Source organism: Streptomyces sp. NPDC046977, from assembly GCF_040644455.1.
In the GTDB taxonomy this organism is placed as follows: Bacteria; Actinomycetota; Actinomycetes; order Streptomycetales; family Streptomycetaceae; genus Actinacidiphila.
In genome coordinates this window covers 1-55,563 of sequence record NZ_JBEYWO010000023.1, presented here as the reverse complement: position 1 = coordinate 55,563, position 55,563 = coordinate 1, and the positions used below count along the sequence as shown (strand labels likewise).

The following is a 55,563-nucleotide window of genomic DNA, read 5'->3' as shown; positions in this document are numbered from 1 at the left end:
AGCGTGAACGACGAGGGCTACCTCGAGGCGCTCGGCGACTTCGAAGAGCCCGTGGGCCCTGCCTTCTGGGAGCGTGGATGAGTACCAACGAGAGCGCGAGCGCCAAGCCGCGCGGCAAGGCGCCCGCCGGCGAGCGGGTCGCCGACTGGGCCGACGGCCGGCTGGGCATCTACAGCCTGGCCAAGGCCAACATGCGGAAGATCTTCCCGGACCACTGGTCCTTCATGCTGGGCGAGATCTCCCTCTACAGCTTCATCATCGTCATCCTGACCGGTGTCTACCTGACGCTGTTCTTCCACCCGGCGATGAACGAGGTCGTCTACGACGGCTCGTACACCCCGCTGCAGGGCATCCGGATGTCCGAGGCGTACGCCTCGACGCTGCACATCAGCTTCGACGTGCGCGGCGGTCTGCTGGTCCGGCAGATCCACCACTGGGCCGCCATCGTCTTCGTGGCCGCGATGCTCGTGCACATGATGCGCGTCTTCTTCACCGGCGCCTTCCGCAAGCCGCGCGAGATCAACTGGATGTTCGGCTTCCTGCTGCTGTTCCTCGGCATGTTCGACGGCTTCATGGGCTACTCGCTGCCGGACGACCTGCTGTCCGGCACCGGTATCCGCTTCATGGAGGGCGCGGTCCTGTCCGTGCCGATCGTCGGCACGTACCTGTCGTTCTTCCTCTTCGGCGGGGAGTTCCCGGGGCACGACATCGTGCCGCGGTTCTACACGATCCACGTGCTGCTGATCCCCGGCATCATGGCGGGCCTGCTGGTGGCCCACCTGATCCTGGTCTTCTACCACAAGCACACGCAGTTCCCCGGTCCCGGCAAGACCGAGAAGAACGTGGTCGGCATGCCGCTGCTGCCGGTCTACACCGCGAAGGCGGGCGGCTTCTTCTTCCTGGTCTTCGGTGTCATCGCGGCCATGTCCGCGCTGGTGTCCGTCAACCCGGTCTGGGCGTACGGCCCCTACCGGCCGGACCAGGTGTCGACCGACGCCCAGCCCGACTGGTACATGGGCTTCTCCGAGGGCCTGATCCGCATCATGCCGGGCTGGGAGATCAGCCTGTGGGGCCACACCCTCGTCCTGGGTGTCTTCATCCCGCTGGTGATCTTCCCCATGGTCCTGGGCTTCATGGGCGTCTACCCGTTCCTGGAGTCGTGGGTCACCGGTGACAAGCGCGAGCACCACCTGCTCGACCGCCCGCGCAACCGCCCGGTCCGCACCGGCATCGGCGCGGCCTGGATCAGCCTCTACCTGATCCTGCTGGTCGGTGGCGGCAACGACCTCTTCGCCACCCGCTTCCACCTGTCGATCAACGCGATCACCTGGGTGGTCCGGATCTCCTTCTTCGTGCTGCCGGTGCTGGTCTTTTTCATCACGAAGCGGATCTGCCTGGGCCTGCAGCGGCGCGACCGCGACAAGGTGCTGCACGGCCGCGAGACCGGCATCATCAAGCGGCTGCCGCACGGCGAGTTCATCGAGATCCACGAACCGCTCGACCAGGCCAAGCTGTTCACGCTCACCTCGCACGAGCAGCCGGCCCCGCTGGCCATCGGCCCGGCGACGGACGAGAACGGCGTGGAGAAGAAGGTCGGCCCCATCACGCGAGTGCGCGCGATGCTGTCGCGCGGCTACTACGGCGAGGGAACCCAGATCCCCAAGCCGTCGGCCGAGGAGTACGAGGAGATCACGAGCGGCCACGGCCACCACTGATCCCACCAGCTGTGCCACCGGGCGGGGCCCTGCCCGTCGGAGTCCATCCGACGGACGGGGCCCTTTCCCGTTCCCCCGCGCCGATAGGCTGGGGCCGAAGGTATCCATTGCACGTCAGACCACCCGGAGTGTGGACCATGAGCGCTGTGAACCCCGCTGGAGGCGACACCGCGGCGGATCGCTCCTGGCCCGGGATCCTGGGAGCTCTGCTGGCGGGACAGGACCTGAGCACCGCGGAGACGGCCTGGGCGATGGACCGCATCATGAGCGGCGGGGCCTCCGACGCCCAGATCGCCGGCTTCATGGTGGCCCTGCGGGCCAAGGGCGAGACCGTGGACGAGGTCAGCGGGCTCGTCGAGGCGATGTACGCGCACGCGCAGCCGCTGGACATCCCCGGTCCCGCCGTGGACATCGTGGGCACCGGCGGCGACCGGGCCAGGACCGTCAACATCTCGACGATGTCCGCCATCGTCATCGCCGGGACCGGGACCAAGGTCGTCAAGCACGGCAACCGCGCGGCCAGCAGCGCCAGCGGGGCCTCCGACGTCCTGGAGAAGCTGGGCATCAACCTGGACCTGTCGCCCCTGCGCGTCGCCCAGGTGGCCGAGGAGACCGGCATCACCTTCTGCTTCGCGGCCAAGTTCCACCCCGCGATGCGCTACGTCGCCTCGGCGCGGCGCGACCTGGGGGTCCCCACCTCCTTCAACATCCTCGGCCCGCTGACCAATCCGGCCCGGGTCGGGGCCTCGGCGGTCGGCTGCTTCGACACCCGGATGGCCGGTCTGATCGCGGGGGTGCTGGCCCGGCGCGGCTCCTCCGCGCTGGTCTTCCGCGGCGACGACGGACTGGACGAGCTGACGGTCACGTCCACCTCCCAGGTGTGGATGGTGCGCGACGGGGCGGTGGAACAGATCCCGTTCGACCCGCGCGACGTCGGCATCGAGCTGGTCCCGATCGAGGCGCTGCGCGGCGCCGACGCGGCCTACAACGCCGATGTGGCGCGCCGGCTGCTGGCGGGGGAGACCGGGCCCGTGCGGGACGCCGTCCTGCTGAACTCCGCCGCCGCGCTGGTGGCGCTGGAGCCCGCGGAAGGCCCGCTGGTGGACCGGATCGCCGCCGGAATGGCCCGGGCGGCGGAGTCCATCGACTCGGGCACGGCCGCCAAGACCCTGGAACGGTGGGCGGCGGCCACCAACGCGTAGGGCGTTCACGTGGAAGGGCCGGGGCCGGGTGCCCCGGCCCTTTTGTGTTCCCGCCGTGGCGCAGGGCCGAGTGGTGCGGGATGTCCGGGATGCGGACCGCGGCTTGCGGCGCCGCCGGTCTGTGGCAGGATGCTGCGCAGGTCACGAGTGACAGCGACACGGCCCCGGCCCGCTGTCCGGCAACCCTCCTTCCGTGGCGGGGTGCCCCGGGTGATGACCAGGCCGCAGGCAGCGAGGTCTGCGGCAAGCGCGGTCATGAGGAGTTCTTCCGTGAGCAAGCGAATGCGCTAGGGCCGAAGGCCCCTTTCCACCCTCCCCGGGCGTGCCCGCTGCGCGGCGGCCCGGTGTTCCGAGGGCTTTCCCGTCAACCCTGACGCACTGTCGCTTTACCCTGCCCACAGGAGATTTCGCCATGCCCGTGCACCCTGCCGCGCCCGCGCCCGTCCGTGCCACCACCCCGCTGCCCGTCCTGGGCCGTGACGTCCTCGTCCCGCTCGTCACCGGCGGCGAGGTCGCCTACGCCGCCCTCGACTACGCGGCGAGCGCGCCCGCGCTGCAGCGCGTCTGGGACGACGTGGCCGCCTACGCGCCCTACTACGGCAGCGTGCACCGGGGCGCGGGGTACCTGTCGCAGCTGTCCACGGACCTGTTCGAGCAAAGCCGCGTCGAGGTGGCCGCGTTCCTCGGCTGCCGGGCCGACGACCAGGTGGTCTTCACCCGCTCGACCACCGACTCGCTCAATCTGCTGGCGGCCGTCGTGCCGGACGGCACCCGGGTCTTCGTTTTCGAGACCGAGCACCACGCCTCCCTGCTGCCCTGGCGGGACGGTGACGTCACCTACCTGAGCGCGCCCCGGACCCCCGCGGACGCGGTGGCCCTGCTGGAGCGCGCGCTGGCCGCGCGCGAGCCGGGGGGCCCGGTGCTGGTCTGTGTGACCGGTGCGTCCAATGTGACCGGTGAGCTCTGGCCGGTGCGCGAGCTGGCGGCGGCGGCCCACGCGCACGGCGCGCGCATCGTCCTCGACGCGGCGCAGCTCGCGCCGCACCACCCCGTCGACGTGGCCGAGCTCGACGTGGACTGGGTCGCCTTCTCCGGGCACAAGCTCTACGCGCCCTTCGGCTCCGGGGTGCTGGCCGGCCGCGCCGACTGGCTCCGCGAGGCCGAGCCGTACCTCGCGGGCGGCGGTGCCTCCCGCCGTGTCGCCCGCCGCGCGGACGGCGGCGTGGAGGTGGACTGGCACACCACCGAGGCCCGCCACGAGGCCGGTTCGCCCAACGTCATCGGCGTCTACGCCATCGCGTCCGCATGCCGGGCCCTGCGCGAGGCGGGCTTCGACGGCCTCGTCGAGCGCGAGCAGGCGCTGGTCGCCCGCGTGCGCGAAGGGCTCGCGGGGATCGAGCAGGTGCGGGTGCTGTCCCTGTTCGGGGAGGACGCCCCCCGGGTGGGCGTCCTGTCCTTCGTGGTCGACGGCTGGAACAGCTCCCACTTCGCCGCCGCGCTGTCCGCCGAGTACGGCATCGGCGTCCGCGACGGGCTGTTCTGCGCCCATCCCCTCGTGCGCACCCTGCTGGGCGACCACACGGAACCGGGCGACTGCGGGGGCGACACCACCCTGAACGCCGTCCGTGTCTCCTTCGGCGCGGGCACCCCCGACGAGCACGTCGAGCGCTTCCTCACCGCGGTCGCCGCCCTCGTCACCGACGGCGCCCGGTGGCGCTACCGCACCGAGAACGGCCGCTGCGTCCCCGCGGAGGGCGGGTTCTAGGAGTCGAGGCCGATGGCGAAGGCGGCTTCGAGGTCGTGCTGCGAGTACGTGCGGAAGGCCACGTGCGTGTCGGTGGCCTCGACGCCGGGGATCTTGCTGATCCGGCCGGGGATGACGTCCGCGAGCTGGTCGTGCTGGGCCACCCGGACCATGGCGACCAGGTCGTACGTGCCGGTCACGGAGTAGACCTCGCTGACGCTCTCCAGCGCCGCGATGGACTGCGCGATCTCGGGGATCCGGTCGACACTGGTCTTGATGAGCACGATCGCGGTGATCACGGCTGTAGGTCTCCTTCGGTCGCCCTGGTGGCGGGCTCCAGCTTAGGCCTTGCCCGGTAGCAGCCCCATGCGCACAGGAAGCCGAAGAGGAAGCCGGTGATGTGCGCCAGGTACGCCACGCCCGGCCCGGACTGCTGGGCCTGCCCGGCCAGCGACTGGAGCACGAACCAGAAGACCAGCACCATCCACGCGGGGAAGCGCAGCGGCAGGAAGAAGAGGAAGGGGAAGAGGCTGGTCACCCGCGCCCGGGGATAGAGGTACAGGTACGCGCCGAGGACGCCGGAGATGGCGCCGGACGCGCCGACCAGCGCCTGGGTGGAGGTGGTGTGCGCCAGGGCCCAGCCGTAGGTGGCCAGATAGCCGCACACCACGTAGAAGACGAGGTAGCGCAGCCGGCCCATGCGGTTCTCGACGTTGTCGCCGAAGACGTAGAAGAACAGCATGTTGCCCAGCAGGTGCACCCAACTCCCGTGCACGAACAGGGCCGTGAGCACCGAGACGAAGGGCGACCGCCCGATGTCGCCCGGCGGGGGGCAGCCGGTCGGCATCACGACCGAGGCGGGGGCGACGCGCCCGTGCCAGAGTTCCGCGGGAATGACACCCCACCGGGCGAAGTACGAGGCCTGCGCGCACGCGAGCTCGTGGCCGGTGCCGTAGACGGGGTTGAGCCCGGAGGCCGGGCCGATGAGGAAGACCGCCACGCACAGCCCGATCAGGGCGTACGTCACCAAGGGTCTGCGGCGGACAGGGTTCTCGTCGTACACCGGGATGACCATGGATCGATCATGACGGACCGGGTTCAACCGGCACAGGACGCCTCGCCGCAGCGCCGGATCCCGCCGAGGCCGTAGGGTGACCGGAACGCAAACGCGCGACCTAGGAGCAGATCCGATGACGGTTCCCCTGCCGACCGCCACGACCCGGTGGCGCTGCACTCTCTGCGGAAACCTGACCCGGTTCGACGTGACGCGCTCCAGCAGGGTCGTCGAGTACGTGCATCTCGACCTCGCCGGGGAACCCTCGGTGGAGGAGCGCGAGGTGCTGAGCGAGACCGTCGAGTCGGTGCGCTGCCGCTGGTGCAACGCGGTGGACCGGGTGGAGCTGGTGGACCGTCCCGACGCGGCGGCTGCGCAGGCCTGACCGCCGCCGGGGACAATGGAGGGGCGCGGCGCGACCTGAGGGGTCGAGGGTGGCCGGGGAGGCGCCGAAGAACTGGACAGGAGTGACTGGTGGACCGGACCGGTGGTAACCCGGGCCACGGCGACGAGGCGGCCGGGCCCGTGGCTCCGGCTGCCCCGGACGGCTCGGCCGCGCCCGAGGCACTCGACCGGCCGCTGCCGGAGGGCGTGCGCCACCGCGTGGTCTCGCTGGCGGCCGACGCCTTCGGCGGGCTGACCCTGGGCGAGCTGCCCGCGGTGCTGCGCCCGTATGCCCGGTTCACCCCGAGTCGCCGCGCCAAGTTCGCGGCCACCGCCATGGCCAGTGCCCTGGAGAGCGATCCCGCGTTCCGTCAGCGGGTCGCGGGGCGGCTGCGCGAGGCGGAGCCCGATCTGTGCGAGGCGCTGGACGCCGGCACCCCACCGCCGGCCGTGGACCCGCTCGACGTGGCCGCGGCCGCCTATCTGCTGCGGCCCGCGGGCTGGGCGAAGCTGGTCGCCGCCGCGGGCGAGGAGGCGCAGCGCGCCAGCGCGGAGCGGGCCGGCGAGGAAGTGCTGCGCGAACTGCGGCAGCTGAAGAGCGAACTCGACGAGGTGCGGGCGCACGCCCGTACCGAGGCCGTCCGGGCCCGCTCCGACCTCGACGCGGCCCGCAAGGAGACGGAGTCGCTGCAACGCAAACTCCGCAGCGCCGGCAGCGATGTGAAGCGTGCCGAGGCGGCGCTGCGCAAGGTCGAGGCCGAGCTGGACGAGACGCGTTCGGCCGCGGCGGCGGACAAGGCGGCCGCGGACGGCGAGGCGCGCCGGCTGCGGGCCCGGCTGGCCGAGGCGGAGTCGGCGGTCGAGGCCGGCCGCCGCGCGGCGCGCGAGGGGCGCACCGTGGAGGAGATGCGGCTGCGGCTGCTGCTCGACACCGTGCTGGACGCCGCGTCCGGACTGCGCCGCGAGTTGGCGCTGCCGCCGCGCGACACCCTGGGTGTGCGTCCGGCCGACACGGTGGACGCGGTGGCGCCGGGGGCGATCAGCCCGAAGGACATCGCGCGCCGCGCCCTGTCGGAGGACGACCCCGCGCTGCTGGACCAGTTGCTCGCGCTGCCGCAGGCCCATCTGGTCATCGACGGCTACAACGTGACGAAGACCGGTTATCCCGCCCTGCCGTTGGAGAAGCAGCGGCTGCGGCTGCTGGGCGGTCTGGCGGTGCTGGCGGCGCAGAGCGGCGCGGAGGTCACCTGCGTCTTCGACGGCGCGGACCTGGACGCCCCGGTGCTGCTCGCCCCGCCGCGCGGGGTGCGGGTGCTGTTCAGCAAGGCCGGTGAGACGGCCGACGAGTTGATCCGGCGTCTGGTTCGGGCGGAACCTCCCGGTCGTCCGATTGTGGTGGTTTCGTCCGATCGTGAGGTCGCGGACGGGGTGGCCCGCGCCGGCGCCCGCCCGGTCGCATCCACCTTGTTGCTCAAGCGACTTGCCCGGGTGTGACCTGGAGCACATCGTGGGGCGTGTGGGGCGGTTTTTCGGAGCTCTGCGTCAACTCGCCATCACTGCGCGTGTGATGTGTGTAAAGAAAACGCGAGTGAATGACTTTTTTCCTTCAGAGATTTGATCCGATCACAAGATGGTCACTAGGGTCAGGCCTCGAACCTCTGCGCAGTCGATCACCCAATCAGGGTGGCAGCGGAGGTCCCGCCGATCCGAAGTGGCGTGCGTACGACGGGGGACGCCGACACTCGGGGCCGGGGAACCGCGGTTCCCGATGCACGCGGCAGGCGGCTGGAGGAAGAAGGAGCTCGCCCGAGTGGCGTCCCACCGTCGTCCCAAGCAGACCAGTCGCGCACGTGTCACTGTGCTCACCGCGACCGCCGCCGCAGCCGTGGCCCTCTCGGCCCAGGCCGCCCAGGCTGCGCCCGCCAAGCAGTCCGTCAAGACCGTCAAGGCCAAGGTCGACGCTCTCTACGAGCAGACCGAGCAGGCGACCGAGAAGCTCAACGGCGCGACGGAGAAGCAGGACCAGCTGCAGAAGCAGGTCGAGGTCATCCAGGACGAGGTGGCCCGCCAGCAGGGCGACCTCAACGACCTCCAGGACGATCTCGGCACCCTCGCCAGCGCCCAGTACCGCAGCGGCGGCATCGACCCGACGCTGCAGCTCTTCCTCTCCGCGGACCCGGACAGCTACCTCGACAAGGCGTCCACCCTCGACCAGGTGAGCACCAAGCAGGCCGAGGCGCTCCGCCAGATCGCGGAGAAGAAGCGCACGCTCAACCAGCAGAAGGCCGAGGCGGCGAGCAAGCTCTCCGAGCTCGACCAGACCCGCACCGAGCTGCGGAAGAAGAAGAAGGAAGTCCAGGGCAAGCTCGCGGAGACGCAGAAGCTGCTCAACTCGCTGACCGCTGCCCAGCGCGCCGCGCTCGCCGCCGAGGACGCGCGTTCCAGCCGCAGCAACGAGCGCGTCAACCTGGGCAACGACACCCCGGCCTCGGGTCGCGCCGCCGCCGCCCTCGCGGCCGCCACGGGCAAGCGGGGTGCGCCGTACGTCTACGGCGCCACCGGCCCGAGCTCCTTCGACTGCTCCGGCCTCACCTCCTGGGCCTACGCCCAGGCCGGTGTCTCCATACCCCGGACCTCCCAGGCCCAGGCCAACGCCGGCCAGCGCCTGTCGATGAGCCAGCTGATGCCCGGCGACCTGGTGATCTTCTACGGCGACCAGCACCACGTGGCCCTCTACGCGGGCAACGGCATGGTCCTGCACGCGCCGCGCACCGGCACGGTCGTCCGCTACGAGTCGATCAACAACATGCCGTTCCAGTTCGGCGTGCGCATCTGATCCTCGTCCCCGGCCACTTCGTGGCCGGTTGAACCTATCGGGTGATCTCGTACGGTGACGGCCGGGCGGTGACCTGCGCAAGCAGGCCATCATCCGGCCTCCGTGCGCGTCCGGGTCTTTGAACTCCGCGCACACGGCTGACTACTGTCGGTCGACGTGCCTTCCCATCGACGTATTCCGCAGCCGGGCCAGGGCCCCCGTACCGCACGGGTCACGGTCCTGACCGCCGCTGCCGCCACCGCCGCCGCGGTGGCCGGTGCCGCCTCCGCGCCCAGCGCGCAGGCCCGGCCCGCGGACAACGCGACCGACGTGGCCACCCGCATCGACCACCTCTACGAGCAGGCCGAGCGGGCGACCGAGCAGTTCAACGCGGCCAAGGAGCGCTCGGAGCAGCTGCGCGGCCAGGTGGAGGTCCTCCAGGACCGCGCCGCACGCGGCCAGGAGCGGGTCAACGGGCTCCGCAACGACCTCGGCATGCTCGCCGGCGCCCAGTACCGCAGCGGGGGAGTGGACCCCACGCTCGCCCTGCTGCTCTCCCCGGACCCCGGCACCTACCTCGACCGGGCCGCCACCCTCGACCGGATCAGCAGCCGCGGCAACGCCCGGCTCGGCGAACTGCGCGACGCCCAGCGGGTGCTGGACCAGGAGCGTACGCAGGCCGCCGGCCGGCTCGTGGAGCTGGAGCGGGCCCGCACCACGCTCAACGCCCGCAAGAAGACGGTGCAGCGCAAGCTGATGGCCGCCGCGCGCCTGGTCAACTCCCTCAGCGACGAGGAACGGGCACGGCTCGCCTCCCGCCTGGAGCAGCGCGCCTCGCGCTCCGGACGGCTGATCGACATCCCGGACCTCGCGGCGTCCTCCGCGCGCGCCGCCGCCGCCGTGTCGGCCGTGCGCTCCGTTGTCGGCGCCCCGTACGCCTGGGGCAGCACCGGCCCCGGCGCCTTCGACTGCTCCGGGCTGATGGTCTGGGCGTACCGGCAGGCCGGTGTCGGACTGCCGCGCACCTCCCAGGCGCAGCTGCACGCCGGCCGGCAGGTGCCGCTCAGCCAGGCACGCCCCGGCGACCTCGTCGTCTACCGGGGCGACGCCAGCCATGTCGGCATGTACGTCGGGGGCGGCCAGGTCGTGCACGCCCCCTACCCCGGGGCGCGGGTGCGCTACGACCCGATCGGCATGATGCCGGTCGCGGCGGTGACCCGGCCCGCGTGACGGGGTCCGCGTGACGGGGTCCGCGTGACGGGGTCCCCGTGGCCGGTTGCCCGTGACCGGGGGAACGTACGATCGGCGGCGTGGCCCGCATCCCCCGTCCCCTCGTCCGTCCTGCCGCCGCCGCGCTGTGCTGCGCGGCGGTACTGGCCGGCTGCGGGCCCACCGGGGCCCTCGGCGACCGCCCGGACCGGGAGGCCGTGCAACGGCTGCTGGACGGGCGTGCGGCGGCCCTGCTGCACCGCGACGAGCAGGCGTACCTCGCCGGGGCCGTGCCCGCCCGCCGCGCCACCGAACGGCAGGTCTTCCGGAATCTGGCGGACGTACCGCTCGCCTCCTGGTCGTACCGGGTCGTCTCGGTGGACGGCGGCGACCGGCCCGCCGCCCGCGTCGAACTCGACTACCGCCTCAAGGGCTACGACAGCGCGCCCGTCGCCGCGCAGGAGTCGGTGCGGCTCGCACGAGACGGCGACGGGCGGTGGCGCGTCGCCGCCGAAGGCGCGGACGGCGACCAGTTGTGGGAGCAGGGACCGGTGCGGGTGGTGCGGGGCACGCACAGCCTCGTCCTCGGCACCACCGGCACCGCCTCGCTGAAGACCTACGCCGCCGACGCCGACCGGGCGGTCCCCGCCGTGCTGCGGGCCTGGGGCACGCGCGGCTGGAGCGGCAGGATCGTCGTGGAGGTCCCCGCGTCGCTGCGGACCATGGGCGACCTGCTCGGCGCCCCCGCCGACGCCTACCGGGACATCGCCGCCGTCACCACGGGCGAGGCCGGAGGCCCCGCCTCGGACGCCCCCGGCGGACGCGTCATCGTCAACCCCGAGGCCTTCGGGCAGTTGTCCGCCTTCGGGCGCCGCGTCGTGCTCACCCACGAGGCCACCCATGTGGCGACCCGCTCCGCCACCGCCCCCGGCACCCCCCTCTGGCTCTCCGAGGGCTTCGCCGACTGGGTCGCCTACCGCGGCACCGGCCGCTCCGCCCCGGCCGTCGCCCCCGAACTCGCCCGCGACGTCGCCGCGGGCCGCGTGCCCCGGACGCTGCCCTCCGACGCCGCCTTCGGCACCCGGGCCGCCGGCCTCGCGCAGGCCTACGAGGGCGCGTGGCTGGCCTGCCGGTTCATCGCGGAGGAATGGGGCGACGCCCGGCTCGTCGCCCTGTACCGTGCCGGTGCGGACACACGCCGTGTGCTGGGGATCGGCACCGACGAGCTCACCGCGCGCTGGCGCGCCTACGTCGAGCGGGAGTTGGGATGACCGAGGACTTCAGCCCCGCCGAGACCGAACGCGGCAGGGCCCTGCGCCGGGCCCAGCTGCCACCCCTGCTCGGCGGCCGTCTCACCGGCCTCGCCTTGCTGCTCGTCCTCGGCCTGACCCCCGCGGGGGCCGCGCTGACCGGCGTGTTGGGCGACGCCTGGGGGCTGCGCGTCCTGGCCGGCGGCCTGCTCCTCGTCCTGCTCCGGCAGGCCGTAGCGCTGCCCTTCTCCGCCCGGGTACGGGTCGTCCGCCGCCGCTACGGCCTGGTGACCCAGGGCTGGGGCGGCTGGGCGGCCGACGTCCTGCGCGGCCTGCTGGTCTCCGTGCCGCTCGCCCTCGCCGCGCTGTACGGCTTCTACGGGCTCGGCTGGGCCTGGGCCGCCCTCGGCGCGGCCTGCGCCGCGGTGGCGCTGTCCTGGCTCGCCCCCGTCGTCCTCGAACCGCTCTTCAACCGCTTCCGGCCCATGGACGCCGGGCCGCTGCGGGACGCCCTGCTGGCGCTGGCCGCACGCGACGGCGTCCCGGTGCGCGACGTCCTGGTCGCGGACGCCTCGCGGCGCACGACCGCCCTCAACGCCTACGTCTCCGGCTTCGGCAGGACCCGGCGCATCGTCGCCTACGACACCCTGGTGGCGACCGCACCGGCCGGCGAGGTGGAACTCGTCGTCGCCCACGAACTCGGCCACGTCAAGCACCGCGACGTCCTGCGCGGCACCCTCCTCGGCGCGCTCGGCGCCGCCGCGGGCGTCTGCGTCCTGGCCGCCTTCCTCGCCGCGGCCTCCCCGTACGCCGCCGACGACCCCCGCGGCCTCTTCCTGCTCGCCGCGGCGGCGGCCGTCGGCTCCGCCCTGGCCGGCCCGCTCGGCTGCGCCGTCAGCCGCCGCGCCGAACGCCGCGCGGACCGGCACGCCCTCGAACTCACCGGCGATCCGGCCGAGTTCATCGCCATGCAGCGCCGCCTGACGGTCGCCAACGTCTCCGACCCCGACCCGCCGCGCGCCCTGCACCTGCTCTTCGGGACCCACCCCACGCCCGTCCAGCGCATCGCAGCCGCCCGCGCGTTCGTGCTCCCGCCCGTCTGAACTGCGCCGCCCCGGGCGCGGGATTCCGCCCACGGCGTCCGGCCCGACCCGCCGCGCGCCCGCCGGCCGCGGGCCCGTCCGCGTGGGCGCGGTCACCAGGTGGGGAGTTCGCGGCCTTCGTCAGGCTCGGACTCGTCGTTGGGGGAGGGGGATGGGGCCGCGGGCCGTGGCGTTCGGCCGCGTCTGGCGGGCGCGATCGTGTCCGACCCGATCCACTGCGTGCTGCGCACCTGTTGTGGGCCGACGTGCCCGCTTGATCGGTGCCGGGCCCAGGCGGGGTTACCGGCTTTCCCCGGGAAGGGGCCGTGGGGTTCCCTACGCGGCGTCCGGCGTCCGGCGGCGCGCCTGGCTCGATCCGCCCTGCGACGCGGCCCGTCCGCCCGGGCACGGTCACCAGGTGAGGAGTTCGCGGCCTTCGTCGGGCTCGGACTCGTCCTTGGGTGATGGGGAAGGGGCTGTGGCGGTCGGCAGAGGGCGTGCGGCGGAGCCTGGCGGGCGCGATCGTGTCCGGCCCGATCCACTGCCTGCTGTGTACCTGTGCTGTGCGGACCCGCCTGATCCGCGCCGGGCCAGGCGGGGTTACCGGATTTCGCCGGGAAGCGGCCGTGGGGTTCCGCACCCGGCGTCCGGCGGCGCGCCTGGCTGTCGAGCAGGGCGCGGTCACCAGGTGGGCCGTGGGGTCCGGGGACGGCGGCCGGTGGCGCCTGGGGCGTCCGGCCCGATCCGCCGTGCGCCCGCCGGCCGCGGGCCCGTGCGCCCGGGCGCCGTCACCAGGTGAGGAGTTCGCGGCCTTCGTCGGGCTCGGGTTCGGCCTTCGGGGACGGAGGGCCCGGGGGAGCCGTGGGGAAGGGGCCGGGGTCGCGGGCCGTGGCGGTCCACAGGCGGCGGCAGGCGACGACGCAGGCGGCGACCAGCAGGCCGTTGCGAATCACGAGGAGGGTGATGCCGAGGGGGGTGCTGCTGACGACGTCGCCGAAGCGGATCGGGAACTCGTAGAGGGTCACGCCGGTCGCCACGATCACCAGCACCGCCGGCACCGCCATGACGCTCGCGCGCAGCGTGAGGCAGACGGCCGCCATGCCGATTAGCCAGATCATGTACTGCGGGCTGATGACCCGGCTGGTCGTCGTGAACAGCAGGACCGCGGTGAAGGCCGCGTCGAAGGGCGTGGCCGCGTCGAGGGTGCGGGCCCGCAGCCGCCACAGGAGCAGCCACGCGAAGGCCGTCACCGTGAGGGTGAGCGCGATGTCGCTGACCAGGGCGACGTACGGGCCGAGGAACTCCACGGAGCCGTAGTTGAGCAGCACTTGGCCCTGCCAGCCGTGGTGCCGGGCGAAGTGGAAGACCAGGGAGCCCAGCGACTCGACCTCGGTGCCGCGCTCGCCCTGGAACTGCAGGAAGGCGAAGGCTCCCGGCATCCAGAGCCAGAAGCCCAGCGCGAGGACGCCGGCGCCGGCCACCGCGGCCGTCCACACCCGGCGGTCCCGCACCCCGGTCAGCAGCAGCACGGGCCAGACCTTGAGCATCGCCCCGAAGGCGATGAGCGCGCCGGCGACCCTGGGCCGCCGTACGGTCGCCAGCAGCGCGGCCACGGCGACGGCGGTGACCATCACGTCGTACCGGGCGTAGGCGGTCGGTCCCAGCAGCGGCACGCCCACCACCCACACCCAGACGCCCGCCTGCCGGCGCCCCTCGCCGCGCGAGCCGTGCAGCAGCAGGGCGAAGGTGATCACGTCGGCCACGGAGGCCAGCCAGAAGAAGGCGGTGGTGTAGTCGAGGAAGGGCAGCAGCCCGGGGGAGAGCACGGCCAGCGCGGCGGCCGGCGGGTACTGCCAGGTGACGTCGTGCAGCGGGAAGGTGCCGGACCGCAGGACCTCGTACCAGCCGTGGTAGATCGACGAGACGTCGGAGGTGACGTCGATCGGCGACACGCTGAACACCTTGAACACGCACAGCAGCAACGCGATCCGCGTGATCACCCAGGCGAGGGCCGGTCCCACCGGGGACCTCCCGCCATTACTGCCTGCCATGTCCACCTCGTCGTATCGCCTCTGGTGTGATGATGCACGATGCCGGTCGCGCCTGTGGACGGGCCCCGGTCCTCAAGGACGCATCGGCGGCCTCGGTCGGTTGCCGGGGCCCGCAAGCGCTACGCTCGGCGCCGTATGGACAAGACCTTGATCGTCACGAACGACTTCCCGCCCCGCCCCGGCGGCATCCAGGCCTTCGTGCACAGCATGGCGCTGCGCCTGGACCCCGGGCAGGTGGTGGTGTACGCCTCGACGTGGCGCGACGGCTCCGAGGTCGCCCGCTTTGACGCCGAGCAGCCCTTCCCCGTCGTCCGGGATCGTACGTCGATGCTGCTGCCGACCCCGCGCGTGACCGGACGGGCCGTGGAGCTGCTGCGGGAGCACGGCGCTACGTCGGTGTGGTTCGGCGCGGCGGCGCCGCTGGGCCTGATGGCCCCCGCGCTGCGGAAGGCCGGTGCACGGCGGATCGTGGCGACGACGCACGGCCACGAGGCGGGGTGGGCACAGCTGCCCGGCAGCCGCCGGCTGCTGCGCCGGATCGGCGAGGGCACCGACACGATCACCTATCTGGGTGAATACACCCGGTCGCGGATCGCACCCGTGCTGAGCCCGCGGGCCGCGGCGCGCATGGTGCAGCTGCCCCCGGGGGTCGACGAGAAGACCTTCCACCCCGCCTCGGGCGGCGGCGCCGTCCGCGCCCGGCTCGGACTGGCGGACCGGCCGGTGGTGGTGTGCGTGTCCCGCCTCGTGCCGCGCAAGGGCCAGGACACCCTGATCCTCGCGCTGCCGCGCATCCTGGCCGTGCAGCCGGACACCGTGCTGCTGGTCGTCGGCGGCGGCCCGTACGCGAACGAGCTGAAGCGGCTCGCGGCGGAGACCGGGGTGACCGACTCGGTCGTCTTCACCGGGGCGGTGCCCTGGGAGGAACTGCCCGCGCACTTCGGGGCGGGCGACGTCTTCGCCATGCCCTGCCGCACCCGGCGCGGCGGGCTGGACGTGGAGGGGCTCGGCATCGTCTACCTGGAGGCGTCCGCGACCGGGCTGCCCGTGGTGGCCGGCGACTCCGGCGGAGCGCCGGACGCGGTGCTGGACGGCGAGACTGGCTGGGTGGTGCGCGGGGGCGTGCCGGAGGACGCCGCCGACCGCATCCTGGCCCTGCTCGGCGACGCGGAACTGCGGCAGCGGATGGGCGAGCGCGGACGCAAGTGGGTCGAGGACGCCTGGCGCTGGGACCTGCTGGCCGACCGGCTCAAGGCGCTTCTCTAGCGGGGCCGGCGGGCCCCGCGGCCGGTCCGCCCCCGGACATACCGGTGGCCGCCGTCCGCGCGAGGCGTACGGCGGCCACCGCCGACGGTCGTCAGGGACCGCCGGTGCTCAGGTGGTGTAGATCGCGGCGATCTCGTCCGCGAACTCCCGCAGCACCACGTTGCGCTTCAGCTTCAGCGACGGCGTCACGTGCCCGGACTCCTCGGTGAACTGGGTCGCCAGGACGCGGAACTTCTTCACCGCCTCCGCCTTGGACACCGCGGCGTTGCCGTCGTCGACCGCCGACTGCACCTCGGCCAGCAGATCCGGGTCCTCCCGCAGCGCCGCTGCCGTGCGGCCGGCCTTGCCGTGCTGCTCGGCCCAGCGGGGCAGGAACTCCTCGTCCAGGGTCACCAGCGCGCCGATGAACGGCTTGCCGTCGCCGACCACCATGCACTCCGCGACCAGCGCGTGGGCGCGGATGCGGTCCTCGATCACCGCCGGGGCGACGTTCTTGCCGCCCGCGGTGACGATGATCTCCTTCTTGCGGCCGGTGATGGTGATGTAGCCGTCCTCGTCCAGCGCGCCGATGTCGCCGCTGTGGAACCAGCCGTCGGTGACGGCCTCCGCCGTCGCCGCCTCGTTGTTCCAGTAGCCGCTGAACAGGTGCTCGCCGTGGAGCAGCACCTCGCCGTCGTCGGCGATGCGGACGGTGGAGCCCGGCAGCGGCTGGCCGACGGTGCCGATCTTCGTACGGTCCCAGGGGTTGAAGGCCGTGGCCGCGCAGGACTCGGTCAGGCCGTAGCCCTCCAGGACGGTGAAGCCGATGCCCCGGTAGAAGTGGCCGAGCCGCTCGCCGAGCGGCGCGCCGCCGGAGATGGAGTACTCGGCGCGGCCGCCGAGCACGGCGCGCAGCTTGCTGTAGACGAGCCGGTCGAAGACCTTGTGCTTGAAGCGCAGGCCCAGTGAGGGCCCGTTCGCCGAGTCCAGGGCGCGGCTGAACTCGATCGCGACGTCGGACGCCTTGTCGAAGATCTTGCCCTTGCCGCCCGCCTGCGCCTGCGCGCGGGCGGAGTTGTACACCTTCTCGAAGACTCGCGGCACGCCCAGCAGCATCGTCGGCCGGAACGAGGACAGCTCGCCGGTGAGGTTCTTGATGTCGCTGACGTGCCCGAGCTTGATCGGCGCCATCACACTGGCCACCTCGACCAGCCGGCCGAAGACGTGCGCCAGCGGCAGGAAGAGCAGCACCGAGGAGTCGCCGGTCCGGAACAGCGGCTTCAGCCGCTCCACCACGTTGCCGCACTCGGCGAAGAACGCGCGGTGGCTCAGCACGCACCCCTTGGGGCGGCCGGTGGTGCCCGAGGTGTAGACGATGGTCGCGGGCGAGTCGGCCTTGGCGTACGCGCCGCGCTCGTCGACCGTCGCCTCGGCGATGTCGGTGCCGGCGGCGGTCAGCGTCTCCACGGCACCGCCCTCGATGCGCCACACGTGCTTCAGCTGCGGCAGGCGCTCCCGGACGGACTCCACCGACTTCTCGTGCGCCTCGGTCTCCACGATCGTGGCGACCGCGCCGGAGTCGGACAGGATCCACTCGACCTGCTCGGCCGAGGAGGTCTCGTAGACCGGAACGGTGACGGCGCCCGCGCTCCAGACGGCGAAGTCGAACAGCGTCCACTCGTAGCGGGTGCGGGAGATCAGGGCGACCCGGTCGCCGGGGTGCACGCCCGAGGCGATCAGGCCCTTGGCGGCCGCGCGCACCTCGGCGAGGAACGCGGTGGCCGTGACGTCCGCCCAGTCACCGGCGGGGGTCTTGCGGGCGATGACGGCGACGTCCGGGTGCTGAGCGGCGTTGCGGCGGATGAGATCCGTCAGATTGCCGTCCGCGGGGACCTCGTAGAGTGCCGGAAGGCTGAACTCGCGCAAGACTGCTGCTCCTCATCGGCGCCGGCGGCGGTGCTGGCTGCGGCCACTGCGGGGGGTGAGCAGTGGTGCGGACTGCCCGGACGTTACCCACCGGTAAAGCTTCAGCGGTAGAGGGTGCCGTGTAGATGTTTTGTGTGTCACATCGTGGTCACACTCCGGTGGTCCGCTGCGGCGCAGCGCGTATCCACTGGTGGAAAGCCTAGTCGAGACACCCGACGACCCGCAGGTAACAAGGGCCCCGCCGGCACCGCCCGCGGGCGCGGCCCGGCGGCCTAGAGTGATCGTCATGCGTGTCCACGTCGTCAGTGATGTCCACGGCGCCGCCGAGGCGCTCGCCCGGGCCGGGGACGGGGCCGACGCCCTCGTCTGCCTCGGCGACCTCGTCCTGTTCATGGACTACGCGGACCATTCGCGCGGCATCTTCCCCGACCTGTTCGGCGCGGCGAACGCCTCCCGCATGGTCGCCCTGCGCACCGCCCTGCGCTGGGACGAGGCCCGGGCCCTGGACCGGGAGCTGTGGGGCGGCCTGGGCACCGACCGGCGCACCGCCATCGAGGCCGCCGTGCGCCGCCAGTACGCCGAACTGTTCGCCGCCTTCCCCACGCCGACGTACGCCACGTACGGGAACGTCGACATCCCCGCGCTGTGGCCCGAGTACGCCGGGCCGGGCACGACCGTGCTCGACGGCGCCACCGCCGAGATCGGCGGCCTGGTCTTCGGGTTCGTCGGCGGTGGCCTGCGCACCGCCTACCGCACCCCGTACGAGATCGACGACGAGACCTACGCCGCCAAGGTGGCCGCCCTCGGCGAGGTCGACGTGCTCTGCTCCCACATCCCGCCCGCCGTGCCCGAGCTCTGCTACGACACGGTCGCCCGCCGCTTCGAGCGCGGCAGCGAGGCCCTGCTGGACGCGATCCGCAGCACCCGGCCCAGGTACGCCCTCTTCGGCCACGTCCACCAGCCGCTGGTGGCCCGGATGCGCATCGGCACGACCGAATGCGTGAACGTCGGTCACTTCAACTCGACGAGAACGCCGTGGGCACTGCAATGGTGAAGGCCCCGGAGGTCTGCGGGCGCCCGACCAGGCGGTAGCCTTCAGCGGCAGGCACACGACAGCAGGTACATGACGCGACGTCCCGGAGGGGCCACGGCGATGGCGGAACACACGAGGTCCAGCATCACGATCGACGCGGCCCCGGCCGATGTCATGGGCGTCATCTCCGACTTCGCCCGCTACCCGGAGTGGACCGGGGAGGTGAAGGAGGCCGAGATCCTCGCCGCCGACCCCGAGGGCCGCGCCGAGCAGGTCCGCCTCCTCCTCGACGCCGGCGCGATCAAGGACGACCACACCCTCGCCTACACCTGGGTCGGCACCAGCGAGGTGCGCTGGACGCTGGTCAAGTCCCAGATGCTCCGCACGCTGGACGGCGCCTACCTCCTCGTCCCGGTCGAGGACGGCAAGCGCACCGAGGTCACCTACCAGCTGACCGTCGACGTCAAGATCCCCATGCTCGGCATGATCAAGCGCAAGGCCGAGAAGGTCATCATCGACCGTGCCCTCGCCGGCCTGAAGAAGCGCGTCGAGTCCCAGGACTGACGTGCGCACGGTCCTGGTCACCGGTGCCGGCGGCGCGGGCCGCACCACCGTCGCGGCCGCCACGGCCGTGACCGCCGCCGCCCCCGGACGCCGCGTCCTGCTCCTGTCCGCGGACCGCGGCGGGGCACTGGAACGCGTTCTCGGCACGGACACTGCCACCGGTCCTGTCCCCCTGCCCGTCCCCGCCGTGCCGGGGCTGTGGGCCGGCCGGATCGACCCCGCCGCCTCCTTCCGGGCCGACGCCATGGAGCTCCAGGGCCGGGTCGGCGCACTGCTCGACCTGCTCGGCGCCGCGCCGCTGGACCCCGAGGAGCTCACCGAACTCCCCGGCGCGGAACCGCTCGCCCTGCTCCGCGCCCTGCGCGACACGGCGGACGGCTGGGACCTGGTCGTCGCCGACCTCCCGCCGGTGCGCGCGGCGCTCGCCGCGCTCGCCCTGCCGGAGCAACTGCGCCGCTACCTCGCCCGGCTGCTGCCCGAACAGCGCCAGGCCGCCCGCGCCCTGCGCCCGGTCCTCGCCCAGCTGGCCGGCGTCCCCGCGCCGGGCCCCTGGGCGTACGAGGCCGCCGCCCGCGCCGATCGCGAACTGGCCGCCGCCCAGGCCGTGGTGGAGGACGCGGCGACGACCGTACGGCTGGTCGTCGAGCCCGGCGCGCACGCCGCCGAGGCGGTGCGCCACGCCCGGGCCGGACTGGCCCTGCACGGGCACCGGCTGGAGGCCGTCGTGGCCAACCGGCTGCTGCCCGCGCACTCGCCCGACCCGTGGCTCGCCGAGCTGTCGGGCGTGCAGCGCAAGGAACTGCGCGCCCTGCGCGCCGAGATCGCGGACACGGGCACCGCCCTGCACGAACTGCCGCACCTGGGACGCGAACCGCGCGGGACCGGAGACCTGGCGCGGCTCGGGGCCGAGCCGCCCGCCCCGGCCGCCGAGGGCCCCGCCACGCCGCCCTGGACCACCGAGGACCGGCTCGCCGCCGAGGGCCACTTCCTGTGGCGGCTGCCGCTGCCCGGCGCGCTGCGGGACACCGTGGACCTCGTCCGCCGCGGCGATGAACTCGTGGTGGACGCCGAGGGCCACCGGCGCATCCTGCCGCTGCCCTCCGCGCTGCGCCGCTGCACCGTGGAGGGGGCCGCCCTGCGCGACGGCGCGCTGCAGGTCCGGTTCGTTCCCGATCCGGCGCTCTGGCCCCGATGACGGCGATGGCCCCCTGAACGCACCGGCTTCATTCGGGTAACGTCGTAGTCAAAAGCCGGAGCGTCCCACGGAGCCCACCATGAGCGAATCCACGGACCGTACCGACCGCCCCGCGGCCGATCACGACGCCTGGGCCAAGGCGAGCGCGGAGGACATCGCGGCGGAGAAGGCCCGCCGCCGGCAGCAGTCCGGACAGGAGCCGGGCAGCGCGGCGGAGGAGCTGCGACGCCTCGCCGAGGCCGTGGCTGAGCGGATCTCCCTGCTGCGCAGCCCCGCCGCCGAGATGGCCGCGCAGGGGATCATCGCCCAGGTGAGGCAGGCGGTCGAGCCCGTCGTCGAACGCAACCCCGAGGTCTTCGACCACCTCGCCGCCGCCGGCGCCGAACTGATGGCCGCCTACCGGGCCGCCGTCGGTGGCCACGAGCGGCGCTGGACCTCCGGCGACTCCGGCCCGTCCAGCGAACGCATTGACCTGGACTGAACACGAACTGAACAAAGGGCGGAACGGGGCGCACCTGCCCCTCCGGTACGGTTGGACGCAGCGGGGATCGACCGAATACTGAGGGACACATGGGACTCACCATCGGCGTCGACATCGGCGGCACGAAGATCGCGGCCGGCGTGGTCGACGAGGAAGGCTCGATTCTCGAAATCGTCAAGGTGCCTACTCCGTCGACCTCCGAAGGCGTGGTCGACGCCATCGCCGCAGCCGTTCACGACGTCAGCACGAGCCACACGGTCGAGGCCGTGGGCATCGGCGCCGCCGGCTACGTCGACGACAAGCGGGCCACCGTGCTCTTCGCGCCCAACATCCGCTGGCGGCACGAGCCGCTGAAGGACAAGGTCGAGCAGCGCGTCGGACTTCCCGTCGTGGTCGAGAACGACGCCAACGCCGCCGCCTGGGGCGAGTACCGCTTCGGCGCCGGCCAGGGCCACGACGACGTCATCTGCATCACGCTCGGCACCGGACTCGGTGGCGGCATCATCATCGGCAACAAGCTGCGCCGCGGCCGCTTCGGCGTGGCAGGCGAGTTCGGCCACATCCGCATGGTCCCGGACGGACTGCTGTGCGGCTGCGGCAGCCAGGGCTGCTGGGAGCAGTACGCCTCCGGCCGTGCCCTGGTGCGCTACGCCAAGCAGCGCGCCGTGGCCCAGCCCGAGAACGCGGCGCTGCTGCTCTCGCTGGGCGACGGCACCCCCGAGGGCATCCAGGGCCAGCACATCAGCCAGGCCGCGCGCGGCGGCGACAGCGTGGCGGTGGACTCCTTCCGTGAACTCGCCCGCTGGGCCGGCGCCGGACTCGCCGACCTCGCGTCGCTCTTCGACCCCTCCGCCTTCATCGTCGGCGGCGGTGTCTCGGACGAGGGCGAACTCGTCCTCGACCCGATCCGCAAGTCCTTCCGCCGCTGGCTGGTGGGTGGTCAGCTGCGGCCGCACGCCCAGGTCCTCGCCGCCCAACTGGGCGGCAAAGCCGGTCTCGTCGGCGCCGCCGACCTGGCCCGCCAGGGCTGATCCACGCAACTGCCCGCCCGTTGCGCACCGGTGCCCCCGTACCCCGTTTCCGCGGAGTGCGGGGGCGCCGCCGTCGTTCGCGTCCTTGGCCGGAAGGTCCGCTCGATGAGGGACGACGAGGCCGCCCCCGGCCGGTCGCCGGTGCCCGCGCGCCTGGCATCGTGCTGGTCCGGGCTGTGCGGCGCAACTGGCCGCCCGTTGCGCACCGGTGCCCCGGTACCCGGCTTCCGCGGAGTGCGGGGGCGCCGCTGTCGTTCGCGTCCTGGGCCGGAAGGTCCGCCCGATGGGGGACGACAAGGCGGCCCCCGGCCGGTCGCCGGTGCCCGCGCGTCCGGCATCGCGCTGGTCCGGGCTGAGCCGCGCAACTGCCCGCCCGTTGCGCACCGGTGCCCCGGTACCCCGCTTCCGCGGAGTGCGGGGGCACCGTCGTGCCGGGCGAGTCGGACGGTTGAGCTGGGACGTCCGGTCGGTGAGGGACGGCGAGGCCGCCCTGGGCCGGGTCATCCGCGCCTGCGCACCCGGCATCGTGCTGGTCCGGGCCGAGTAGCGCAACTGGCTGCCTGTTGCGCACCGGTGCCCCCGTACCCCGCTTCCGCGGAGTGCGGGGGCACCGTCGTGCCGGGCGAGTAGGGTGACGGCGTGAGCGAGGTTCCGCGGCCGGATCTGCCGGCGTCCCGTACGGAGCCGGACGGCTCCGCCGTCGTCCGCGTCCTGAGCTGGAACGTCCGGTCGATGAGGGACGACGAGGCCGCTCTCGGCCGGGTCATCCGGGCCTGCGCGCCCGACATCGCGCTGATCCAGGAGGCCCCCCGCTTCTTCCGCTGGCGCAAGGCGGTCGCCCGGCTCGCCCGGGACTCGGGGATGGTGACGGTCACCGGCGGGGCGACCGCCGCGGGCCCGCTGGTGCTGTCCTCGCTGCGGGTCCACGTGGAGCGCACCGAGGACGTCCTGCTGCCGCGCACCCCGGGCCTGCACCAGCGCGGCTTCGCGACCGCCGTGGTCCGGGTCGGCGGCGCCCGGCTGTCCGTGCTGAGCTGCCATCTGTCGTTGCGGGCGCAGGAGCGCTACGCGCAGGGCGGGATGCTGCTGGACCGCCTCGCCGCGATGGGCGAGCCCCACGCGGTGGCCGGCGGCGACCTCAACGACCGCCCGGACGGCCGCACTTTCCGCCGGCTCGCCGGTCAGCTCCAGGACGGCTGGGCGGTCCGGCCCTGGGGCGGCGAGTACACCTCCACGCCCCGCGACCCGCACCAGCGCATCGACGCCGTCTTCGCCACCTCCGGCATCCAGGTCCTCGGCTGCGGTGTCCCCGAGGCGCTGCGCGGCGTCACCCGAAGCGACCTGAGGGCGGCCACGGACCATCTTCCGGTCCTGGCCGCCCTCAGGGTGCCGTCGGTGCGTTGACCGCGCTCAGACGACCGCGCCGCCGCCCGGCAGGTCGTCGTCCTCGTCGCCGCCCGGCCGCATCCGCGTGACCAGGGTGGCGAAGCCGCCCAGGAAGCCGCCGATGCCGACGGTGATGGCCCACCACGGCATCTCCTCCTGGAAGAGGACGAACGCGAAGATCAGCAGCGGACCGCCCAGCGCCGCCAGCCAGGCGAACTTGGTGGTGACGTCGGCGTTCGGCAGCGGCGGCGGCTCCGGCGGCACGAAGTGGCCCTCGTCCTCGTCCTCGTCGAGTTCGTAGTCGCGGGGACCGGAGAGCACGGGGTGGATGACGATGGAGGTGGTCTCGGGCGTCGTCGGCACCACGGCGGGGCCGGGCTTGCCGGAACCCTCGGCGACGTCCTCGGCCTCCGGCCAGGACGCCGTGCCGGGCTCCGGATCGGCGTCGTACCCCGCCACGATCTCGGCCCAGGCGGCGGCCTCGTCGACCGGCTTGGGCTCGGGCTCGCCGCCCTCGGGCAGCGGACGGCGGTCGTCCTCGGGCTCAGCCACGGGCGGCGTCCTCCTTCTCGTTGCTCTCGTCGTCGCCCGCGGCCGGCCCTGCGCCGGTCAGCCGGCGCACGAACTCCCAGGACTGCTCGAAGATCGTCTCTGCGTCGTGGTCGAGGGTGGCGACGTGGTAGCTGCGTTCCAGCACGGTCTCCGTCACGTCCGTCGACGACACGCGGCTGAGCACGAGCGCCGAGTTGGACGGGTGGACGACGTGGTCGACCCGGCTGCGCAGGAGCAGCAGCGGCTGGGTCACCTGGGGCAGGTCGCGCCGTACGAGGGTCCACAAGCGGCTGAGGGAGTGCACCGCGTGCAGCGGGGTGCGGTCGTATCCCACCTCCGTGGAGCCCTCCTTCGCGATGTCGCTGGCGATGCCGGGCACCGAGGGCACGATGTGCCTCAGCACCGGTACGGCCTTGAGTTGATGGCTGTCGGCCTTGACCGAGGGGTTCACGAGGGCGATACCGCTGACCGCCGCGCCGTGCTGTGCGGCGAGGCGCAGCGTCAGCGCACCGCCCATGGACATTCCGAAGACAAACACGCGTTCACAGCGTCCGGACAGGGCGCGGAATTCCCGGTCGACCTCGGCGTACCAGTCCTGCCACCCGGTGACCTGCAGGTCCTGCCAGCGTGTGCCGTGTCCGGGCAGCAGCGGCGCCGACACGCTCAGACCGCGCCCGGCCAGGTGCTCGCCCCACGGGCGCATGGACTGCGGAGTGCCGGTGAAGCCGTGGCACAGCAGGACGCCGGTGTCGCCGCCGTCGTGGCGATAGGGCTCGGCCCCGGGCATGAGCGGCACCGTGGTCTCCTGTTCGGTGGAATGCGCGGAAAGCGATACCTCACAGTACGCGGACGGCTCACACCGGGGGAGAGCCCTGCCCGATCTGGCGTTAAGGTCTTCCCGTCAGACACAGGAGGTCATCGGTTGTTGTACGGCGTGATGAAGATCGCGATCGGCCACCCCCTGCGCGCCGCCTTCCGGCCGTGGGTGGAGGGCATGGAGAACATCCCCAAGCGGGGACCCGCGATACTGGCGAGCAACCATCTGTCCTTCTCCGACTCCTTCTTCCTGCCGGCCGTGCTCGACCGCAAGGTCACCTTCATCGCCAAGGCCGAGTACTTCACCACGCCGGGCGTCAAGGGCAAGCTCACCGCGGCCTTCTTCAAGGGCGTCGGCCAGCTTCCGGTGGACCGCTCGGGCGCGCGCGGCGCCGGCGAGGCGGCCATCCGCAGCGGGATAAAGGTCATCGAGTCCGGCGAGCTCTTCGGCATCTACCCCGAGGGCACCCGGTCGCCCGACGGACGGCTCTACCGCGGCAAGCCCGGCGGTCTGGCCCGGATCGCGCTCGCCACGGGCGCCCCGGTGATCCCGGTCGCCATGATCGACACCGAGAAGATCCAGCCGCCGGGCCAGGTCATGCCCAAGCTGATGCGTCCCGGCATCAGGATCGGCAAGCCGCTGGACTTCAGCCGCTACCAGGGCATGGAGCAGGACCGTTTCATCCTGCGCTCGGTCACCGACGAGGTGATGTACGAGATCATGAAGCTCTCCGGCCAGGAGTACGTGGACGTCTACGCCTCCGCCGCCAAGCGCCAGATCGCCGAGGCGGCGAAGAAGCAGCAGGCAGAACCCGGGGCATAGCCCCGGCCCGGGGGAACGGGGGAGGCCCATGGCCAGGGACACGGCCCGCGGCACGGTCGCGCGCCCGGCGGCGGGGACGGCCGGGCGCCTGAAAGGGCGTGTCGTCCGCATGTCGGTCGAGCAGCCGCTGTGGCGCGCCCTGACGGGCTACCGGCTGCTCACCGCCGGCTATGCCGTCGCGCTCTTCGCCGTCGGCTACGACGGCCACGCCCGGCCGGTGCCGGGCATCGCGTTCATGGCGGTGCTCGTGGTGTGGACGCTGGCCACGCTCGGCATGGTCAGCTCGCCGCAGCGGTGCACCCGGGGCTTCCTCTTCGTGGACCTCGGCATCGCCCTCACCGGCATCCTGCTCACCCCGGTCGTCGAGACGCACCAGCGCATCGTCGAGGGCGGGCCCACCCTGCCCTCGATATGGACCGCGGGCTCGGTCCTCGCCTTCGCCATCAAGGGCGGCTGGCGATGGGCGGCGGCCGCCTCCTGCCTGGTCGGCGGCGCCAACCTGGTCGAACGCGGCGCCCCGGCCCGCGACACCGTGCACAACGTGCTGCTGGTGGCCATCGCCAGCATCGCGATCGGCTACGTCGTCGAGGTCGCCCGCGCCAGTGAGCGCACCCTCGCCCGCGCCCTGCAGATCGAGGCCGCCACCCGGGAGCGGGAGCGGCTGGCCCGCGACATCCACGACAACGTCCTCCAGGTGCTCGCGATGGTGCAGCGGCGCGGCACCGAGATCGGCGGCCAGGCCGAGGCGCTCGGCATCATGGCCGGTGAGCAGGAGGCCGCCCTGCGCGCCCTGATCAGCGGCGGCGGCGCGGTGCTGTCCGCGGTCCCCGCTCCGCGCGAGGGGGGACCGGACGAGGCGGACCCGGGGCACGAGCCGGACCCGGAGCACGAGCCGGACCCGGACGCGCCCCGCGACCTGCGGGCCCTGCTCACCCCGTACAGCGGTACCCGTGTCACCGTCGCCGCCCCCGGCACGCCCGTCCTGCTGCCCGCGCGCGCGGCCGCCGAACTCGCCGCCGCGGTGGGTGCCGCCCTGGAGAATGTGCGCAAGCACGCGGGGGAGCGGGCGCACGCCTGGATCCTGCTGGAGGACGCGCCCGACGCGGTCCTGGTCAGCGTCCGCGACGACGGGCCCGGCATCCCCGAGGGCCGGCTCGCCGACGCAGAGGCCGAGGGACGGCTCGGCGTCGCCCAGTCCATCCGGGGGCGGCTGCGCGACCTCGGCGGCACGGCGGAGCTGGTGTCGGTGCCCGGCCAGGGGACAGAAGTCGAGTTGAGGCTCGGCAAATGAGGGAGGAGATTGGGGTCATGGCCGTAAAGGTGATGGTGGTGGACGACCACCCCATGTGGCGGGACGCGGTCGCGCGCGACCTCACCGAGGCGGGATACGTCGTGGTGGCGACGGCGGGCGACGGCCCGGAGGCGGTGCGCCGAGCCAAGGCCGCGCTGCCCGAGGTGCTGGTCCTCGACCTCAATCTGCCGGGGCTGTCCGGCGTCCAGGTCTGCAAGGACGTCATCGCCGACAACCCGGCCCTGCGGGTGCTGGTGCTGTCGGCGAGCGGGGAGCACGAGGACGTCCTGGAGGCCGTGAAGTCCGGTGCCACCGGTTATCTGCTGAAGTCGGCCGGCCGTGACGAACTGCTCGGTGCCGTCAGCCGCACCGCCGTCGGCGACCCCGTCTTCACCCCCGGCCTGGCCGGCCTCGTCCTCGGCGAGTACCGGCGCCTGGCCTCGGACCCCGCGCCCGTGGCGGCCGACCGGCCCGAGGCGCCGCGGCTCACCGACCGCGAGACGGAGGTACTGCGCCTGGTGGCCAAGGGACTGAGCTACAAGCAGATCGCCGAACGGCTCGTCATCTCGCACCGCACCGTGCAGAACCATGTGCAGAACACCCTGGGCAAGCTCCAGTTGCACAACCGCGTCGAACTGGTCCGCTACGCCATCGAGCGCGGACTCGACGAGGAGTAACCCCGCCGGCGCCCTCACGGCACTGCTCCGCCTGCCGCACTCGGACGAGTGAATCCGGCCTTCCAACCTGCCCGCGCGCCAAGGGATTTCACCGAACGGCCCATCCCGTATGTGACACCGGTCACGCTAGCGTCTTCGGCGCAGGCAAATGGTGCGAACGGGAAGGGGAAGGATCATGCGAGTTGGCGTCCTGACCGGCGGCGGTGACTGCCCCGGGCTCAACGCGGTCATCCGTGCCGTCGTGCGCAAGGGTGTCCAGGAGTACGCATACGACTTCGTCGGCTTCAGGGACGGCTGGCGCGGGCCGCTGGAAGGGGACACCGTGCCCCTCGACATCCCGGCCGTCCGCGGGATCCTGCCGCGCGGCGGTACGATCCTCGGTTCCTCGCGCACGAATCCGCTCAAGACGGAGAACGGCGTGCGCCGGGTCAAGGAGAACCTCGCCAAGTACGAGGTGGACGCGCTCGTCGCGATCGGCGGCGAGGACACGCTCGGCGTGGCGACCGCCCTGTCGGACGAGTACGGGGTCCCCTGCGTCGGCGTACCGAAGACCATCGACAACGACCTCGCCGCCACCGACTACACCTTCGGCTTCGACACGGCGGTCAACATCGCCACCGAGGCCATCGACCGCCTCCACACCACCGCCGAGTCGCACATGCGCGTCCTGGTGGTCGAGGTCATGGGCCGGCACGCGGGCTGGATCGCCCTGCACTCGGGCCTGGCCGGCGGCGCCAACGTCATCCTGGTGCCCGAGCAGCGCTTCGACGTGGACCAGGTCTGCGCCTGGGTGGAGAGCCGTTTCAAGATCCGCTACGCGCCGATCGTGGTGATCGCCGAAGGGGCGATGCCCAAGGACGGCGACGTGGTGCTGAAGGACGGCAGCCTCGACTCCTTCGGCCACGTCCGCCTGTCCGGCGTCGGCGAGTGGCTGGCCAAGGAGATCGAGAGCCGCACCGGCAAGGAGGCCCGCACCACGGTGCTCGGCCACGTCCAGCGCGGCGGCACCCCCAGTGCCTTCGACCGCTGGCTGGCCACCCGCTTCGGCCTGCACGCCATCGACGCGGTCCGCGACCGGGACTTCGGGAAGATGGTCGCCCTGCGCGGCACGGACATCGTCCGGGTCCCGCTGGCGGACGCCACCAGGCAGCTCAAGACGGTCGACCCGAAGCTGTACGCCGAGGCCGGCGTCTTCTTCGGGTAAACAGCTCGTTTCCCCGTCGTCCCCTGGGCTTTCCCCGCTTGCCATGGGCGAACACGCGGCCGTACATTCCCTCCACCCGGCTTGTCCGGCCGCTTCGTTTTTCCCCCTTGAGCACATGAGGAGCGCCCGGCATGACGGGTGTACTGGCGGTCGCAGGCGGCACCGCATCCGGCAAGTCCACGCTGGCCGAAGCCCTGTCGCTGACCTGTCCCGAGACCATCGCACTGATCCACCTGGACGACCACTACGTGCCCGCGCACGACCCGCTGAGGGGCGTGTGGACGGTCAGCGCCGGCGGGCACGAGGTCCTGGACTGGAACCACCCGGGCTCCATCGACGAGACCGCCGTCGGTGAGGCCATCGACGCGGCCCGGCTGCTGCCCGGGGTGCGCCTGGTCGTCGTCGAGGGGCTGTTCGCGCTCACCCTCCCGGCCGTCCTGTCACGGGCGGCCTGGCGGGTGTACGTGGACGCCCCCGACGACGTCCGCCTGGCGCGCAAGATCCTGCGGAAGATCGAGGTCCAGCGGCAGGACCCGCTGCTGTCGCTGCGGAACTACCTGCAGACCGGCCGGGAGCGGCACGCCGCCCATGTGGCGCCCTCCCGGGCCCGGGCCGACCTGGTGGTCGACGGGACCGCCGACGGCCCCGAGATGCTGGCCGCCGTCCTCGGCCTGGTCGGCGCCGCCCTGGCGTCGGCCCCCGAGCCCGTCGCCCCCGTGCGCCCCCGGCGGTCCCGCGCCGCCGCGCCCCGGACGCGGCAGCTGCCCGCGGCCGCCGTCTGACGGCCCTCACACGTTGTAGGCGTCGATGTGCACGTCCGCGGTGCCGTCGGCACCGCCCTCCGGGCAGAGGTCGGCGACGCAGGTGGAGGGGTCCGCTTCCTTGAGCCGGGGATACGCGGCGGTCAGTGCCCCGGCCCGGTCGTGCGGCAGCCGGAAGTCGACCGAGCAGCCCAGGCAGCTGATGTCCGTGGCCTCGCTTGGTATCGCGCCGCCGAGGAACGACTCGGTCTCCGCGCAGTCCATCTGGTGCGGTTGCATTGCCGCCCAGAACAAGGACTCGACTCGGCCCGAGCGATGAGGGCCAGCAGGAACAGCGGAGCCGCCGCGAGGAGCACCCCGAACCTCATGGGGCCGTCCGTGCGGGACGGGACGGGCGTGCGCGGACTCCACGCGCCGTTCGACGTCCCCGCCCACCCCGTCCATTCGCCCGGGCCGGGCGAACCTCAGCCGGTGACCACCAGCGACGCCAGGAGCTCCGTCACGATGGCCGTGCCGTTCAGGGTGAGCACGGACTCGGGGTGGAACTGCACCCCGGCGAAACCCGGCCCGCGCATCGCGTGCACGTCGCCCGTGGCCGGGTCGCGGCTCAGCTCGACACGGTGCATCGCCAGTTCCTCCGCCGTCCGGCCGTCGCAGCGCGCGGTGAAGGAGTTGTAGAAGCCGACCGTCTCCGCGCGCCCGAACAGGTCGACCGTCGTCTGCGCGCCCTGGAACGGGACGTCCTTGCGCACGATGTCGAGGCCCAGCTCCGCGGCGATCAGCTCCTGGCCGAGGCACACGCCCAGCAGCCCGTGCCGGTGGTCCCGCACCAGCTCCGCGGCGAGCGCGCGCAGGAACGCCATCTTGGGGTCCCTGGTGTCCGCCGGGTTCCCCGGCCCCGGGCCGAGCACGACCGGGCCGCGGTGCGCGCGCACGGCCTCGCGCAGGCCCGGCGCGTCGTAGCGGCGCACGGTCACCTCCAGCCCGGACGAGCGCAGGACGTGCGCCAGCATCGCGGTGAAGGTGTCCTCGCCGTCGACCACGAAGGCATGCCGTCCGGCGAGCGGGCCCGGCCGTTCCCCCTCGCCGGCGGGGGCCTGCATCCGCAGCCAGAACGGCGCGAGGTTGCGGCGGCGTCCCGCCAGCGCGGCCTGCACCCGCGTGTCGTCGCCGAGCCGGCGCCGCGGCCCGCCCGGCTCGCGCGCGGCGCCCGGCCGGACCCCCAGGGCGGCCAGGACGCCCGCCGCCTTGGCGTGCGTCTCGGCGACCTCGCCGTACGGGTCCGAGCGGCGCACCAGCGTCGCCCCCACCGGCACGCCCAGTCCGCCCGCGGCGTCGATGTCCGCGGTGCGGATCAGGATGGGGGAGTCCAGGGTCTGGACGCCGCCGCCGTCCCGGCCGATCAGCGCCAGCGCGCCCGCGTAGTAGCCGCGGCCCCCGGGCTCGTACCGCTCGATGACCCGGCAGGCGTTCTGCACCGGCGAACCGGTGACCGTCGCGGCGAACATCGTCTCGCGCAGCACGTCGCGGACGTCCATGGTGCTGCGGCCGCGCAGCTCGTACTCGGTGTGCGCCAGGTGCGCCATCTCCTTCAGCCGCGGGCCGACCACGACGCCGCCGAGGTCGCCGACGGTGCACATCATCTTCAGTTCCTCGTCGACCACCATGGTCAGCTCCTCCACCTCCTTCACGTCCCGCAGGAAGGAGAGCAGCCCGTCCATGTCGGGCCCCTGCGGCGGGTAGCGGTAGGTGCCGCTGATCGGGTTCATCACGACCGTGCCGCCCGCCATCCGGACGTGCACCTCGGGGCTCGCCCCGGCGAGGGTCCGCTCCGGCGTGCGCACCACGAACGTCCAGTAGGCGCCGCGCTCGCCGTCCAGCAGCCGCCGGAACAGTGCGAGCGCGTCCGCCGCGGAGAAGCCGGGGATCCGTCCGCGGAAGGTCCGGCGGATCACGAAGTTGGCGCCCTCGCCGCGGCCGATCTCGTCCTCGATCACCTGCTCCACGATCCCGGCGTAGGCGTCGTCGTCCACGTCGAAGCCGCCGTGCTCCACGTGCACCTGGTGGGCGGGCAGCGCCCGCTCCAGCTCCGGCAGCGGGATCTCGTACGCCTCCCGCGGGTGCAGGACCACCAGCGGCGTCCCGTCGTCCCGCGCCTCGAACCCGCGCTCCCTGATCTGCCGGTACGGCACCAGCGCCAGCGCGTCGGCGACCGGCCGGCCGCCCTCCGGCGCCCCCTTCGGCAGGGCGATGTCCGTCAGCCGCTCCGCCGTGGAGACCGGGCCGAGCAGCACCTCGACCGTGTCCGTGTCGCGCCCCGGCGTCCTGCGCCGGATCAGCGCGAACGGCGGGCAGGCCGGGTCCAGCAGCCGTTCCACGAGCGCTGCTGCGGAAAGCGGGTTCTTCTCGTCGTCCACGGGGGGTCCTTCCGATCGTCCGGTCATCCGTCAAGGGGGACCACCAGGGAAGGGACGGCCGCACAGACACCGAAGGCCGCCCTTCGGGCGGCCTTCGCGTCGGTCAAGGAGTACGCGTCGCTAGTGGGCCGCCGGATCCGCGGTCCACCACCACTGCAGGTGCGTCTGCTGTGCGTACATGTTCTGCACGATAACGCATTCCGCCCCCGCGCACCCCGCTCACCTCCGCCCGGCACCCGACGAGGCGAGGGCCCACAGCGACGCCCACTGCCGTGCCGTGAGGTCCTTGGGCAGCGCGGCCGGCGCCGGGCGCTCGGCGCGCAGCCACGCGTGCAGCTCCCGGCGGTCGAAGTGGCCGGTGCGCGCGAGGACTTCGCGCACGCCGCGCCCCGGCCCGGTGAAGACCCGCCGGACGAACGCCTGGTAGGGGCGCCGCTCGCCCGGGGGGACGAGCGGCTCCGTGCGCCGGGCGACGGTCAGCAGGCCGCCGTCGACGGACGGCACCGGGCGGAAGGCCCGCGCGGGCACCCGGGAGTGCAGGACGAAGTCGTACCAGGGCCACCAGGATGCGGTCAGCATGCTGGCCCCGCCGACGCCCGCGCGGCGGCGGGCGACCTCCCACTGGACGAGCAGGACGGCGGACTCCCAGCCGCCGGCGGACAGCAGCCGCCGCATGATCGGGGTGGTGAGGTGGAACGGGAGGTTGCCGACGACGACATGCGGTTCGCGCGGCAGGCGGTACCGCAGGACGTCGGCGTTGACGACCCGTACGCCCGGCGGCAGCCGCCGGGCCAGGCGCCGTGCGCGCCGGGGGTCGATCTCGACGGCCGTCAGGGGGCGGCCGGTCCGGCTGAGGGGGACGGTCAGCGCGCCGTCGCCGGGCCCGATCTCGACGATGGGGCCGCTGGTGCGGGCGACGAGGGCCTCGATGGAGGCGAGGACCGTGCGGTCGGTGAGGAAGTTCTGGCCGAGCTCGTGCCGGCCGCCCACCAGGGACTGGTGGTCAGACATGGGTGTGTACTCCGCGACATGTGGAATGGCTCCGACGGGGGACCCGATGCCGCGGCGGTGTGCGCCGCGGCTATGCCCGGCGCGTCCGAATCCAGTGCCAACCCATGTGCGGCACGCTATCGGGAGCGGCCGCCCCGGCGCACCCGGTTTTTCGCGGGGCTTTTCGCGGCGCCCCCGTGGACGCTCGCGTATGGGAACGAGCCTTCCGGCCATGTCGCGTCTCACCGTGTCGGTTCTTCACTGGTGCCATGACTTCCCGAGACGCAGTCCTCGCGGCGGCCGCGGTCGCCACCGGCCTGATGGCCGGCCTCTTCTTCGCCTTCTCCGCCGCCGTCATGCCCGGCCTCGCCCGGACCGGCGACCGGACCATGGTCGAAGCCATGCAGCGGATCAACGCGGCCATTCAGAACGGCTGGTTCCTGCTGGTCTTCGCGGGCGCCCTGCTGCTCGGTGCCGCGGGCGCGGTGCTCTGCGTCCGCGACGGCGCCCGCACGGTCCTGCCCTGGGTGGTCGCGGGCACGGTCTGCTACCTGCTCGTGCTCGTCGTCACCTTCGCCGTCAGCATCCCGCTCAACGACCGGCTGGACGCCGCGGGCCCGCCCGGTGCCGCCGCCGATCCTGCCGCCCTCCGCGCGCGCTTCGAAGCGGCCTGGGTGCGCTGGAACCTGCTGCGCACCCTGCTGTGCACCGGCGCCCTGGGCTGCCTCGCCTGGGCGCTCGTCCTCAGCGGCCGGGCCGGCGCGGCCGGTTCCTGAGGCCGTACGCGATGTGGAATCGCCGTCTCATTCACTGGTCGGGTGCGCCGAGCACCGGACACAACCACGTAATGTGGGGTGCGTGACCGTGAACGCTGATTCCCTCGCCGGGCGCAACACCTGGCGCTCTCTGCCCGCGGCCCAGCAGCCCGAGTACCCCGACACCGAGGCGCTGAGCCGAGTGATCGCGGAACTCGAGTCCTATCCCCCTCTCGTCTTCGCCGGCGAGTGCGACCAGCTGCGCGACCGCATGGGGGCCGTGGCCCGCGGTGAGGCGTTCCTGCTCCAGGGCGGCGACTGCGCCGAGGCCTTCGACCACATCGGCGCCGACCAGATCCGCAGCAAGCTCAAGACGCTGCTCCAGATGGGCGCGGTCCTCACCTACGCCGCCTCCGTACCGGTGGTGAAGGTGGGCCGGATCGCCGGCCAGTACAGCAAGCCGCGCTCCAAGCCGACCGAGACCCGCGACGGGGTGACCCTGCCGACGTACCGCGGCGACTCGGTCAACGGCTTCGACTTCACCGAGGCCTCCCGCGTGCCGGACCCGGACCGGCTGAAGCGGATGTACCACGCGTCCTCCGCCACCTTGAACCTGGTGCGCGCCTTCACCACCGGCGGCTACGCCGACCTGCGCCAGGTGCACGCCTGGAACCAGGACTTCGTCAAGTCCTCGCCGTCCGGGCAGCGTTACGAGGCCCTGGCCCGGGAGATCGACCGCGCGCTGAACTTCATGCACGCCTGCGGCGCGGACCCGGAGGAGTTCAAGACCGTCGAGTTCTACTCCTCCCACGAGGCGCTGCTGCTCGACTACGAGAGCGCGCTGACCCGCGTCGACTCGCGGACCGGCCAGTTGTACGACGTCTCCGCCCACATGGTGTGGGTCGGCGAGCGCACCCGGCAGATGGACCACGCGCACATCGAGTTCGCGTCCCGGATCCGCAACCCGCTCGGTGTGAAGCTCGGCCCGACGACCACGCCCGAGGAGGCGCTGGCGCTGATCGACCGGCTCGACCCGGACCGCGAGCCGGGCCGGCTGACGTTCATCACGCGCATGGGCGCGGGCAAGGTGCGCGACCTGCTGCCGAACCTGGTGGAGAAGGTCACCGCCTCCGGCGCCCAGGTGGCGTGGGTGTGCGACCCGATGCACGGCAACACCTTCGAGGCGGCCTCCGGCCACAAGACCCGCCGCTTCGACGACGTCCTGGACGAGGTCAAGGGCTTCTTCGAGGTCCACCACGCCCTCGGCACCCACCCCGGCGGCATCCATGTCGAGCTGACCGGCGAGGACGTCACCGAGTGCGTCGGCGGCGGCGACGAGATCTTCGTCGACGACCTGCACCAGCGCTACGAGACGGCCTGCGACCCGCGGCTCAACCGCAGCCAGTCGCTCGACCTGGCCTTCCTGGTGGCCGAGATGTACCGCGGGCAGTGACCCGCTGACACCGCCCGTGGGCTGACACACGAAGGGGCGCGGATCACATCGATCCGCGCCCCTTCGACGGTTTTCAGCCACTCGATGGCCGGGTAAGGTTAGGTTAACCTGAGCCGGAACCGAGAAACGGGGGTGAGAGCGCGTGTACGTCTGCTCATGCTTCGGCATCACAGAAGAGCAGGTCAAGCAGCATGCGGACGCCGGGCGCTGCACCCCGCGGCAGATAGCCTCCGCCTGCAAGGCGGGCACCGACTGCGGCTCCTGTGTACGCCGTATCCAGGCGCTTCTCGGCCGCGGCGAGAGCTGGGCGGGCCGCGGCGTGCCCGCCGTCGGGAGCTCCACGCCGGCGCCGCGCCCCACCCCCCTGCCGGTCGCGCCGCCCGTGCCCGCGGTGCCCGCGCCGCTGCCGGCCGCGGCGAGCGCCGCCTGACCGGACGGCTCAGCTGTCCGGCTGCTCGATGAGCTGGGCGATGTACAGCGGCTCCCCGAGCTTCTCGACGAGTTCGAGTTGCGTGTCGAGGTAGTCGATGTGGTGCTCCTCGTCCGCGAGGATGTCCTCGAAGATGTTGGCCGAGGTGATGTCCCCCTTGGCCCGCATGACCTCGATGCCGCGCCGGAGCCGGTCGATCGCCTCCACCTCGACCTGGCGGTCGGCCTGGAACATCTCCGTCACGGTCTGTCCCACCCGCACATGGAAGAGCCGCTGGTAGTTGGGCAGGCCTTCCAGGAACAGGATGCGGTCGGTCAGTACCTCGGCGTGCTTCATCTCGTCGAAGGACTCGTGCCGCGTGTACTTGGCGAGCTTCGTCCAGCCGAAGTTCTCCTGCATCTTGGCGTGCAGGAAGTACTGGTTGATGGCGGTGAGCTCGCCCGTCAGCTGCTCGTTCAGGAACTCGATGACCTCGGGGTCGCCCTGCATGGCAAACCCGTCCTTTCCGGAGAAAACGACACGACGCGCGCATCCTCGCACCGCCGGGCGGGGCCGATCCAGTAAGTCCACACTTACCCCGGTCGACCGATTCATCCGTAAAGAAGCGATATGCCCCACAGGTGGTCGGTAGCACGGCATCCGGTCTGTCACCATGGACGCATGGGTCCGTCCGAACGCCACGAGGGAGTGCTTCCTCCGGGGCAGCGGCTCCAGCGGGGCTGGCCGGTCACCCACTACGGTCCGGTGCCGAGGTTCAAGCCCGACCGCTGGGACTTCCAGGTCTTCGGCGCGACGGCCGACGGCGCCAAGCACGCCTGGGACCACGAGGAGTTCTCGGCGCTGCCGTACGCGACGGTCATGGCCGATTTCCACTGCGTCACCAAGTTCAGCATGCTCGGCGTCGAGTGGGGCGGGGTCGCTGCCGCCGAGCTGCTCCGGCTCGCGCCGCCCGCACCCGAGGTCACGCATGTGATGGTGTGGGCCGAGTACGGCTTCAGCTCCAACCTGCGGCTGTCGGACTTCGCCGCCGGCACGTCCATATTCGCGACCCACCGCGGCGGCGAGCCGCTGACCGCCGAGCACGGTTTCCCGGCCCGGCTGGTCGTGCCCCACCTCTACGCCTGGAAGGGCCCCAAGTGGGTCAGGGGCGTGGAGTACATGACCGCCGACCGCCGCGGCTTCTGGGAGGAGCGCGGCTACCACAACGTCGGCGACCCCTGGTCCGAGCAGCGCTACTCGTACCAGGAGGAGCCCGGGGAAGGGCCGGAGCTCTAGCTCCCCGTCCCGGTGCTCAGTGGTACCGGTGGACGACCGCGTGACCCTTGCCGCGGCCGAGCAGCCACTTGTTGACGGGCGTGGTGACCAGGAACGCCACCACGAAGGACAGCGCTAGGCTGATCCAGAAGAGCGCGTCCGCGAGCGTCGCGTCCATGGCGCCCGGGAAGACCGCGATCGTCCCGTTGTCGGCGAGCTCCATGAAGACGATCGAGACGGTGTCGGCGGCCAGCGCCACCCGCAGCGCGGTGCGGAGGTCCACTCCCGCGCGCAGGACCCTGCGCATCGTGAGCGCGTAGCCGAAGACGAAGGCCAGCACGATGGCCAGGACCATGGTCGGCACGTTGTGCCAGCCGAGCGCGGTGCCGACGGCCATGCCGAGGATCTCGCCGATCGCACAGCCGGTCAGGCAGTGCAGGGTCGCGCGCGCGGCGTCGGGCCAGCCCGAGGGCGCCGCGGGGTGGTGGTGCGCGGAGGAGGCGTGCGGCTCGTGTGCGTGCTCGAGGTGCTGCATCGTGCATCTCCCTCGTGTGCGCGTCCGGTGGGCGGGGATCCCCGCTCGGTTCCACGCTCCCAACAAGATACCCCCACGGGGTATTCCCGCCAACGGGCGTCACACGCCGCGGAGCGCCTGGAGCGTCGCCACGTCCCTGGCCATCCCCGTCTTGTCCGGGCCGTCCGGGGTCTCCACGACCAGGGGGACACCGGCGGCCGCGGGGTGGCCGAACAGCTCGGCGAAGGCCGGGGCGCCGATGTGTCCGGCGCCGATGTTCTCGTGACGGTCCTTGTGCGCGCCGACGACGTCCTTGGAGTCATTGGCGTGCACCAGACGCAGCCGGCCCGGACCGACCGTGGCGACCAGTTCGTCCAGCACGGCCTTCACCCCGCCGGCCGCCGCCAGGTCGTGCCCGGCCGCGAACACATGGCAGGTGTCCAGGCAGACCCCGAGCCGCGGATGGCGGTCGAGCGCCTCGAAGTACGGGCCCAGGTCCTCCACCAGCGCGCACAGCGAGGAACCCTGGCCCGCCGTGGGTTCCAGCAGCAGCCACGGGTCGTCCTCGTGCGTCAGCTCGTCCAGCAGCGGCAGCATCCGCTCCCGCACCTGCGCCAGAGCCGTCTCCCGGGGACGTCCACCGGTCGCGGAGCCGGTGTGCACGACCGTGCCGAGCGCCCCGATCTCCCGGCCCCGGCGCAGCGAGTGCCGCAGTGAGACCACCGAGTGGTCGACGGTCGCCGCGGTGTGCGAACCGAAGTTGATCAGGTAGGGGGCGTGGACGTAGGCCGGGATCCCCTCCGCCGCGCAGTGCTCGCGGAACCGCTCGTCCTGCCGGGGATCGCCCGCCGGAGTGGCCCAGCCGCGCGGGTTGGCGACGAAGACCTGCACGGCCTCCGCGCCCAGCCGCGCGGCCGCCGCGAGGCCCGTGGCGGCCAGGCCCCCGGCGACCGGCACATGCGCGCCGACCGGATTGCGCACGACGGCGGCCGCACGGGAGTCGGTCAGCTCACCCACAGTGTGATCGTGCTCCCCTTCGGTGCCTGGCTGCCCCCGGCCGGGGACTGGTTGCTGACCTGACCCGTGAAGAAGAAGCGGATCACGCGCACGTCGAACCCGGCGGCCTTCAGTTCCTGACGGGCCTCGTCGGCGTCCTTGCCCTGGACGTCCGGGACCTCGATCATCTGCTGCCCCTTGGACACGGTCAGGGTGACCGTGTCGCCGGCCGCCAGCTGCTGCCCGGCCTGCGTGCCCTGCGCGGCGACCGCACCCTCGTCGGCCTGGTCGGAGAAGACCCGCTGCGGCGCGACCTTCACCCGCAGACCCGCCTCCTGCAGCGCCCTGCGGGCGACCTCCAGCGGCGCGCCGACGACATCGGGAACGTCCACCGGCGCGCCCTTGCTGACCACGAGCGCCACCGCGGAGTCCGGCTTGCGGGTCGTCCCGGCGCCCGGGTCGGTGGAGATCACGTCGCCCTGCCGGACGTCGTCGCTGAACTCCCGGATCACCCGGCCCGCCGTCAGGCCGGCGGACGCCAGCTCCTCCCGGGCCCGGGCCAGCGACCCGCCGGTCACGTCAGGAACCTTCACCTGCGGCGGGCCCTTGGAGACGGTGACGGTGACCGTGCCGTCGTCGCGGATGCGCGTGCCCGGGCCCGGATCGGTGCCGCTGACCTTGCCCTTCGGGGTGGCCGCGTCGAACGCCTCGACGACCTCCACCTTGAGCCCGGCGGCCCGCAGCCGCGCCTCGGCGTCGGCCCGCGCCAGGTTCAGCACCGCGGGCGTTCTGGTGAACTGGCCGTCGTTGATGTACCAGACGCCCGCGCCGATGCCCGCGACGAGCAGCAGGACGACCACCACGGCGATCATGCCCGGCCGGGCCCGCAGCCTCGGAGCGCCGGCAGAGGCGGCGTGCCCGGGGCCGGGGACGGGGACGGGCTGCCGCCGCGTCGGCTCCGCCGGCATCTCCAGCCGCGTCGTGCGGTGCACCACGGCCGTCGCCTCTTCCGCGCCCGGCACCGGAGCCGCGGGGGCGTGCGCCGTGGGCGGAACGGCGTCCAGCTGCGCGGGGGTCAGGCCGGCGCGCGTCGTGTGCAGCCGGGCCAGCAGCTCCACCGCGTCCGCCGGGCGCAGCGCCGGCTCGCGGGCCGCCGCGTTCGCCACCAGGGCGTCCAGCGCCGGCGCCAGCCCCGGCACGGTCGCCGAGGGCGCCGGGATGTCCTCGTTCAGATGCTGGTAGATCACCTGCATCGGTGTGCCGCCCACCCGGGGCTTGCCGCCGGTGAGCATCTCGTAGAGCAGCACACCGCAGGCGTACACGTCGCTGCGCGGATCGGTCGTGCCGCTCTCGATCTGCTCCGGGGCCATGTAGGACACGGTGCCCAGCACGACGCCGGTGGTCGAGGTCGTCGAGGTGTGCGCGCCCACGGCCCTGACCAGGCCGAAGTCCGCCACCTTCACCCGGCCGTCGTCGCCGATGAGGACGTTCTCCGGCTTCATGTCGCGGTGCACCAGTCCCGCCCGGTGCGCCGCGCCCAGGGCCGCGAGGACGGGCTCCAGGACGTCCAGCGCCGCGCGCGGCGGCAGCGCGCCCCGGTCGCGCAGCAGGTCCCTGAGCGTGCAGCCCGCGATGTACTCCATCGCCAGGTACACATAGCTGCCGTCGGCGCCCTGGTCGTAGATCTGCACCACATTGGCGTGGTCCAGCCGCGCCACGGACTTCGCCTCGCGGATGAAGCGCTCCACGAAGCCGTGCTCGGCCGCCAGCGCCGGGTGCATCACCTTCAGCGCGAGCACACGGTCCAGACGGGTGTCCAGTGCTCGGTAGACCGTCGCCATCCCGCCGACCGCGATCCGGGACTCCACCCGGTAGCGGCCGTCGAGCGTGCGCCCGACCAGCGGGTCTTGAAGGGTCATATCCACAAAGGTGCAGTTTACGGTGTTCGCCATAGCCGCTTTGGGCTAACGCGGCAACGTAGTGACGCGGCGCACTGCGCGCGGGGCGCGGCGGCGCGGTCCCTCAGGCGCCGAAGGCCGGCCGCTCCGGGTCGAAGGCCGCGACACCCTCGGCCGGCGAGGAGGCCAGGGCGTGCCGTCGCCGCGGGATGCGGCCCGCGCGGTGGGCGAGCCGGCCGGCCTCCACGGCGTGACGCATCGCCTCGGCCATGAGCACCGGTTCCTGGGCCCGGGTGACCGCGGAGGCGAGCATGACGGCGGCGCACCCCAGTTCCATCGCGAACGCCGCGTCGGAGGCCGTGCCGGCCCCCGCGTCGAGGATCACCGGCACGGAGGCCCGCTCCACGATCAGCTCGAAGTTGTGCGGGTTGCGGATGCCGAGGCCGGAGCCGATGGGCGACCCCAGCGGCATGACCGCCGCGCAGCCGAGGTCCTCCAGGCGGCGGGCCAGCACAGGGTCGTCATTGGTGTACGGCAGCACCGTGAAGCCGTCGTCGACCAGCGTCTCGGCCGCGTCCAGCAGTTCCACCGGATCGGGCAGCAGCGTGCGCTCGTCGGCGATCACCTCCAGCTTCACCCAGTCCGTGCCCAGGGCCTCCCGGGCCAGCCGGGCGGTGAGGACGGCCTCGCCCGCCGTCCGGCAGCCGGCGGTGTTGGGCAGGACGCGCACGCCGTGGCGGGTCAGCACCGACAGCACGGAGCCCTTGACCGTGGGGTCGAGCCGCCGCATGGCGACCGTGGTGAGCTCGGTGCCGGAGGCCAGCAGTGCCTGCTCCAGCACCTCCAGGCTCGGCGCGCCCCCGGTCCCCATGATCAGGCGGGAGCCGAAGGTCGTTCCGGCGATGGTCAGCGGGTCGTCGGCCACGGCGGTCAGCCTCCCTGCACAGCGGTGAGGACCTCGACGCGGTCGCCGTCGGACAGCGCCGTGGCGGGCCACTGCCCGCGCGGCACCACGGTCTCGTTGAGCGCGGCGGCGACACCGGAGGGGGCGGTGGTCAGACCGGCGACCAGCCGGTCGAGCGTGAGTCCTGGCGTCACCTCGTGCGGCTCGCCGTTGACGGAGACGGTCATCGCGGTCATACGTACTGCTCCTGAGGGGTGAATCGGCCGGGGGAGAAGGGACGGGCCACCTCGGGCGGTTCGCCGCCCGTCAGCACCTCGGCCATCACATCGCCGGTGAGCGGGGTGAGGAGCACGCCGTTGCGGTGGTGGCCGGTGGCGACGAGCAGGCCGTCCAGTGCGGTGCGGCCCAGCATCGGGGCGTTGTCGGGGGAGCCGGGGCGCAGTCCCGCGACGGTCTCCACCAGGGGCAGTTCGGTGAGGCCCGGCACCAGCTCGTGGGCGTCGCGCAGCAGCTCGTACACGCCGCCGGCCGTCACGGTGGTGTCCCAGCCCATCTCCTCGCTGGTGGCGCCGACGACCAGCTCGCCGTTCTCCCGGGGCACGAGGTAGACATGCGCGCCGCGCACCACGGCCCGCACCGTGCGGGACAGGAAGGGCGCGTACGCCGCCGGCACCCGCAGCCGCAGGACCTGGCCCTTCACCGGGCGCACGGGCGGCAGCAGGTGTTCCGGCAGCCCGCCGAGCAGGCCGCTGCGGCTCCCGGCGGCCAGCACGGTCTGCCCGGCGGCCAGCACCGTTCCGTCGTCGAGCACCACCCCGCGCGCCCGGTCGCCCGCGACGTCCACCCCGGCCACCGCCGCGCGGCGGAACACCACCCCGGACAGTTCGCAGGCCCGCAGCAGCGCCGCCACCAGCCGCCGCGGATCGACCTGGTGGTCGCCGTCGACACGCAGCCCGCCGCGCACACCGGGCGCGAGCATCGGCTCCAGGCGACGGCACTCCCGCCCGCTCAGCCACTGCGCGCTCAGCCCCAAGGAGGTCTGGAAGTCGTGCAGTTCGCGCAGCTCCGCCCGGTCGTCGGCGTCCAGGGCGACGGCGAGCGTGCCGCACGCCCGGTAGCCGAGGTCCAGGCCCGTGGTCTCCTCCAGCTCCGCCGCGAACGCCGGATAGCGGCGGACCGCGGCGAGGTTGAGGTCGAGCAGGGCCTGCTCGCCGTACTGCAGCTCGGTGACGGGGGCCAGCATCCCGGCGGCCACCTGGGCGGCGCCGCCGCCCGGCTCGGGATCGGCGACCACCGTGCGCAGCCCGCGCAGGGCCGCCCTCCAGGCGGTGACCAACCCGATGATCCCGCCGCCGACGACGACCGCGTCGGCCGGATGGGACGCGTCATGACGTTGCACGGTGTTCCGCTCCTCCCTTCGCCGGCATGACCCGGATCAGGTTCGTACGGTCGGCGGCCGGCCAGCCGCCCTCTCAGCCCGGTGCGCCGGGCTCCCGCGAGTGCTTCGACCGCCACTTTAGTACGCACTCCTGAGGGCGAGTAGGGCGCCGCTACCGGGGCGCGCGCCACCCGGGGTTACGGTGATCAGCGTGACCAGCAGCAGCGAGCAGCGAGCCGTCGTCGTCGGGGCCGGGATGGCCGGGGTGCAGACCGCCGTGTCCCTGCGCGAGCAGGGGTGGGGCGGCACGATCACGCTGCTCGGCGCGGAGCGGCATCCCCCGTACGACCGGCCGCCGCTGTCCAAGGGGGTCCTCTTCGGCGCCGACGAGGGCCCGGGCGCGCTGCTGGAGGTGGACTTCGGCGGCATCGGCGTCGAGCTGCTGCTCGGCCGGCACGCGAGCGCGCTGCGTCCGGACGAGCGCCAACTGCTCACCGACGCGGGCCCGGTGGAGTACGACACGCTCGTCGTGGCCAGCGGCGCCGAGCCGATCGTGCTGCCCGGCAGCGCGGGCGTGCCCGGCGTGCACATGCTGCGCACCCTGGACGACGCCGCCCGGCTGCGCCCGGTCCTGGAGGCGCGGAAGACGATCGTCGTGGTCGGCGCGGGCTGGATCGGCGCCGAGTTCGCCACGGCCGCCCGGAACGCCGGCTGCGCCGTGACCGTCGTCGAGGCCGCCGACCGGCCGCTGGCGGGCGTGCTGCCCGAGCGGATCGCCGACCGGATGCGCGGCTGGTACGCGGAGGCGGGCGTCGAACTGCGCACGGGCGCCGCCGTCGCCGCCGTCGAACGCGGCCTCGTCCGGCTCGCCGACGGCGACGAGATCGCCGCCGAGGCCGTCGTCGTCGGCATCGGCGCCCGGCCGGCGACGGGCTGGCTGGCCGGCTCCGGGGTCGACCTCGGCCCGGACCGGGCGGTCCTCGTCGACGACCGGCTGCGCACCTCCGTGCCGGGCGTGTACGCCGTCGGGGACTGCGCCTCCTTTCCCTCCGCCCGCTACGGGCGCCGGCTGCTCATCCACCACTGGGACAACGCGGTCCAGGGGCCCCGCACCGCGGCCGCCAACATCCTGGGCGGCGACGAGGCCTACGACCCCGTCCCGTACTTCTGGTCCGAGCAGTTCGGGCGCTTCGTGCAGTACGCGGGCTACCACGGCGCATCCGACGAGATGCTGCTGCGGGGCGACCCGGACGGCCCCGCCTGGTCCGTGCTGTGGCTGCGCGGCGACGTGCTCGTCGCGCTGTTCGCGGTGGGCCGCCCGCGCGACCTGGCCCAGGCCCGCAAGCTCATCGCCCAGGAGGCCCGGGTCGACCGGACCCTGCTCGCCGACCCCGCCGTCCAGCTGCGGGCGGCCGTTCTCTGACCGGCTCCGACGGCCCGTCCGGACGCCGCCGGGGAGCCCCGCGTGCCCCTGGTGGACGCCACGAGTACCGCGGTACGGGTCCGGGATGGCACGCTTGTCCTGTGACCGAGATCGACGCAAAGATTGATGCCCTCGTACCCTCCTGGCTGACCGTCCCCGACATCGCCGAGCAGTTCGACGTGGAGGTGACCCGGGTCCGCCAGATGATCAAGGAAGGGCTGCTCATCGCGGTGCGCCGCGGGGAGAACAGGGTGCTCATGGTCCCCGCCGACTTCATCGGCGACGGGAAGATCGTGAAGGGCCTCACCGGCACGCTCAACCTGCTCAAGGACGACGGGTTCAGCGACGAGGAAGCCCTGGAGTGGCTGTTCACCCCGGACGAGAGCCTGCCCGGCACCCCGGTGCAGGCGCTGCGCGAGAACCGTGGGACCGAGGTGAAGCGCCGGGCCCAGGCGCTGGCCGTCTGATCTGCTCGGACACCACCGCGTTCGTACCGACCGCACGCACCGCACCCGAGGGGGACCCACCGCATGACCGTCCACGCGCGCCTCGCCGACGCCCGGCTCTACCTGTGCACCGACGCCCGCCGGCGCCAGGGCGGCATCGAGGAGTTCGCGGCATTCGCGGACGCCGTGCTGGCCTCCGGGGTCGACATCGTGCAGCTGCGCGACAAGGGCATCGAGGCCCGCGAGGAGCTGGAGTACCTCGCGGTCCTCGGTGACGCGTGCCGGCGGCACGGCGCGCTCCTGGCGGTGAACGACCGCGCGGACGTGGCGCACGCGGCCGGTGCCGACGTCCTGCACCTGGGGCAGGGCGACCTGCCGGTCCGGGCCGCGCGGGCGATCCTCGGTTCCGGAGCCGGGTCCCCGGTCGTCGGACGGTCGTGCCACTCCGAGTCCGAGGCTGCCGCTGCCGCCGTGGAGCCCGGTGCGGACTACTTCTGCACCGGGCCGGTGTGGCCCACCCCGACCAAGCCGGGCCGCCCCGCGCCGGGGCTCGGCCTCGTCCGGTACGCGGCGGGGCTCGGCACGGACCGGCCGTGGTTCGCGATCGGCGGCATCGACCGGGACAACGTCGAGCAGGTGCTGGACGCGGGCGCCCGGCGGATTGTCGTCGTCCGGGCGGTCACCGAGGCCGAGGACCCCGGCGCGGCCGCCGCGGAGCTGGCCAAGCGCGTGCGCTCGTACACCGGCTGAGCGGGCCGGCCGCGCCCGGACTGTCCAGGGAGTGAACATTTCCCCGCGTCCTGTTGGGGCGCCCGGCCCCCCGCGGCTAGCCTGAGGCGCATGGCCCTCGGAACCGCCTCCACCAGGACCGATCACGCGGTCACCATTCGCGAGCTGCTGGCCTCGGGACAGCGCTCGTACTCCTTCGAGTTCATGGCACCGAGGACCGAGAAGGGCGAGCGGACGCTCTGGGACGCCATCCGCCGCATCGAGGCGGTCGGCCCCACCTTTGTCTCCGTCACCTACGGCGCGGGCGGCACCTCGCGGTCCGGCACCGTCCGGGCGACCGAGCGGATCGCCTCCGACACCACCCTCACGCCCGTGGCGCACCTGACCGCGGTCGACCACTCCGTCGCCGAGCTGCGCAACATCATCGGCCAGTACGCCGACGCCGGGATCCGCAACATGCTCGCGCTGCGCGGCGACCCGCCCGGCGACCCGATGGGGGAGTGGCAGCGGCACCCCGAGGGTGTGGACTACGCCTACGAACTCGTCCGGCTCATCAAGGAGTCGGGCGACTTCTGCGTGGGCGTCGCGGCCTTCACGGAGATGCACCCGCGCTCGACCGACTGGGAGAGTGATACGCGTCACTTCATCGCCAAGTGCCGTGCCGGTGCCGACTACGCCATCACCCAGATGTTCTTCGACGCGGAGGACTACCTGCGGCTGCGTGACCGGGTCGGGAAGGGCGGTTGCGAGACGCCCATCATTCCGGAGATCATGCCGGTCACGAACGTGCGCCAGATCGAGCGCTTCGCGCAGCTGGGCAACGCGCCTTTCCCGCCGGAGCTCGCGGACCGTATCCTCGCGGTCAAGGACGATCCGGCCGCGGTGCGGGCGATCGGGGTCGAGTACGCGACGGAGATGTGCCGGCGGCTGATGGCCGAGGACATTCCCGGACTGCACTTCATTACCCTTAATCACTCCACGGCGTCGTTGGAAATCTACGAGAATCTGGGACTGCACCAGAGGTCGTGAGGGCGGAGCCGCCGCCCCGGTGGGCCGACGACGGTGAACGGTGAGGAAGTGCTCTCATGGCCTACACAGTGCTCTACATCGCCTTCGGCGTGGTCGCGCTGTGGCTGCTCGGCGAAGTGCTGCTCCAGTACAAGGCCCGGCTCAGGTGGCGACTGCTCGCCTTCGCGGGATTCATGGGCGTCGTCCTCGGCGTCTACCTTCCGTCCGTCGTCGTGATCGTCCTGGGCGCGCTCGCCTTCGGCGCCGGCCAGACCTTCGTCACGCTCTCCTACCGGCGGGGCTTCGTCGAGGGCTGGGCCCTCAACGTCCCCAAGGGCGACCGCAACGGCGACGGCAGCGACGACGATGACGACGACGAGGACGAGCCCGCGCCGGTCTCGCGCCGCGGACGCCGCGGCCGGGGCGCGCGCGGCGAGGCCGCGGAGGGCCACGACGGCTACACCGCGGAGCCGGTGACGCAGGATCCGGCCGGGGAGCCCGGGGCCGGTGTCCCGGACGGCGTGCCCGCCGGGCAGTCGTACGACGTCTACGCGGGCCCGCAGCAGGGTGCACAGGGCGTCCCGGGTGCGCAGGGCATGGACTCCACGCAGGTCTACCAGCCGATGCCGCTGCACGAGGACAGCGGCGAGTACCCGGCGTACAACGCGCAGCCGCAGCCCGGGTACACCGCCGCCGATCCGTACAACGGCGGCGGCTACGAGGGCTACGGCACCACCGGCTACGGCGACTGGAACAACGGGGCGCAGCAGCAGCCCGCCGCGGCCTCGTACGACGCCTACGGACAGCCGCAGCAGACCGGCAGCTGGGAGACCCAGCAGGCGTACGGGACCTACGGCGGCTACCAGGACCCGTACCAGCAGGGTCAGGGCGCCGGCGGGCAGCAGCAGGGGTACGGCTACGACACGCCCGCGGGCGGCGTCTGGGTGCCGCAGCAGGGCGGCGAGCAGCAGCCGTACATCCCGCAGCAGCAGAACTCCTACGACCAGCAGCAGCAACAACAGCAGCAGCCGCACGAGCAGCAGGGCCAGCAGGGGCAGCCGGGTCAGGGGCAGTACGACCCGTACGACCCCTACCGCTACAACTAGCGGGGCCTCAGCGGCTGCCGCCGGGGCCGCCCGCGATCAGGTCGGCGGTGATGGCCCCGGACATGCCCGTGTGGGCGAGCCCGCCCCCGGGGTGGGACCAGCCGCCGACGAGGTGCAGGCCGGGGACCGGGGTGCGGTTGTCCGGGTGCAGGTGCGCCCCGTCGGCGCCGGCCAGGGCGGGTCGGGGGATCCGGCCGCCCGGGAGCCCCGTTTCGCGCGCGGTGTCGGCCGGGGTGTGCACCCGGCGCCACAGCAGGCGGTCCGCGAGGTCCGGCAGGGCGGCCGCGGCCGCCGCCAGGACCGCGTCGGCGTACCGGTCGGCAAGGCCGGGGGCGTTCCAGTCCTGCCCGCCGGCGCCGCCCTGCGGGGGCACGGTCGCGCTGACGGTGACCGCCTCCGACGCGTCGTCCGGGCGCAGGGTGTCGTCGTCGGGCCGCAGCACCGTGACGGTCATCCGCTCGTACAGCTCGCCGCGGGCCAGGGCCGCCGCCTCCGCCGCCAGGTCGGGGGCGTGGACGACCGTGCGGTGCGGGGTGCCGCCGGGCCGCGCACCGCGCAGCGCCAGGCACACCGTCAGCCGGCCGGGGCCCTCGCCGTCCAGGCCGGGCGGGACGGCTTCCCCGGAGCCGGGCAGCAGCGCCGACAGCACCCGGGGCGCGACGCCCGCGACGACCTGGTCGGCCTCCACCCTTGTGCCGTCGGCGAGTTCGAGCCCCGCGGCGCGGCCGTCCTTCTCCACGACCGCCGCGACGCCCGTGCCGAAACGGAACTCCACCCGCCGTTCCCGGCACCGCTCGTACACGGCGTCCGCCAGCGCGCGCATGCCGCCGCGTACGTACCAGGAGCCGAAGGTCTGCTCGATGTACGGCAGCACGGCGGCGCTCGCCGGGGCCGTGCGCGGGTCGAAGCCGTGGGCCAGGGCGTAGTAACCGAGCAGGGCGGCGAGGCGCGGGTCGCGCAGTTCGCGGGCGGCGGTCTCGGCCAGCGTCGGCGCGCCCCGCCGGAACAGGCCGCGGCGGACCGGCGCCGCCGGGTACGGGTCACGGCCGAGGACGGCCGGGCCGGCGGCGAGAGCGTCCTCCAGCAGCGGCCTGCGCGTGGCGTCCCAGACGCCGCGGGCGCGCACCAGCAGGTCGCTCCAGCGCTCGCCCGCGCCCTCGCCGAGGGCGGCGTCCAGCGCTGCCACCACACCGCCGCGCGAGGCGTTCGGCAGGACGGCCTCGCTGCCGTCCGCGAAGAGATGACGGCCGGCGGGCTCCACCTGGGACAGCGCGACGCTCTCCTCCAGGCTCTTCCTGCCGGTCTTCAGGAACAGGTCGCGGTAGACCGCGGGGAGGTGCAGCAGACCGGGCCCGGTGTCGAACCCGAAGCCGTCCCGTTCGTACCGGCGGACGGCGCCGCCGTGCGACTCCGCGCGCTCGTACACCGCCACCCGGTGCCCGCCCGTGGCGAGCCGGGCGGCCGCCGCCATGGCGCCCATACCCGCGCCGATCACCGCAATCCGTGCCATGGGCAGGACCCTATCCCCAGCCGCTGACAGTCCCTTGGCCGGACCGGCGCTGACGGCGCCGCTCCCTCCAGCGCCGCCAGGAGCGGCGGATCCGGGACATCACGAAGAACACCGTCGTGACGCCGACCGCGAGCAGCGTGGCCGCGACGACCGCCGCCGCGACCGGGTGGAACAGCGCGAGCACGATGATCCCGGAGACGCCGACGTCCTCGGCGAGACTGACCACGATGTTGCTCGCGGGCTCGGGCGAGGTGTTGACCCCCAGCCGCAGGCCGGCCTTGACCAGATGGCTGACCAGGGCCGTCGTGCCGCCGACCGCCCCGGCCGCCAGCTCGGGCAGCGAGCCGTCCTGGCCCGCCAGCAGGGCGGCCACGACGGCACCCGCGACCGGCCGGATCGCCGTGTGGACGGCGTCCCACGCGGTGTCGACGTAGGGGATCTTGTCCGCCACCGCCTCGCACAGGAAGAGCACGCCCGCCACGACCAGCACATCCGTGCGCTCCAGTGCCGGGGGCACCTCGTCGCTGATCCCGGTGGCGCCCATCAGGCCGAGCAGGAAGACCACGGCGTAGGCGTTGATCCCGCTCGCCCAGCCGCTGGTGAATACGAGCGGAAGAACCGACATGGGCGCTGATGCTAGCGAAGCCGCGCGCCGGGCTCTGAGCGGTACTGCCCAGGAGTGAGTATCCGTACCTAGACGCGCACTTGAGTACGTGCGCGGATGAGCGGGACCCCGCCGGGACGCCAAGGTGGTGTCAACGGACGGGCAAGGCGCCGGGACCGCCGGCACGGGGCGGCGGAACGGCGCGGCGCACGGACGGGAACGGGGGCACCACGGGGGAGCGCCACCCCGGCACGACCCGGCGGGGGACCGGGTCGCACCGGGGTGGCGCGCCCCTGTTCCGGCTCAGGCGCGGGCCCGGCCCGCGACCCGGCCCTGCAGCAGCCGGGACAGGGCGGCGTGCACGTCGTCGATCGACCGCTCCGGCTGGAACGACAGCCAGTCCAGCGCCGCCACCAGCACCATCCCGAACAGGGCGGCCGCCGTCAGCGGCACGTCGATCTCGTCGCTCAACTCGCCCGCCTCCAAGGCCGCCTGGAGTGTCCGCTCCACGACGGCCACGGCCTCCTTGCGCAGCACCATGAGCGTGTCCTGCCACGCCCGGTTGGTGCGCCACAACTCGGCGACGTACAGCTGCGTGAAGGACGGGTACTCCGCGATGAAGGCCAGGCCCGCGCGGATCATCGCGTCGATCGCGTCCACCTGGGTGCCGCCGCGGGCGGTGACGGCCTCGCCCGCCTCCTTCAGGGAGGCGGTCAGCAGACCGACGCCGTGCCGCAGCAGCTCCTCGAAGAGCTCGTTCTTGCTGGCGAAGTTGTAGTAGACCGTGCCCTTGGCCACGCCGGCGCGATCGGCGATCTCGTCCACCGTGGTGGCGGAGAAGCCCTGCTCGGCGATGAGGGTGACCGCGGCCTGGAAGAGCTTCTGCCGGGTGGCCTGCCGTCGTGCACTGTTCATGACGTCGATTGTCTACGGCCGCGCCGCCCCGGCGTCACAGGGACAGCTCCGGGTGCAGCCGGGCCGGCGTCCAGACCTGCTTGCGGCGCGCCGACCACGCGGTGAGCGCCAGCGCGCCCGCGGTGAACAGGGCCAGCACCAGGCAGGCCCGCCACACCGGCCACAGGCCGCCGCCCGTGATGAGGTGCCGCAGCCCCTCGACCACGTAGCTCATCGGCAGGAACGGGTGGACGGCGTTGAAGAAGCCCGGGCTGGTCTGCACGGGATAGGTGCCGCCGGCCGAGGTCAGCTGGAGCATGAGCAGGGCCAGCACCAGGACGCGGCCCGCCGGGCCGAAGCGGGCGTTGAGCCACTGCACGATCGCGCCGAAGCACGCGGTCACCAGCACCAGGAAGCCGATCGTGCCCCCTGCGCGGGCCATCCGCAGGCCGACGGCCCAGTGCAGCACGGCCATCAGCGCGAGCGTCTGCAGGACGCCGACGGCGACGACCGGAAGCCAGCCCGCCACCGCGATGCGCCACGCGGGGGCGCCCGCCGCCATGGCGCGCTTGTTCAGCGGCGGCAGCAGCATGTACGCGACCATGGCGCCCACCCAGAGGGACAGCGGGATGAAGTACGGGGCGAAACCGGTGCCGTAGTTGGGCGCCTTGTGCAGTGCGCCGGAGACCAGCCGCACCGGGTCGGCCATCACCTTGGTGCGGTCGTCGCGCTCCTCGGTGCCGTAGTCGGGGATCCGCGCGGCGCCGTCGTGGAGGCCGTCGGCGAGCCGGCCGCTGCCGTCGGTGAGCCGGGTCAGGCCGCTGGTGAGCCGGTTGCTGCCGTCCGACAGCCGGTACATGCCGCTGGCCAGGCCGTTCGCGCCGGAGGACAGGTCGGTCAGTCCGCTGTCGAGGTTCCCCGCGCCCGCCGTGGCGGTGTGCAGGCCCTTGGAGACCTTCCAGGCGCCGGCGTTGAGCTCGTTGACGCTGTCGACGGCACTTTGCAGGCGGTCGGCCAGGTGCGGGTCGGACAGGTCCGCGGCGACCGAGTGCATCGTGCCCAGGTCGTCGCGCAGGCCGTCCAGTTGGGCGTCGTGGGTGCGCACATAGGTGTCGAGCCGGCCGGCGACCCGCACCACCTCGTCCGCGGCGTCCCCGGCCTTGTCCAGCGCCCGGCACTCGGGGGTGACGGCGCCGAGCGGGCACTGCTGCGTATACGCGCCGTGCACCTGGGCGGCGGCGGCCTTCGCATCGGTCACGGCGCGCTCCGCCTGCCCCGGCAGGTCGCCGAGACCGTCCTTCGCGTCCTGGGAGCCGCGGGCGACCAGCCGCGCCACCGCGTTGATCTCCTTGACGTGCTTCTTGACGAAGGCGAGTTCGTCGGACGCGCCGTTGACCCCGTCGGCGAGCCTCTGGGTGCCCGCCGCGACGCGGCCGGCGCCGATGTCCAGCGCGTCCAGTCCGCCGGCGAGGGCGTGGCTGCCCTTCTTCGCGTCGCGCAGGCCGTTCGCCAGCCGCCGGGCGCCGTCCTCGGCGCTGCTGATGCCGTCGCCGAGTTCCTTTGAGCCCGTCCGGGCCGAACCGGCCCCCTTGGTGACGTCGTCCGCGCCGCCCGCGGCCCGCACCGTTTGGTCGTGGAGGTCGGAGAACGAGACGAAGATCTTGTCGTAGAAGCCGCGCGACGCCTTGGTGGAGGCGGCGGAGCGCACCTCGGAGAAGACCGTCCGGGAGATCTGGCCGACGATGTAGTTGTTCGCGTCGTTCGTGCGCACCTGGAGCGCGCCGGTCTCGGGACGCCGGCCGGCACTGGAGCCGACGCGGGCGCTGAAGTCCGGCGGGACGGTCAGCGAGAGGTAGTAGGTGCCGTCCTCGACACCCCGGGCGGCCTCGGCGGCGCTGGTCTCGTGCCAGTCGAACGTGTCGCTGCCGCGCAGCCCCTCGGCGATGGAGTCGCCCGCGGCGAGCCGCTGCCCGTCCACGGTGGCGCCCTTGTCGGCGTTCACCAGGGCGACGGGGACCTTGTCCAGCCGCCCGTACGGGTCCCAGAACGACCACAGGTACAAGGCGCCGTAGAGCAGCGGCAGGAGCAGCAGCGCCACCATGGCCGCGCGGGGCAGCCGTCCCCTGCAGAACCTCCTCAGCTCAAGCACTGCCGGCCTCGGCGTGCGCATCGGCCGCCCCCTTCCCGCTCGTGGCGCCGGCGTTCCCGCCGCTGCCGTTCTCGGTGTCGTCCTTGGCCGCGCTCCCGGTGCGGGCCGCGGCCGCGGGTGTGCGCGTGCGGACCGGCACGGCGTCCTCGGGCGCCTGCGTGCAGACCGCCAGCACGGTGGTGCCGCCCGCGGCGACGCCGCGCAGCATCGCCCATGCCTCGTCGCGTTCGGCCGGGCCCAGCTTGTGGTCGACGTCGTCGACGGCCAGGACCTCCGGGCGGCCGAGGAGCGCGAGCGCGGTGCCCAGGCGCAGGGCCTCCAGGCGCTCCAGGTCGCGGGCGGCGGTGCGTTCGGCCTTGGGCAGGGCGGCCGGATCGAGTCCGGCCGCCTCCAGTGCCTCGTCGATCCGCCGCCGTCCCGCGGCCTCCCGCTCCGCTCGGGGCCGCGCCCAGCCGCGCAGCGAGTCGCCGAAGCGCCGTTGCAACAGAAGCCGTTCGCGCAGATGCTCGCCCACGGTGAGCGCGGGGTCGAGCTCGCAGACCCCGTCGACGGGGCCGAGCGCGGCGACGCGCCGTACGGCGGCGAGCTGCCGCGGCAGCCGGTGCCCGGCCACCTCGGCGTGTCCCTCGCCGGCCCGCATGCGCCCGGTCAGCGCGAGCAGCAGACAGGTGCGGCCGGTCCCCGAGGCTCCCTCGACGGCGATCAGACTGCCCGCCGGCGCCGTGAAGGTGACGTCCCGGAACGTCCAGCCCCGGGGCCCCTCGAGCCCGAACCCCTCCGCGGTGATCACTCGCCCGCCCCCGTTCCCGTCCCTCGTTTTGAACTGACCAGTCAGTGTAAAAACTCTAGCGCACTTCGTCGGCCCTCATCGAATGCGCAGGTCAGGGCGATTGTCAGAGGGGTGCTTCACGATGAGTTGCGAAGGGCCAGGAACTGTCGGACACGTCGTACGAAGACAGGAGGTACGTGATGACCGCGCCAGCTCGCAGGACCGCCGCCGGCGGCGGTGCCACCGACGTCCATCCCGTTCTGCGCAGGGCGGGTGCCCCCGTCGCCGCGCTCGATCTGCTCGCCCAGGCCGCGCGGGGGCTCCAGGAGGCTGCCGCGCTGGAGACCGCCAACGACCGCTACGCCACCGCCCATTTGGCCGCACTGCGCACCGCGGCCGCCGTGCTCGCCGTGCGCGGCCGCCCGGAGCCGACGAAGCGGCGCCGGCAGCGGATCCGCAGCGCGTGGGAGGTGCTGCCCGAGGTCGCGCCCGAACTGGCCGAGTGGAGCGCCCTGTTCGAGGCGGGCGCGGGGCGCAGGGCCCTGGCCGAGGCGGGCATACAGGGGGCCGTGACCCGGCGGGACGCCGACGACCTGGTCCGCGCCGCCGGGATGTTCCTGCGGCTGGTGGAGCGCCTGCTCGCGCTGCAGCCCGCCCTGCCGCGGCAGCAGGTGGACCGCCCGGCTTGATCGGGGGGCTTCGCGCGGCCCACTAGAGTGGGTGCCAGGCAGGGCCGACCGGTCCCGAGCCCCGACCGCCCGCGAGGAGCCGTCCGCATGTCCCGTCCAGGAGGGACCGAACCGCTGCGTCCCCGCGCAGCCCTGCGTACTGCCGTGGTCTGGGAGGTGCTGCGCGAGGCGCTGGACCGGCAGGCCAAGGCCGCGGGCCGGGACGTCCTCGACGTGCTCGACACGGGCGGGGGCACCGGCAACTTCGCCGTGCCGGTGGCCAGTCTGGGCCACCGTGTCACCGTCGTCGACCCCAGCCCCGACGCGCTCTTCGCCCTGGAGCGGCGTGCCGCCGAGGCCGGCGTCACCGAACGCGTCCACGGCGTCCAGGGCGACGCGCACGGGCTCCTGGACGTCGTGCCCGCCGGCAGCCAGGACGTGGTGCTCTGCCACGGCGTACTGGAGTACGTGGACGATCCCGCCGAGGGCATCCGCAACGCCGTCGGCACCCTGCGCCCCTCCGGCACGTTGAGCCTGCTCGCCGCCGGCCGCCACGGGGCCGTGCTCGCGCGCGCCATCGCCGGTCACTTCGCCGAGGCCCGGCACACCCTGGACGACGCCGACGGCCGCTGGGGCGACGGCGATCCGGTGCCGCGCCGCTTCACCGCCGGCGAACTGACCGAGCTGGTCGCCGACGCGGGCCTGCGGGTCGGCGCGGTGCACGGCGTGCGGGTCTTCGCCGATCTGGTCCCCGGCGTCCTGGTGGACACCGAACCGGGCGCCCAGGAAGCACTCCTGCGACTGGAACTCGCCGCCGCCGAGCAACCCGCCTTTCACGCGGTGGCCACCCAGTTGCACGTGCTGGCCGAGCGCGGCTGACACCGTCCCCCGGGCCGGGGCCCCTTACACCTTCCGGTCACCCAGCGGGAGGAGTCCGTCACACGCCCCCCGAGAAGCGGTTCCGGGCCGTATGCTGGCATGACGTGGCGTTCGACGGGGAAAACCTCCCCCGTCGGATTGGCGCAGTGGGGCGGGTTTCACGGGGGCGATTCCCTGCCTATCCTGGAAGGGTCGTAACGGTCGCTCCCCCGCGACCGACGAGTAGGAGGACTCCGTGCCGCTCTCGGAGCACGAGCAGCGCATGCTCGAGCAAATGGAGCGAGCGCTGTACGCCGAAGATCCCAAGTTCGCGTCGGCGCTTGAGGGAAGCGGGCTGCGCACCTACACCAGGCGGCGGGTCTACCTGGCTGTGGCGGGCTTCCTGGTGGGCATCGGACTGCTGATGGCCGGCATGATCGCCCAGCAGCCCTGGATCAGTGTCGTGGGTTTCCTGGTCATGCTCGGCTGCGCCGTCCTCGCCGTCACCGGTTGGCGTCGCGCCGCACGGCCGGGCTCCACCGCGGCCGCCGCGGGACACTCCCATCCGGGCAACCCGGCCCGCGCGCGGCGTCAGTCGCGGCGCGGAATGATGGACCGCATCGAAGAGCGGTGGCAGCGCCGCCGCGACGAACAGGGCCAGTGAGCCACGGCCCCGACCGACCCAGCGCCTTCCACTGACGTCGCCCATGGGGGCGGGATCCCGACCGGGACCCGCCCCCATGGGCGTCCCCGGGGCCGGTCCGGGCCTGCGCCACAGCAAGCCGCCGGGCCGTTCACCCGCCGTGGAGGGCCGGTGACAGCAGAGGGGGGGGGCGGGGGGGCGGGGGCGGGGCCCCCCCCCCCCCCGCCCGGCGGGGGCGCGGCCCGCCCCGCCGGGGCGCGCCGCGCGGGCACCCGG

55 protein-coding genes and 2 riboswitches (1 of these 57 only partly in view) are annotated in these 55,563 nt (G+C 73.3%); of the genes, 34 read left to right on the top strand and 21 right to left on the bottom strand.

Annotation, left to right across the window (positions count from 1 at the left end; translation table 11 throughout):
* The 4 genes from ABZ883_RS29650 to ABZ883_RS29635 all read left to right on the top strand — a co-directional run.
* Window positions 1-81 carry the 3' end of a Rieske 2Fe-2S domain-containing protein gene (locus ABZ883_RS29650; RefSeq protein ID WP_360911434.1) on the top strand. It extends 960 nt beyond the left edge of the window, so 81 of the gene's 1,041 nt are visible here — the last part of the coding sequence; its start codon lies off the left edge, out of view; its stop codon occupies window positions 79-81.
* Window positions 78-1,715, top strand: coding sequence for a cytochrome bc complex cytochrome b subunit (locus tag ABZ883_RS29645; RefSeq protein ID WP_360911432.1), 1,638 nt, complete (start codon window positions 78-80; stop codon window positions 1,713-1,715). The genes ABZ883_RS29650 and ABZ883_RS29645 overlap by 4 nt, the downstream gene beginning before the upstream one ends.
* 137 nt (window positions 1,716-1,852) lie before the next feature.
* Entirely contained in the window at window positions 1,853-2,917 is a 1,065-nt protein-coding gene (gene trpD, locus ABZ883_RS29640) for an anthranilate phosphoribosyltransferase (protein WP_360911430.1), read from the top strand.
* A 139-nt stretch (window positions 2,918-3,056) separates the two neighbouring features.
* Window positions 3,057-3,173, top strand: a riboswitch (SAM riboswitch).
* A 156-nt stretch (window positions 3,174-3,329) separates the two neighbouring features.
* The gene (locus ABZ883_RS29635; protein ID WP_360911428.1) at window positions 3,330-4,682 is read left to right on the top strand and encodes an aminotransferase class V-fold PLP-dependent enzyme; all 1,353 of its coding nucleotides are present in this window, start codon (window positions 3,330-3,332) and stop codon (window positions 4,680-4,682) included.
* On the opposite strand, the gene ABZ883_RS29630 is transcribed toward ABZ883_RS29635, so the two are convergent.
* Both ABZ883_RS29630 and ABZ883_RS29625 read right to left on the bottom strand, forming a co-directional pair.
* On the bottom strand, window positions 4,679-4,960 hold the full coding sequence (locus ABZ883_RS29630) for an Lrp/AsnC ligand binding domain-containing protein (RefSeq protein WP_360911426.1): 282 nt from the start codon (window positions 4,958-4,960) through the stop codon (window positions 4,679-4,681). The genes ABZ883_RS29635 and ABZ883_RS29630 overlap by 4 nt on opposite strands.
* A complete protein-coding gene (locus ABZ883_RS29625; protein ID WP_360911424.1) occupies window positions 4,957-5,736 on the bottom strand; it encodes a rhomboid family intramembrane serine protease in 780 nt (259 codons plus the stop codon). Before ABZ883_RS29625 ends, ABZ883_RS29630 begins: the two co-directional genes overlap by 4 nt.
* 115 nt (window positions 5,737-5,851) lie before the next feature.
* Between ABZ883_RS29625 and ABZ883_RS29620 the strand changes: the two genes are divergently transcribed.
* The 6 genes from ABZ883_RS29620 to ABZ883_RS29595 all read left to right on the top strand — a co-directional run bounded on the left by ABZ883_RS29620 (window position 5,852) and on the right by ABZ883_RS29595 (window position 12,476).
* The gene (locus ABZ883_RS29620; RefSeq protein WP_360911422.1) at window positions 5,852-6,100 is read left to right on the top strand and encodes a hypothetical protein; all 249 of its coding nucleotides are present in this window, start codon (window positions 5,852-5,854) and stop codon (window positions 6,098-6,100) included.
* A gap of 140 nt (window positions 6,101-6,240) precedes the next feature.
* The gene (locus ABZ883_RS29615) at window positions 6,241-7,593 is read left to right on the top strand and encodes an NYN domain-containing protein (RefSeq protein ID WP_360911614.1); all 1,353 of its coding nucleotides are present in this window, start codon (window positions 6,241-6,243) and stop codon (window positions 7,591-7,593) included.
* 316 nt (window positions 7,594-7,909) lie between these two features.
* Window positions 7,910-8,935 carry an NlpC/P60 family protein gene (locus ABZ883_RS29610; protein WP_360911420.1) on the top strand — a complete coding sequence of 342 codons (1,026 nt, stop codon included), beginning with the start codon at window positions 7,910-7,912 and terminating at the stop codon, window positions 8,933-8,935.
* A 156-nt stretch (window positions 8,936-9,091) separates the two neighbouring features.
* Window positions 9,092-10,144, top strand: coding sequence for an NlpC/P60 family protein (locus ABZ883_RS29605; protein WP_360911418.1), 1,053 nt, complete (start codon window positions 9,092-9,094; stop codon window positions 10,142-10,144).
* An 80-nt stretch (window positions 10,145-10,224) separates the two neighbouring features.
* Window positions 10,225-11,394 (top strand): hypothetical protein, encoded by a 1,170-nt coding sequence (locus tag ABZ883_RS29600; RefSeq protein WP_360911416.1) that lies wholly within the window; start codon window positions 10,225-10,227, stop codon window positions 11,392-11,394.
* Window positions 11,391-12,476, top strand: coding sequence for a M48 family metalloprotease (locus ABZ883_RS29595; RefSeq protein WP_360911414.1), 1,086 nt, complete (start codon window positions 11,391-11,393; stop codon window positions 12,474-12,476). Before ABZ883_RS29600 ends, ABZ883_RS29595 begins: the two co-directional genes overlap by 4 nt.
* A 767-nt stretch (window positions 12,477-13,243) precedes the next feature.
* Here the strand turns inward: ABZ883_RS29595 and ABZ883_RS29590 are convergent.
* On the bottom strand, window positions 13,244-14,506 hold the full coding sequence (locus ABZ883_RS29590; protein WP_360911412.1) for a glycosyltransferase family 87 protein: 1,263 nt from the start codon (window positions 14,504-14,506) through the stop codon (window positions 13,244-13,246).
* Between the two features lie 135 nt (window positions 14,507-14,641).
* Here ABZ883_RS29590 and ABZ883_RS29585 point away from each other — a divergent pair, with 135 nt between their 5' ends.
* On the top strand, window positions 14,642-15,772 hold the full coding sequence (locus ABZ883_RS29585) for a glycosyltransferase family 4 protein (RefSeq protein WP_360911410.1): 1,131 nt from the start codon (window positions 14,642-14,644) through the stop codon (window positions 15,770-15,772).
* 108 nt (window positions 15,773-15,880) lie between these two features.
* Here the strand turns inward: ABZ883_RS29585 and ABZ883_RS29580 are convergent, their stop codons facing one another.
* Window positions 15,881-17,677, bottom strand: coding sequence for an AMP-dependent synthetase/ligase (locus tag ABZ883_RS29580; protein ID WP_360911409.1), 1,797 nt, complete (start codon window positions 17,675-17,677; stop codon window positions 15,881-15,883).
* A 286-nt stretch (window positions 17,678-17,963) separates the two neighbouring features.
* Between ABZ883_RS29580 and ABZ883_RS29575 the strand changes: the two genes are divergently transcribed.
* From ABZ883_RS29575 to ABZ883_RS29550, 6 genes are all read left to right on the top strand, one after another.
* Window positions 17,964-18,731: a metallophosphoesterase gene (locus ABZ883_RS29575; RefSeq protein ID WP_360911407.1), complete on the top strand. Its 768-nt coding sequence runs from the start codon at window positions 17,964-17,966 to the stop codon at window positions 18,729-18,731.
* Between the two features lie 99 nt (window positions 18,732-18,830).
* On the top strand, window positions 18,831-19,274 hold the full coding sequence (locus ABZ883_RS29570) for an SRPBCC family protein (RefSeq protein ID WP_360911405.1): 444 nt from the start codon (window positions 18,831-18,833) through the stop codon (window positions 19,272-19,274).
* A gap of 1 nt (window position 19,275) precedes the next feature.
* Window positions 19,276-20,469 (top strand): ArsA-related P-loop ATPase, encoded by a 1,194-nt coding sequence (locus ABZ883_RS29565; protein ID WP_360911403.1) that lies wholly within the window; start codon window positions 19,276-19,278, stop codon window positions 20,467-20,469.
* Between the two features lie 79 nt (window positions 20,470-20,548).
* On the top strand, window positions 20,549-20,950 hold the full coding sequence (locus ABZ883_RS29560; protein WP_360911401.1) for a DUF5304 family protein: 402 nt from the start codon (window positions 20,549-20,551) through the stop codon (window positions 20,948-20,950).
* Between the two features lie 89 nt (window positions 20,951-21,039).
* A complete protein-coding gene (locus ABZ883_RS29555; RefSeq protein ID WP_360911399.1) occupies window positions 21,040-21,981 on the top strand; it encodes an ROK family glucokinase in 942 nt (313 codons plus the stop codon).
* A gap of 639 nt (window positions 21,982-22,620) precedes the next feature.
* Window positions 22,621-23,385, top strand: a complete 765-nt coding sequence (locus ABZ883_RS29550; protein WP_360911397.1) for an endonuclease/exonuclease/phosphatase family protein — start codon at window positions 22,621-22,623, stop codon at window positions 23,383-23,385.
* Window positions 23,386-23,391: 6 nt separating this feature from the next.
* Here ABZ883_RS29550 and ABZ883_RS29545 read toward each other — a convergent pair whose 3' ends face one another.
* Window positions 23,392-23,919, bottom strand: a complete 528-nt coding sequence (locus ABZ883_RS29545; RefSeq protein ID WP_360911395.1) for a hypothetical protein — start codon at window positions 23,917-23,919, stop codon at window positions 23,392-23,394.
* Window positions 23,912-24,715, bottom strand: coding sequence for an alpha/beta fold hydrolase (locus ABZ883_RS29540; RefSeq protein WP_360911393.1), 804 nt, complete (start codon window positions 24,713-24,715; stop codon window positions 23,912-23,914). The genes ABZ883_RS29545 and ABZ883_RS29540 overlap by 8 nt, the downstream gene beginning before the upstream one ends.
* A gap of 141 nt (window positions 24,716-24,856) precedes the next feature.
* On the opposite strand from ABZ883_RS29540, the gene ABZ883_RS29535 reads away from it, so the two are divergent.
* From ABZ883_RS29535 to ABZ883_RS29515, 5 genes are all read left to right on the top strand, one after another.
* The gene (locus ABZ883_RS29535) at window positions 24,857-25,558 is read left to right on the top strand and encodes a lysophospholipid acyltransferase family protein (protein ID WP_360911391.1); all 702 of its coding nucleotides are present in this window, start codon (window positions 24,857-24,859) and stop codon (window positions 25,556-25,558) included.
* A 109-nt stretch (window positions 25,559-25,667) separates the two neighbouring features.
* Window positions 25,668-26,849 carry a DUF5931 domain-containing protein gene (locus ABZ883_RS29530; RefSeq protein ID WP_360911612.1) on the top strand — a complete coding sequence of 394 codons (1,182 nt, stop codon included), beginning with the start codon at window positions 25,668-25,670 and terminating at the stop codon, window positions 26,847-26,849.
* A gap of 17 nt (window positions 26,850-26,866) precedes the next feature.
* Window positions 26,867-27,526 carry a response regulator transcription factor gene (locus ABZ883_RS29525; RefSeq protein ID WP_360911389.1) on the top strand — a complete coding sequence of 220 codons (660 nt, stop codon included), beginning with the start codon at window positions 26,867-26,869 and terminating at the stop codon, window positions 27,524-27,526.
* A gap of 175 nt (window positions 27,527-27,701) precedes the next feature.
* Complete coding sequence (locus ABZ883_RS29520) at window positions 27,702-28,730, top strand: 6-phosphofructokinase (RefSeq protein WP_360911387.1); 1,029 nt, start codon at window positions 27,702-27,704, stop codon at window positions 28,728-28,730.
* Window positions 28,731-28,861: 131 nt separating this feature from the next.
* Complete coding sequence (locus tag ABZ883_RS29515; RefSeq protein ID WP_360911385.1) at window positions 28,862-29,512, top strand: hypothetical protein; 651 nt, start codon at window positions 28,862-28,864, stop codon at window positions 29,510-29,512.
* Window positions 29,513-29,518: 6 nt separating this feature from the next.
* On the opposite strand, the gene ABZ883_RS29510 is transcribed toward ABZ883_RS29515, so the two are convergent.
* The 3 genes from ABZ883_RS29510 to erm all read right to left on the bottom strand — a co-directional run bounded on the left by ABZ883_RS29510 (window position 29,519) and on the right by erm (window position 32,919).
* The gene (locus ABZ883_RS29510; RefSeq protein WP_360911383.1) at window positions 29,519-29,770 is read right to left on the bottom strand and encodes a hypothetical protein; all 252 of its coding nucleotides are present in this window, start codon (window positions 29,768-29,770) and stop codon (window positions 29,519-29,521) included.
* Between the two features lie 185 nt (window positions 29,771-29,955).
* The gene (locus ABZ883_RS29505; RefSeq protein WP_360911381.1) at window positions 29,956-31,908 is read right to left on the bottom strand and encodes an anthranilate synthase family protein; all 1,953 of its coding nucleotides are present in this window, start codon (window positions 31,906-31,908) and stop codon (window positions 29,956-29,958) included.
* A 219-nt stretch (window positions 31,909-32,127) separates the two neighbouring features.
* Entirely contained in the window at window positions 32,128-32,919 is a 792-nt protein-coding gene (erm, locus tag ABZ883_RS29500) for a 23S ribosomal RNA methyltransferase Erm (RefSeq protein ID WP_360911379.1), read from the bottom strand.
* 248 nt (window positions 32,920-33,167) lie between these two features.
* Here erm and ABZ883_RS29495 point away from each other — a divergent pair, with 248 nt between their 5' ends.
* The 3 genes from ABZ883_RS29495 (at window position 33,168) to ABZ883_RS29485 (ending at window position 35,536) form a co-directional block, all read left to right on the top strand.
* Window positions 33,168-33,674 carry an anthrone oxygenase family protein gene (locus ABZ883_RS29495; protein WP_360911377.1) on the top strand — a complete coding sequence of 169 codons (507 nt, stop codon included), beginning with the start codon at window positions 33,168-33,170 and terminating at the stop codon, window positions 33,672-33,674.
* A gap of 82 nt (window positions 33,675-33,756) precedes the next feature.
* Window positions 33,757-35,106: a class II 3-deoxy-7-phosphoheptulonate synthase gene (locus ABZ883_RS29490; RefSeq protein WP_360911376.1), complete on the top strand. Its 1,350-nt coding sequence runs from the start codon at window positions 33,757-33,759 to the stop codon at window positions 35,104-35,106.
* Between the two features lie 142 nt (window positions 35,107-35,248).
* Window positions 35,249-35,536 carry a (2Fe-2S)-binding protein gene (locus tag ABZ883_RS29485; RefSeq protein WP_360911374.1) on the top strand — a complete coding sequence of 96 codons (288 nt, stop codon included), beginning with the start codon at window positions 35,249-35,251 and terminating at the stop codon, window positions 35,534-35,536.
* Window positions 35,537-35,545: 9 nt separating this feature from the next.
* Here ABZ883_RS29485 and bfr read toward each other — a convergent pair whose 3' ends face one another.
* Window positions 35,546-36,025 (bottom strand): bacterioferritin, encoded by a 480-nt coding sequence (gene bfr, locus ABZ883_RS29480; RefSeq protein ID WP_360911372.1) that lies wholly within the window; start codon window positions 36,023-36,025, stop codon window positions 35,546-35,548.
* 171 nt (window positions 36,026-36,196) lie between these two features.
* Here bfr and ABZ883_RS29475 point away from each other — a divergent pair, with 171 nt between their 5' ends.
* Entirely contained in the window at window positions 36,197-36,811 is a 615-nt protein-coding gene (locus ABZ883_RS29475) for a sulfite oxidase-like oxidoreductase (protein ID WP_360911369.1), read from the top strand.
* Window positions 36,812-36,827: 16 nt separating this feature from the next.
* Here ABZ883_RS29475 and ABZ883_RS29470 read toward each other — a convergent pair whose 3' ends face one another.
* The 6 genes from ABZ883_RS29470 to thiO all read right to left on the bottom strand — a co-directional run bounded on the left by ABZ883_RS29470 (window position 36,828) and on the right by thiO (window position 42,501).
* Window positions 36,828-37,325, bottom strand: coding sequence for a DUF4396 domain-containing protein (locus ABZ883_RS29470; protein ID WP_360911367.1), 498 nt, complete (start codon window positions 37,323-37,325; stop codon window positions 36,828-36,830).
* Between the two features lie 99 nt (window positions 37,326-37,424).
* A complete protein-coding gene (locus tag ABZ883_RS29465) occupies window positions 37,425-38,285 on the bottom strand; it encodes a deoxyribonuclease IV (protein WP_360911610.1) in 861 nt (286 codons plus the stop codon).
* 23 nt (window positions 38,286-38,308) lie between these two features.
* Window positions 38,309-40,219: a Stk1 family PASTA domain-containing Ser/Thr kinase gene (pknB, locus tag ABZ883_RS29460; protein ID WP_360911365.1), complete on the bottom strand. Its 1,911-nt coding sequence runs from the start codon at window positions 40,217-40,219 to the stop codon at window positions 38,309-38,311.
* A 103-nt stretch (window positions 40,220-40,322) separates the two neighbouring features.
* Complete coding sequence (locus ABZ883_RS29455; RefSeq protein WP_360911363.1) at window positions 40,323-41,123, bottom strand: thiazole synthase; 801 nt, start codon at window positions 41,121-41,123, stop codon at window positions 40,323-40,325.
* A 5-nt stretch (window positions 41,124-41,128) separates the two neighbouring features.
* Window positions 41,129-41,329 (bottom strand): sulfur carrier protein ThiS, encoded by a 201-nt coding sequence (gene thiS, locus ABZ883_RS29450; protein ID WP_360911608.1) that lies wholly within the window; start codon window positions 41,327-41,329, stop codon window positions 41,129-41,131.
* Between the two features lie 5 nt (window positions 41,330-41,334).
* Window positions 41,335-42,501: a glycine oxidase ThiO gene (gene thiO / locus ABZ883_RS29445; RefSeq protein ID WP_360911361.1), complete on the bottom strand. Its 1,167-nt coding sequence runs from the start codon at window positions 42,499-42,501 to the stop codon at window positions 41,335-41,337.
* A riboswitch (TPP riboswitch) is annotated at window positions 42,497-42,609 on the bottom strand. It overlaps the preceding gene by 5 nt.
* A gap of 82 nt (window positions 42,610-42,691) precedes the next feature.
* Between thiO and ABZ883_RS29440 the strand changes: the two genes are divergently transcribed.
* From ABZ883_RS29440 to ABZ883_RS29420, 5 genes are all read left to right on the top strand, one after another.
* The gene (locus tag ABZ883_RS29440) at window positions 42,692-43,903 is read left to right on the top strand and encodes an FAD-dependent oxidoreductase (RefSeq protein ID WP_360911359.1); all 1,212 of its coding nucleotides are present in this window, start codon (window positions 42,692-42,694) and stop codon (window positions 43,901-43,903) included.
* Window positions 43,904-44,004: 101 nt separating this feature from the next.
* The gene (locus ABZ883_RS29435; RefSeq protein WP_360911357.1) at window positions 44,005-44,370 is read left to right on the top strand and encodes an Rv2175c family DNA-binding protein; all 366 of its coding nucleotides are present in this window, start codon (window positions 44,005-44,007) and stop codon (window positions 44,368-44,370) included.
* A 63-nt stretch (window positions 44,371-44,433) separates the two neighbouring features.
* Window positions 44,434-45,099 carry a thiamine phosphate synthase gene (gene thiE, locus ABZ883_RS29430; protein ID WP_360911355.1) on the top strand — a complete coding sequence of 222 codons (666 nt, stop codon included), beginning with the start codon at window positions 44,434-44,436 and terminating at the stop codon, window positions 45,097-45,099.
* Between the two features lie 90 nt (window positions 45,100-45,189).
* Window positions 45,190-46,107, top strand: coding sequence for a methylenetetrahydrofolate reductase [NAD(P)H] (gene metF / locus ABZ883_RS29425; RefSeq protein WP_360911353.1), 918 nt, complete (start codon window positions 45,190-45,192; stop codon window positions 46,105-46,107).
* Window positions 46,108-46,163: 56 nt separating this feature from the next.
* Entirely contained in the window at window positions 46,164-47,192 is a 1,029-nt protein-coding gene (locus tag ABZ883_RS29420) for a hypothetical protein (RefSeq protein WP_360911351.1), read from the top strand.
* 7 nt (window positions 47,193-47,199) lie between these two features.
* On the opposite strand, the gene ABZ883_RS29415 is transcribed toward ABZ883_RS29420, so the two are convergent.
* The 5 genes from ABZ883_RS29415 to ABZ883_RS29395 form a co-directional block, all read right to left on the bottom strand.
* Entirely contained in the window at window positions 47,200-48,702 is a 1,503-nt protein-coding gene (locus ABZ883_RS29415; RefSeq protein WP_360911349.1) for an NAD(P)/FAD-dependent oxidoreductase, read from the bottom strand.
* Window positions 48,703-48,712: 10 nt separating this feature from the next.
* The gene (locus ABZ883_RS29410; RefSeq protein WP_360911347.1) at window positions 48,713-49,327 is read right to left on the bottom strand and encodes a DUF4126 domain-containing protein; all 615 of its coding nucleotides are present in this window, start codon (window positions 49,325-49,327) and stop codon (window positions 48,713-48,715) included.
* A gap of 282 nt (window positions 49,328-49,609) precedes the next feature.
* A complete protein-coding gene (locus ABZ883_RS29405) occupies window positions 49,610-50,221 on the bottom strand; it encodes a TetR/AcrR family transcriptional regulator (RefSeq protein WP_360911345.1) in 612 nt (203 codons plus the stop codon).
* A gap of 34 nt (window positions 50,222-50,255) precedes the next feature.
* Complete coding sequence (locus ABZ883_RS29400) at window positions 50,256-52,370, bottom strand: YhgE/Pip domain-containing protein (protein ID WP_360911343.1); 2,115 nt, start codon at window positions 52,368-52,370, stop codon at window positions 50,256-50,258.
* Window positions 52,342-53,139: an ATP-binding cassette domain-containing protein gene (locus ABZ883_RS29395; RefSeq protein WP_360911341.1), complete on the bottom strand. Its 798-nt coding sequence runs from the start codon at window positions 53,137-53,139 to the stop codon at window positions 52,342-52,344. Before ABZ883_RS29395 ends, ABZ883_RS29400 begins: the two co-directional genes overlap by 29 nt.
* Window positions 53,140-53,318: 179 nt before the next feature.
* Here ABZ883_RS29395 and ABZ883_RS29390 point away from each other — a divergent pair, with 179 nt between their 5' ends.
* The 3 genes from ABZ883_RS29390 to ABZ883_RS29380 all read left to right on the top strand — a co-directional run bounded on the left by ABZ883_RS29390 (window position 53,319) and on the right by ABZ883_RS29380 (window position 55,308).
* The gene (locus tag ABZ883_RS29390; RefSeq protein ID WP_360911339.1) at window positions 53,319-53,807 is read left to right on the top strand and encodes an SAV_6107 family HEPN domain-containing protein; all 489 of its coding nucleotides are present in this window, start codon (window positions 53,319-53,321) and stop codon (window positions 53,805-53,807) included.
* Window positions 53,808-53,894: 87 nt separating this feature from the next.
* The gene (locus ABZ883_RS29385) at window positions 53,895-54,665 is read left to right on the top strand and encodes a methyltransferase (protein ID WP_360911337.1); all 771 of its coding nucleotides are present in this window, start codon (window positions 53,895-53,897) and stop codon (window positions 54,663-54,665) included.
* A gap of 235 nt (window positions 54,666-54,900) precedes the next feature.
* Window positions 54,901-55,308: a DUF3040 domain-containing protein gene (locus ABZ883_RS29380; protein ID WP_360911335.1), complete on the top strand. Its 408-nt coding sequence runs from the start codon at window positions 54,901-54,903 to the stop codon at window positions 55,306-55,308.
* The last annotated feature ends 255 nt before the right edge of the window (window positions 55,309-55,563 follow it).

Bases quoted from the DNA above. Each gene is read 5' to 3' on its own strand.
- ABZ883_RS29555 (WP_360911399.1), top strand. From the start codon at position 21,040: ATGGGACTCACCATCGGCGTCGACATCGGCGGCACGAAGATCGCGGCC.
- ABZ883_RS29495 (WP_360911377.1), top strand. From the start codon at position 33,168: ATGACTTCCCGAGACGCAGTCCTCGCGGCGGCCGCGGTCGCCACCGGC.
- ABZ883_RS29620 (WP_360911422.1), top strand. From the start codon at position 5,852: ATGACGGTTCCCCTGCCGACCGCCACGACCCGGTGGCGCTGCACTCTC.
- ABZ883_RS29520 (WP_360911387.1), top strand. From the start codon at position 27,702: ATGCGAGTTGGCGTCCTGACCGGCGGCGGTGACTGCCCCGGGCTCAAC.
- ABZ883_RS29525 (WP_360911389.1), top strand. From the start codon at position 26,867: ATGGCCGTAAAGGTGATGGTGGTGGACGACCACCCCATGTGGCGGGAC.
- ABZ883_RS29635 (WP_360911428.1), top strand. From the start codon at position 3,330: ATGCCCGTGCACCCTGCCGCGCCCGCGCCCGTCCGTGCCACCACCCCG.
- ABZ883_RS29530 (WP_360911612.1), top strand. From the start codon at position 25,668: ATGTCGGTCGAGCAGCCGCTGTGGCGCGCCCTGACGGGCTACCGGCTG.
- ABZ883_RS29560 (WP_360911401.1), top strand. From the start codon at position 20,549: ATGAGCGAATCCACGGACCGTACCGACCGCCCCGCGGCCGATCACGAC.
- ABZ883_RS29390 (WP_360911339.1), top strand. From the start codon at position 53,319: ATGACCGCGCCAGCTCGCAGGACCGCCGCCGGCGGCGGTGCCACCGAC.
- ABZ883_RS29400 (WP_360911343.1), bottom strand. From the start codon at position 52,370: ATGCGCACGCCGAGGCCGGCAGTGCTTGAGCTGAGGAGGTTCTGCAGG.
- ABZ883_RS29470 (WP_360911367.1), bottom strand. From the start codon at position 37,325: ATGCAGCACCTCGAGCACGCACACGAGCCGCACGCCTCCTCCGCGCAC.
- ABZ883_RS29405 (WP_360911345.1), bottom strand. From the start codon at position 50,221: ATGAACAGTGCACGACGGCAGGCCACCCGGCAGAAGCTCTTCCAGGCC.
- ABZ883_RS29535 (WP_360911391.1), top strand. From the start codon at position 24,857: ATGAAGATCGCGATCGGCCACCCCCTGCGCGCCGCCTTCCGGCCGTGG.
- ABZ883_RS29410 (WP_360911347.1), bottom strand. From the start codon at position 49,327: ATGTCGGTTCTTCCGCTCGTATTCACCAGCGGCTGGGCGAGCGGGATC.
- metF (WP_360911353.1), top strand. From the start codon at position 45,190: ATGGCCCTCGGAACCGCCTCCACCAGGACCGATCACGCGGTCACCATT.
- ABZ883_RS29475 (WP_360911369.1), top strand. From the start codon at position 36,197: ATGGGTCCGTCCGAACGCCACGAGGGAGTGCTTCCTCCGGGGCAGCGG.
- ABZ883_RS29645 (WP_360911432.1), top strand. From the start codon at position 78: ATGAGTACCAACGAGAGCGCGAGCGCCAAGCCGCGCGGCAAGGCGCCC.
- trpD (WP_360911430.1), top strand. From the start codon at position 1,853: ATGAGCGCTGTGAACCCCGCTGGAGGCGACACCGCGGCGGATCGCTCC.
- erm (WP_360911379.1), bottom strand. From the start codon at position 32,919: ATGTCTGACCACCAGTCCCTGGTGGGCGGCCGGCACGAGCTCGGCCAG.
- ABZ883_RS29590 (WP_360911412.1), bottom strand. From the start codon at position 14,506: ATGGCAGGCAGTAATGGCGGGAGGTCCCCGGTGGGACCGGCCCTCGCC.
- thiS (WP_360911608.1), bottom strand. From the start codon at position 41,329: ATGACCGTCTCCGTCAACGGCGAGCCGCACGAGGTGACGCCAGGACTC.
- ABZ883_RS29515 (WP_360911385.1), top strand. From the start codon at position 28,862: ATGACGGGTGTACTGGCGGTCGCAGGCGGCACCGCATCCGGCAAGTCC.
- ABZ883_RS29585 (WP_360911410.1), top strand. From the start codon at position 14,642: ATGGACAAGACCTTGATCGTCACGAACGACTTCCCGCCCCGCCCCGGC.
- ABZ883_RS29510 (WP_360911383.1), bottom strand. From the start codon at position 29,770: ATGCAACCGCACCAGATGGACTGCGCGGAGACCGAGTCGTTCCTCGGC.
- ABZ883_RS29570 (WP_360911405.1), top strand. From the start codon at position 18,831: ATGGCGGAACACACGAGGTCCAGCATCACGATCGACGCGGCCCCGGCC.
- thiE (WP_360911355.1), top strand. From the start codon at position 44,434: ATGACCGTCCACGCGCGCCTCGCCGACGCCCGGCTCTACCTGTGCACC.
- bfr (WP_360911372.1), bottom strand. From the start codon at position 36,025: ATGCAGGGCGACCCCGAGGTCATCGAGTTCCTGAACGAGCAGCTGACG.
- ABZ883_RS29625 (WP_360911424.1), bottom strand. From the start codon at position 5,736: ATGGTCATCCCGGTGTACGACGAGAACCCTGTCCGCCGCAGACCCTTG.
- ABZ883_RS29595 (WP_360911414.1), top strand. From the start codon at position 11,391: ATGACCGAGGACTTCAGCCCCGCCGAGACCGAACGCGGCAGGGCCCTG.
- ABZ883_RS29575 (WP_360911407.1), top strand. From the start codon at position 17,964: ATGCGTGTCCACGTCGTCAGTGATGTCCACGGCGCCGCCGAGGCGCTC.
- pknB (WP_360911365.1), bottom strand. From the start codon at position 40,219: ATGACCCTTCAAGACCCGCTGGTCGGGCGCACGCTCGACGGCCGCTAC.
- ABZ883_RS29415 (WP_360911349.1), bottom strand. From the start codon at position 48,702: ATGGCACGGATTGCGGTGATCGGCGCGGGTATGGGCGCCATGGCGGCG.
- ABZ883_RS29420 (WP_360911351.1), top strand. From the start codon at position 46,164: ATGGCCTACACAGTGCTCTACATCGCCTTCGGCGTGGTCGCGCTGTGG.
- ABZ883_RS29385 (WP_360911337.1), top strand. From the start codon at position 53,895: ATGTCCCGTCCAGGAGGGACCGAACCGCTGCGTCCCCGCGCAGCCCTG.